The organism is Anaeromassilibacillus sp. An172 (assembly GCF_002160515.1).
Classification (GTDB): domain Bacteria; phylum Bacillota; class Clostridia; order Oscillospirales; family Acutalibacteraceae; genus Limousia; species Limousia pullorum.
On the sequence record NZ_NFKS01000024.1, the window covers coordinates 1 to 50100 of the forward strand.

A 50100-nucleotide genomic window follows, 5' to 3' on the forward strand; every position below is an offset into this window, starting at 1 on the left:
AAAATTTCAATATACGATGTATCATTGATTCAGACAATTATTGCAAATAAATAATCTCAATAAATTATCCGCAAACAGCGGATAATGAGAATCTTTATTATGAACAACAGCAGCAGTCCGATGAAAGTCGGGCTGCTGTTTGTTTTCCTAAAGAATATTTGAAATATGCGGAAGTTCGTTGTCCATTATGGTTTTTAAATCCTCTTTGAGCTTTTCTGCTGTCAGAAGGAAATCAAACTCTTCACCGTTTTCAAGGCAGAATGTCATTTCTTTTATATCAGATGAAATCTCAACAGTTTTTTCATGTTGGATAAACATATTTATTGTGGGATTGGATTTAGTCCAAAGGTCGGAAACCTCGTGGCAGATTTCTACAGCTTCCGAAGTTTGGTCGTTTCTGCAAAGCTCTGTTGCCTGTTCAATAAGGCGTATACTTTCATTTGCAGGATTGAAAACAACATACAGTTCAAAAAAAGCGGCGGCAATTGTGAAAATCAAAAAAATTACGGCAAGGTAAATTCTCTTCATATGTTTTTGCTCTCTTTCAGGATTATTGAAGTTATTTTCTTTTTGTCCGCAGTAAGTATGAAAATATCTTCCTTTCTAAGTTTAAGCTCTGAAAGTCTTTTTAAAAGAATTTCTTCATTCATGCCGCACAGCTTTAAGGAATTGCTTAAAATTTCCCCGTCGTTGATAACCACAGCCTCTATGCCGTCATCTTTTGTTTTGATTTTTGATTGTGCGCAGTTTGGAGTTCTGTAGGGAGGCTTTTGAAGAACACTTATTGAGCCGTTAGTTTCGGCGATACAGTACTGAACCTCGTTTAGTGAAAAAATATTTAACTGCCTTAACTGAGCGCAAAGGTCTTCGGTGCTTATTCTAAGCCTTTTCATCTGACTTTCTAAAAGCTTTCCGTCCTCAATAAGAAGTACAGGACTTCCGCAGATAAGCTTGCGGAATTTGCTCTTTTTCAGCATAATCACACTGAATATTATCTCCATGGACATAAGCACAAGTATTGGAATAATGCCGCTTAAAAGAGGTTGGGAAGTGTTTTGGAGAGGTATTGCGGCAATATCGGAAATTATCAGTGTTATTACAAGCTCGGAGGTTTGCATATCGCTGATTTGCCTTTTTCCCATTATGCGCATGGCGGCTATTATAAAAACATATATCAGCGCAGATCTGACAGCGGAAATAAACATGGTATTCCTCCTTTTTCCAATGTATTATTCCCGCTGTCCTTATTTTTATTCCTTGTAAACAGATACAAAAAAAGTATAATACAGTAAAAATTGCCAATGCTCTTATTGGTGATGTATATGGATAAATCTCTTAAAAAAAATATTTTGGATTTTAAGGAGATGTTTTCTTCTTCGGCGGATTTTACCATAAGGGAGTTTAAGATTAACACACCTAAAGGGAAAAATGCCGCCGTCTTTACAATGGAGGGAATGTGCAACAAGGAAACCTTGGCAATTTCCGTTATAAACCCCATTATGGGATGCAGATACAGAAGTGACAATGGGTGTGAACTCCTCGAAGTTATAAAAACCTCTGTTATAACAGCCTCGGAAATGGTGGATGTAAAGGACACGGAAATGTTTCTTACACTGCTTATGTCGGGGTTTGCAATAATTGCCGTTGACGGATGCGAAAATATGTTGGCAATAGGCTTGCAGGGTTTTTCTTTCAGAAGTGTATCCGAACCATCCGGAGAAACCATACAGAGAGGCTCCAGGGAAGGCTTTGTAGAACCTCTGAGAATAAATATGACCCTTATCAGACGAAGAATAAAAAGCCCTAAGCTTGTGTTTGAAACTATGACCGTGGGAACACTTTCAAAAACTCAAATATGTTTATGTTATCTTTCAGACAGAACCTCAAAGCAGATTTTAAAAAAGCTGAAAGAGGAACTTAATAAATGCGACTTGGAAACAGTGCTGGCGGCGGGATATCTTGTTCCTTTTTTAGAGGAAAATGAGGAAAAATCTCTGTTTACAGGTGTGGGAATTTCTGAAAGACCGGATACAGTATGCGGAAAAATCACGGAAGGACGAATTGCAATTATGATTGACGGTTCGCCCTCTGTGCTTTATGTACCGAAGCTTTTTATTGAAAACTTTCAGAGCTTTGATGACTATTCCAACAGACCATATTACGCCGCTTTTACGAGGATTTTAAAATATATCTCTTTTCTTGCGGCTATCTATATCCCCGGACTTTATGTGGCTTTTGCAACCTTTCATCCGGAGCTTTTTCCGCCTGGAATACTTTCAAAAATAGTAAGCTCTGTTACACAGACACCTCTGCCGCTGATGCTGGAAGTTTTGCTTATACATTTTATATATGAAATTATGAGAGAAGCAGGATTGAGAATACCAAAACCTTTAGGACATGCGGTTGGTATTGTGGGCGCACTTGTAATAGGCGAATCTGCCGTAAGCGCCGGAATTATAGGTTCTCCGACACTTATGGTTGTGGCAATAGCGGCAATCGCTTCCTACACCATACCGGATTTGTACCCCTGTATAACAATTTTAAGACTTGTGTATATAATATGCGGAGGTATTTTGGGGTTGTGGGGAATAGTGCTTGTATCATTTGTTATGCTTTTAAATCTCTGCGGAAAAAACAGCTTCGGTGTTCCTTACGCTTCGCCTTTTGCGCCTTTTATGCCCTGGGCGATGCGTGACACTTTTATAAGGGCAAGCTGGAAAAAGCTTGCTAAAAAGGTTTTGAAAATTCAAGATGTCAAAGGAGCTGATGAAGAGCAATGAGATTAAAAGGAAATGTTCGTTCTTTTAGCTTTTATCTTTTTATGGCGGTGGTGCAGATTTCTGCCTTTTTCGGATTTTTTGCCCATTTACCTCAAGGAGTGACGGCTTACGGGATAATTTTAGCTCTGCCTTTTGTTTTTGTGATATCCGCAGTTATTATGTGCTTTGCCTTTAAGCTTTTTGATAACTATGGAAGCGACACATCAAAAGCTCTGAAAAAAGGTTTGCCCTCATCAGCTATTGTTTATAAATACGTTTTAAGCGTATTTTTGCTTCTTGCCGCCATTATAACGGTTATGAGGTATACGGATTTTGTTTCTGAATGTATCAATAAGGAAGTATCACCTGTAATCCTTATATTTCTTACAATGTGCGGTGTTCTTTACGGAAGCTGTAAAGGCCTTGAAGCTATGTGCGGAGCAAACGGCATTATATTTACTGTCTGCGTGATTTTGCTTACGGTGCTGTTTATCGGTTTAATTCCTCAAATCAGCATTGATGAAGGCACTGTTGCAGGATTTTCTGAAACGGGAATTTTTTCTGTTTTAAGTTCACTTGTGTACTTGATTTCAGGGTTGAGCGCTTTGCCTCTTTGTATAATCCTTTCAGAAAAATCTAAAGGCAACAACAGACGCTCTGCCGCAGGTTTTCTTTTAATTTATTATCTTACTGCGATTATTTCAGTTGTTTTTGTAATTGTTTGTCTCGGTGTGTTTTCACTTCAGGAGAATAACCCTCTTTACGCTCTTTCAAAGCTTTCGGGAATGAGCGTAATTGAGGAAAATGACGGATTATTCTTTATAGTAAGAACAGCCTTTGTATTTTTAGAGCTTTCGGGATATGCAATAGGGTTTTCTTCACTTTTTGAAAGAAGCGGAAGCAGAAAGAGCAGTATCGTTTTTTGCCTGCTGACTTTTGTCATAAGTGAAATTCTCTATGAATTTTTAAAGCTCAGAGCGGATATTTTTGCATATGGAATTATATTTGGAATTGTGCTTATCTCGGTGGTTGCGGCGGTATTTTTTAAAAGGTCGGTAACAGGAGGGACAAAATGAAAAAGGTTTATCTTTCTTTTATAGCTTTTATGCTGGTGCTTTCCTTTTCCTCCTGCGCAATAACAGAAGTAAACGAAAAGGCGATAATTGAGGGAGTTTTTGTAAATGAATCGGGCGGACAGCTTGAATATACCTTTGCAGTGCCTCTTTATGAAGAGGAAGAGATTACCCAGGAATATATAACGGTTACGGCGGAAAATTTGGAAACAGCATTTGACGGATTGGAGAAAGTGACGGCAAAAAAGCCTTTTCCGGGTCAAAACAAATATGTTATTCTATCGGACAATCTTAATTCAGAACAGGTAAAAGAAGTTCTTAAAGATATGTCGGCTGATTATGAATGGAGAAAGGACTGCGTTTTCTTTTTTGCCGACGATAAAGCTTTTGATTATATCCGTGAAGAAAAGATAACATCGGAACACATCGTGGATTTTATAGAAATATACAATGCGAAGAACCGCAAAAAGACAACCGGACTTTTTAAAGCGGAAAAAGCCTCAAAAGAGGAATTATATGAATATATTTTCCCTGTATTTACCATAGAAGAGGAGGGACTTTCTGAGAAAGGAACCAGAACAATCTGAAAAAATATACAAAAATAACGTCATATTTTTTGTTAATGTGTCAATGAAAAACTAAAAATTCAACGAATTTAGAGAGATTTTCAAAAAAATTTTATTTTTATACAATAAAAGGCTTTAAAAAAATATTGCTTTGAGGTATAATAAAGACTGATAATTTATAATAAATTTTAGAAAAGGTCGGTGTTATTATGCCTGTTGAGTTTAAAGTTCCGCTTACAAAAGTTGTTAAAGAGTTGTCGCTGGAGCCGTTATTTCTTCCGGATGACTATGAAAATATTCAGATAAGTTCAATGGATGTCAACAGACCCGGTCTTGCTCTTACGGGGTATCTTGATTTCTTTGATAAAACAAGAATTATAATTTTCGGTAAAACCGAATATTCATACCTTGCACGTTTCGGCAGCGAACAGCAAAGACATGTGATTGAAAATCTTTTCAAGCTGAAGCCGCCGGCAATTATAATCGCCAGAAACCTTCCGGAAAAGGATGAGATTTTATCCACAGCAAAGCTTTACGATATTCCGGTGCTTCGCTCACCTGATTCAACATCATCTCTTTCCGCTTCACTTGTATCATTCCTCAGCGTTGAGCTTGCTCCGAGAATTACAAGACACGGAGTTTTGGTTGAGGTATACGGCGAAGGCTGCTTGCTTATAGGCGACAGCGGTGTTGGTAAAAGCGAAACAGCTATTGAGCTTATAAAAAGAGGTCATCGTCTTATTGCAGATGATGCCGTTGAAATAAGAAGAGTTTCAAAAACTTCTCTGGTTGGTTCATCTCCTGACAATATCAGACACTTTATCGAGGTTAGAGGCGTTGGTATTATAAATGCCCGCAGAATCTTCGGTATGGGTGCTGTAAAGCTTACAGAGAAAATCAACATGGTTATAAATATGGAGCTTTGGGACAGCACAAAGGTTTACGACAGAATGGGTCTTGAAAATGAGTACATGGAGATACTTGGAATTGATGTTCCTGTTTTGACTATCCCTGTTAAGCCCGGACGAAACCTTGCTATCATTATTGAAGTTGCTGCCATGAATAACCGTCAGAAGAAAATGGGCTACAACGGAGCTCAGGAGCTTTTGCAGAGCTTGGGTATGGATGTTACCCCAACAGAGGTTCATAAGAAAAAAATTATCACAAACTGGAAGGCATAATCCAAAATTTTAATATTCTAATTATTATTAGGAGGATTTATGACAGATTCTCAGATAAAAAATACTTTTTGCGAGAAAGCCCTTGAATGTGGCTGTGACCTGCTTATGGATGAGCCCATGAGCAGGCACACCACTTTTAAAATAGGAGGACCGGCGGAAATTTTTGTGGAAGCAAAAACCGTTGAAACTCTGAAAAAATTGGTTTCTTGGGCTGAGGAAAGCAAATTAAAATATATGCTGCTGGGAAACGGCAGCAATCTTCTTGTCAGTGACAAGGGGATAGAGGGCGCAGTGATTACACTGGGCGGAGAATTTAAAGATATAAGACTTGTTTCAGAGGATACAATAGCCTGCGGAGCCGGTGTAACTTTAGCAAAACTCAGCTCCTTTGCTCTTGAAAACTCTCTTGAAGGTCTTGAGTTTGCCTGGGGAATACCGGGAACCGTCGGGGGAGCTGTGTTTATGAATGCAGGCGCTTACGGCGGAGAGATAAAAGATGTGCTTAAAACCTGCCGTCACATGACACAGGACGGTCAGGTTGTGACTTTGTCAGAAAATGATTTTAATTTCGGATACAGAAAGAGTATCTATAAAGAAAACAAGTGGACTATTTTAGACTGCGTTTTCAAACTGAAAAAAGGCAATAAAGAGGACATAAAGGCAAAAATGACAGACTTTATGAACAGAAGAACCTCTAAACAGCCTTTGGAATACCCAAGCGCCGGAAGTGTATTTAAAAGACCGGAGGGAAATTTTGCCGGAACACTGATTGAACAGTGCGGACTGAAAGGAACTTCCGTTGGCGGCGCATGTGTAAGCGAAAAACACGCAGGTTTTATTGTCAATAAGGGCGGAGCAACCTGCAAGGATGTCTGCGACCTGGTAGAATTGATACAGAAAACCGTTAAAGATGAAACAGGTTATCAGCTGGAAAGAGAATTGATAATCGTGGAATGATTTATATATTTATTGATTAAAACCGCTGAGAAGAAAAGCGGTTTTTAAATCGGGAAGTTAGTCAAAGGGAATGAGTGTAAATGGAATTTGTGATTATAACCGGTTCATCAGGAGCCGGAAAAACAAACGTGCTTCATATGATGGAGGATATAGGATTTTACTGCGTGGACAATATACCGCCTGCGCTGCTTTCTACTCTTTATGACCTGTGCAACACAACTTCTGACAAAAGAATGAAGCGTGTTGCTGTGGTTATAGACGTAAGAGGAGGAAACGTGTTTGATACCCTTGTAAAGGAGCTGAGCAAATTCCGCAAGGAGGGAAAAAATGTAAAAATTCTTTTCCTGGACGCCAAAAACGATACACTTCTTATACGCTATAAGGAAACAAGAAGAAAGCACCCATTGACGGACTTGTACTCAAACATAACAATTAAAGATGCGGTAGAGCTTGAAAAACAGCTTTTAAAACCGATAAAAGCCAACGCAGATTACATTATAGACACCACAAACATGTCGCTGAAGCTGCTGCGTGAGCGTGTGGCAACATTGTTTTTGGAAAATGTCAAAGACGGGCTTATTGTCACCTGTATGTCCTACGGTTTTAAATACGGTATTCCACTTGAAGCCGATTTGCTGCTTGACGTAAGGTGTCTGCCAAACCCCTTTTACATAGATGAGCTTAAAAAACAGACCGGCCTTGATGAACCGGTCAGAAGCTATGTTATGGGTTTTGAGGAATCCGTGGAGATGGCAAACAGATATCTGGAGTTTTTGAAATACACTCTGCCTCTTTACAGAAAAGAGGGCAAAAGCGAACTGGTTATTGGGGTCGGCTGTACGGGAGGAAAGCACCGTTCCGTAACTATTGCCTGCTATCTCAATACAAAGCTTACCGAGGCCGGATACAGAAGCGGTATTCATCACCGTGATATATGGAAGCCTTAAAACTTAAATATTTTCACCAGAGGTAACTAATGTCTTTTTCGTCAGATGTAAAAAAAGAGCTTTGCTCTTTGCAGATAAATCCGGAGGATAATTTGGCTGTTGAAAGAACAGTGGCGGAGTGTTACGGAATGCTGCTGTTTGGAAAAAAGTTTTCCTTTAATGAAATAAGTCTTGCAACTGAAAGCCGTGCAACGGCGGGGAAATTTGTAAATTTTCTCACAGGACTTTTTTCACCTCCTCCGATTATTGATACTATAAGGTCTTTAAAAACAAAAAATAATGAAATACGGCTTTATACTGTCAGGGTGGTAAATACAGATGAATGTCTGAGAATTTTTGAAAAATTCGGTCATGACAGGTCACAGATAAACCTGCGTATAAATATGGCAAATATTGACGATGATACAGTATCGGACTTTTTGCGAGGAGTTTTTCTGTCCTGCGGTTCTGTGACAGACCCTGCAAAAACCTATCACCTTGAATTTATTGTTTCAACAAAAAGTCTTTGCACAGATTTGTGCAGAATAATAGAGGATGCCGGAGACTATTCCATAAAGCCAAAGGTTATCCAGCGTTCGGGCGTGTATGTTATATACATAAAGGAAAGCTCACAAATACACGAGTTTTTGAAGCTTGCCGGCGCCGAAGAAAGTTTAAAGAAATTTGAAGAAGAAAAGAATATAAAAGAGCTTAGAAACAGCGTAAACAGGTTGAGCAACTCAGAGGTTGCCAATATAAAAAAGACCGCTAACGCCTATCTGAAGCATATGAAAGCCATAAAAATAATCGAAAACAGCTGCGGACTTGACGCACTTCCTCCGGAGCTTGAGGAGATTGCAAAAATAAGGATGGAAAATCCGGAGCTTTCACTGAGAGGTTTGGGAGAAATGCTCACACCTCCCATAAGCCGAAGCGGTGTAAACCACAGGCTTGAAAAAATCATGGAAATTGCCCAGTCAATCAGCGGAGCAGGCTCCGTGGAAGATAAGGAGTGAAAATGATGGCGGCAGAAAAAAAGAAAAAAAGCGATAAAGGATTTACTTTTGAAGAGGGATGCAAACGCCTTGAGGAGATAGTGGCACAGCTGTCGGGGGGCGAAGTGACTCTTGAAAAAAATATAGAGCTTTATAAAGAAGGCAGCGAGATTTTAAACGCCTGCAATGAAATGCTTGAACAGGCAAAGGGCGTTATCAAAGTTGTTGACAAGGATTGATGTTTCGGAAAGCGGGGAAATAACGTGACTGAGTATTTATCATTGATAGAAAATAAATTACAGGAATATTTGCCGTCAAAGGACTGCACAGAAGGCGTTTTGATGGAATCTATGGATTACAGCCTTAAAGCAGGCGGAAAAAGGGTAAGACCCTGTCTTGCTTTGGAATTTTGCAAAGCCTGCGGAGAAAATCCGGAAAAGGCTGTTCCTTTTGCCTGCGGTGTGGAGATGATTCATACCTATTCACTTATCCATGACGACCTTCCGGATATGGACAACGACGACATGAGAAGAGGAAAGCTGTCAAACCACATAGTTTACGGTGTAAGCACTGCAATTATCGCCGGAGACGCTTTGCAGAGCCTTGCTTTTGAAACAGTTTTGTCAGAGGAAGCGGAGAAGATCTGTGGAAGTCATGCATGCGTAAAGGCTGCAAGAACTCTTGCTAATTACTGCGGAGCCGTGGGAATGTGCGGCGGTCAGATGATAGATATACTCTATGAAGAGAAAAAAGCCGGAATAGAGATACTCAGGGAAATGGACGAGAAGAAAACAGGTGCGCTTATAAAAGCTGCCTGTGAGATGGGCTGTATTGCCGCCGGAGCCGACGAGGAAACAATAGCCCTTGCAAGGGAATACGGCGACAATATAGGACTTGCTTTCCAGATAGTTGACGATATGCTGGATGTGATTTCAACTTCCCAGGAACTTGGAAAGCCTATCGGGAGCGACAAGGAAAACGATAAATCCACATATGTGTCCCTTTTGGGTATAGAAAAATGCAGAGAACTTGCAAAGGAAGCCACAGATAAGGCGGTAAAGGCTCTCGACGGATTTAAAGGCGATACAAAAGAGCTTAAAGATTTTGCATACAGTCTGCTTAACAGAACTAACTAAAATCTTGCCTGAAAAGGAAAAATCTGTTATAATGAACTTTTACAGAGAAATTGCCGCAAAATATAGGCGGTGATTCATTCTGATATTAAGTGAGGAAAAGACCATGAAATCATATGAAATTCTAAATGGTATCACCTCTCCACAGGACCTTAAAAACCTCGATGACAAACAGCTTACCCGGCTTTGTGAAGAGATACGTGAAAAGCTTATTGAAACCGTATCTGTAAACGGCGGTCATCTTTCTCCTAATCTGGGAGTAGTGGAGCTTACAGTGATGCTTCACTATGTTTTTGATTCACCGAAGGACAGTATTATATGGGATGTAGGCCATCAAAGCTATACCCATAAAATTCTGACCGGTCGATTGGGACAGATTGACACAATAAGAACAGAAAACGGACTTTCAGGCTTTCCTAAAAGAAGCGAAAGCAAGCACGACGCTTTTAATGTAGGTCACAGCAGTACGTCTATATCTGCCGCTTATGGAATTGCTCAGGCGAAGAGCCTTTTGGGCGATAACAGCTATACAATAGCGGTAATAGGAGACGGGTCTTTGACAGGTGGACTTGCCTACGAGGGCTTAAACAATGCAGGCAGATTTAACAGAAACTTTATCGTCATCCTCAACGATAACAAAATGTCAATTTCTCATAACGTGGGTGCCATAGCCAGATATCTCAGCAATATGAGAATACAGCCATGGTATCTGAGGGTGAAGAAATATATTGAAGGCGGACTTTCACATTTTTCTGTTGTGGGAGGCTACCTGAAAAAACACCTGCAAAAGAGCAAATCAAAGTTAAAACGACTTATTTATAAGGATACATTTTTTGACAGCATGGGCTTTACCTATTACGGTCCCGTTGACGGACACGATATGGACGAGCTAAAAAAAGCTTTGCAGGCGGCAAAAAGAATGACCTCTCCTGTGCTTTTGCATGTTGTTACTAAAAAGGGTAAAGGCTATCAGTATGCAGAAAATGACCCGAAGAACTTCCATGGTATAGGAAGCTTTGATGTTGAAACAGGAGAGCCTTTGTCAAGTGGAGTTGGATTTTCCGATGTATTCGGGGATTATTTGACAGATGCGGCAAAAGAGGACAGAACAATCTGCGCAATAACTGCCGCAATGAAATCAGGAACAGGACTTAATAACTTTGCACAGACCTATAAAAACAGATTTTTTGATGTGGGTATTGCAGAGGAACATGCGGTGACTTTTGCCTGCGGACTTGCTTCAAAGGGCATGATGCCGGTATTTTCCGTGTACTCCACATTTTTACAAAGAAGCTATGACCAGATACTTCACGATGCCGCAGCTCAGCAGCTCCATATAGTTTTGGCTATAGACAGAGCAGGAGTTGTAGGCGAGGACGGAGAAACCCACCAGGGAGTATTCGACGTAAGCCTTCTCAATTCAGTGCCGGGAGCAACAATATATTCTCCCTGCTATTTTGAGGGACTTGGCCTTTCTCTGAACAGGGCAATGTACTATGATATGGGTGTTGCGGCTGTAAGATATCCAAGAGGCGGAGAGCTTTACCGTCCAAAGGATTTAGTGGATGTAAATGAAGATTACAACATTTATGGCGACGAAAACAGCGAAGTTTTGCTTATTGCATACGGAAGAGAATTTTCAAATGTCTGTCTTGCAAAAGAAGCTTTAAAGAAAAATCACAATAAAGACGTATGTATTTTGAAGCTTTGCAGAATTAAGCCGATAAATCCGGAAGCTATTGAGTTCGCTGTGAAATTTAAAAAGATTGCTTTCTTTGAAGAGGGAATTTTAAGCGGCGGTATAGCCGAAACATTCCTTTCAAATCTTGAAAGCAGAGACTATAAAGGTGAATATATAATCCGTGCCATTGAAGATGAATTTGTTCCTCACGGAAAAGTAAACTCCTTGCTTTGCCGTCTGGGACTTGACAGCCAGTCTGTTGAAAAACTTGTAATGGACAGATTTTTTAATAATTAAAATTCTGATATAGAAAATGCCGGAATAAAGGAAGTAAAAAAAGGGTATGAAAAAAAGACTTGATATTCTCGTATGTGAGAAGGGCTTGGCTGAAAGCCGTGAAAAGGCGAAAGCCGTAATCATGGCGGGACAGATATATGTTGACAATCAAAAGGCCGATAAATGCGGCGATACTTACGATGAAAATGCAAGTATCGAGCTTAGAGGTCAGACACTTAAATATGTAAGCCGTGGAGGTTTAAAGCTTGAAAAAGCCATGGAGCAGTTCGACCTTGACCTCAGCGGAAAAATATGTATGGATATCGGAGCTTCTACCGGCGGATTTACCGACTGTATGCTTCAAAACGGAGCGGTAAAAGTCTATTCAGTGGATGTGGGCTATGGTCAGCTTGCCTGGAAGCTTCGCAATGATGAAAGAGTAGTAAACCTTGAGAGAACCAACATGAGAAAGGTCACAAGGGAAGAGGTTCCCGATGTTATTGACTTTTTTTCCATGGATGTATCATTTATTTCAATAAAGCTTTTGCTTCCTGTTGCACGTGAGCTTATGGGAGAAAACGCCGAGGCGGTTTGTCTTATTAAGCCACAGTTTGAAGCGGGAAAAGGTAAGGTAGGAAAAAAAGGCGTTGTAAGAGACAGCAAGGTTCATGTGGAGGTTGTGAAAGATATCTACGACTTTTGTCTTAACAATGGATTTGATGTGCTGCACACTGATTTTTCACCTATTAAAGGGCCTCAGGGCAACATTGAATACCTTATACACATAAGAAAAAGTGAGGATCCTCAGGATTTTGCAAAGACAAATGCGGAAGAACTGGTGGAGATTTCACACAAAAGTCTTGATTGAATTTATCAAACCAAAGGAAGAATAAGATGAAACTGGCTCTTGTAGTAAACGATAAAAAAATTGAAGCGGTAAAATGCGCTGCCCGAATAATCAAAATGTTTTCTGATGACGGTGTTGAGGTAGGTATGAACCGTCAAAATGCGAAAACAATGGAAAGTATTGACCCGCAGCTTGCGGCGAATGTTGAGTGTTTTGAAAATCACAGCTTGCTTGCCGGATGGTGCGACTTTGCGGTCACTGTTGGAGGAGACGGAACCATAATACATATGGCAAAGCACGCCGCTCTGGCAGGAAAACCTATTGTGGGCGTAAATGTGGGCAGAGTGGGTTTTGCCGCCGAGCTTGAAACCTACGAGATTTCAGAACTTAAAAAAATAATTGTATCCGATTATAATACAGAGAAAAGGATGCTCCTTGATGTATGCGTGAAAAAAGGTGACCGTGAAAAGACTTTTATCGCAGTAAACGATGCGGTTATCTCAAGAGAGGGTCTTTCAAGGATAATAGATATGGAAGTTTCCTTAAACGGAGAAAACTTCTGCTGCTACAGAGGCGACGGAGTGTTGTTTTCAACTCCTACAGGTTCCACGGCTTATTCACTTTCTGCCGGAGGGCCTATAGTTGACCCAAATATGAGCTGTCTGATAATGACGCCTCTGTGTCCGTACTCTCTGTTTTCAAGGTCTGTGGTGTTGTCAGACAAAGCGCAGCTCTCAATAAAAGTACATTCCCCCGACAACAGCACCGGTTTTTTAACCATTGACGGACAGGAATCTGAAGAAATTTTAGACGATGATATAATAACGGTGAAATGTTCAAGTGTGTATCTGTCCATGATACACCTGAAAGATAAAAATTTTTACAGGCTTTTAAAAGAGAAACTGCCCAGGAGTGAATAACAATGAAAAACAGACGACATGAAAGGATACTAAAGCTTATAAACGAACATTCCATTGAAACCCAGGAAGAACTGCTGAAATATTTGCGCAGCAGTGGTTTTGATGTAACACAAGCCACGGTTTCAAGGGATATAAAAGAGCTTAGACTTTTAAAGACCATGACCCACGACGGCAGGTATAAATATACCGCCGGCGTTTCAAATATTGTGGATATAAAAAATAATTTTCAAAGTCTATTTGGAAATTCCGTCACCAGCGTGGACTATGCCGGAAACCTTGTTGTTATAAAGACATCAACAGGTATGGCGCAGGCGGTGTGCGTTGGATTTGATACAATGAAGTTTGATTCCATTTTGGGAAGCATTGCCGGCGATGACACAATTTTTGTTGCCTGCCGTTCAAACGAAGCGGCTCAAAGCTTGGCGGCGGAACTTAAAAAATATAACGGCTGAGGATAAAATCCATAGCAGGAGTGATTTATCGTGCTTGACACATTATATATCGAAAACATTGCGGTTATAGAAAAGACCGCAATCGAGTTTGAAAAAGGCTTTAATATAATGACCGGTGAAACCGGAGCGGGAAAAAGTATCGTTATTGATTCCATAAACTGCGTAATAGGCGGCAGAGCCTCCAAAGATTTGATACGCACAGGATGTCAAAAGGGAGTTGTCTCCGGCGAGTTTTCTCAGGTTCCAAAAGAATGTGAGGAAATGCTCAATGAGTACGGTTTCAGCTGTGACGAAGAGCTTATAATAACACGTGAAATACTTTCAAGCGGCAGAAGTACTTGCCGTATAAACGGTATGCCGGCTCCTTTGTCTGTATTGAAAGCCATATCTCCTTTTTTGATAAACATACACGGTCAGCACGAAAGCTACGAGCTTATGAGCGACAGCAGACATTTGGGTTACCTTGATTCAATGGGTGATTACCAAGAACTGCTGAAACAGTATAAAGAAGAATTTGATAAATATAAAGAGTATAAAAGAATACTTGAGGAGAATGTGACTGACGAAGCCCAGCGAATGAGGGAGACGGACATTCTCACATATCAGGTTGAGGAGCTGAGAAACGCTCAGCTCAGAATAGGGGAATTTGACGAGCTTACAGCGGAAAAAATTAAGCTTAGCAACAGCGAAAAAATAAGGGACGCTTTGGCTGACTCAAAAATGATGCTTGACGGCAGAGATTTTAAAGGAGCCTGCGAGCTTGCAGACGAAGCTTCTTCACAGCTTTCCGTAGTCAGCGGCTACATGCCGGAGGCTGAAAAGCTTTCCTCAAGACTTACGGACGTTTATTACGAATTGAGGAGCATTTCCGAGGATATAGAAGCTCTTATAGATGACGCAGATATTGACCCCTACAGATTAAATGAAATTGAAGAAAGATTGGACCTGCTTTACAGGCTCAGAAGAAAATACGGAGAAAGCGAAGAAGAAATGATTGCTTTTCTGGAAAAGTCGGAAGAAAGGCTTTTCCAGCTGGAAAATTTTGAAAACACCAGAAAAGAAGCTCAGAAAAATTATGATATAGCCCTTGAAAAGGTTACCAAAACAGCGGAAAAGCTCACAGAAAAGAGAATAGCAGCCGGTAAAATTTTCAAGGAAGAGGTGGAAAAAGAGCTTGCCTTTTTGAATATGAAAGGCGTAAGAATAGAGGTTTCAGTGGAGAAAGTTCCCCTCAATGATAAGGGCTGGGATAAGGTTGAATTTTTGATATCCTCAAACCCGGGTGAACCGCCGAAGCCGGTTTCAAAGATTGCCTCAGGCGGCGAGCTTTCAAGAATGATGCTGGCGATAAAAACCGTACTTTCAAAGAACGATATCACCGGCACATTGATATTTGACGAGGTTGACACAGGTATTTCCGGTTCCGCTTCCCAGAAAGTCGGCATGAAGCTGAAACAGGTTTCAAAAAACAGACAGGTTATCTGTGTTACTCACCAGCCTCAGATTGCCGCCCTTGCAGACATACATTTCCTTATCAAAAAGTCAACAGACGGCGAAAGAACATATACTGAGGTTACAAAGCTGGACGATGAAAACCGCATAAAATCCCTTGCCGCACTAATCGGAGGTGCTGAAGTAGGCGGAACGGCATTGGAACACGCTAAAAAACTTATTGAAGAAGGCAAAAATTTGTAAATTTGTTTTGACAAACGTGTGAAAAAAGAATAAAATAGATATATTATACATTTAGATTTTCAGGAGGTGTCCACATGAAAAACTGGCTTGTTGCAAGTGCAGACAGAAAGGCGGCAGAAATGCTGTCTGCTCAGTGCGGACTGCCTCCTTTTATTGTTTATATTCTCATGATAAGAGGCTTCAATACAAAGGAAAGCATCATGGAATTTTTATCAGATGATACGGGGTTTGAAAATCCCTTTGACGCAGTGGATATGGATAAAGCTGTGGAGCGAATCAACAGGGCCTTGGATAACTATGAGAAAATATGTGTTTACGGTGATTACGACGCAGACGGAGTGTCCTCCACTGCGTTGCTTTGCACTTATCTGGAAACAGTAGGAGCCGACGTTTTCTACTATATACCCTCAAGGGAAAACGAAGGCTATGGAATGAACGACGATGCAGTAAGAAAAATACATGAAAAAGGCGCAGACCTTATAATAACCGTGGATAACGGAATTGCCGCCCATAAGCAGGTGGACTTGGCAAATGAGCTGGGCATGGATGTGGTCATTACCGACCACCATAAGCCTGTCTCAGAGGAAATGCCAAATGCTGTAGCTGTGGTAGATTTGCACAGAACAGACTGTCCCTCAAAGTTTAAAGAACTGTCCGGAGTGGGTGTTGTCTTAAAATTGATTTTTGCAATGGAACAGGGACAGATGGACAAAGAAGAAATACTGGACAACTACTGTGACATTGCCGCAATAGGAACAATAGGGGATATAGTTCCCTTGAGAGGCGAAAACAGAACCATCGTAAAACACGGATTGAATTTGATTAGAAATTCTCAGCGTTACGGAATTAACGCACTTATAGAAGCTTCCTCACTTTCAGGAAAAAAGATTACTGCCGGAAGTCTTGCTTTTTCGGTTGTTCCCAGAATAAATGCCGGAGGCAGACTGGGCGAGTCCTTTGAAACAGTAAATCTATTGATGACTGATGACATGCAGGAAGCCGAAGAAATAGCAAAAGAGCTTTCTCAGGACAACAACAAACGACAGTCTATTGAGAAAGAAATTATAGATGAAATACTTAAAGAACAGGAAAAAAGACCGGGAATTTTTGCAATGCCGGTTATAGTGGTTGAGTCCGACAATTGGCATCAGGGAGTTATCGGAATTGCGGCGGCGAGAATAAAAGAGCTTTTCGGAAAGCCCGTGATTGTTATAACCTTTGAAGGTGATACGGGCAAGGGTTCGGGAAGAAGTGTTGCCGGATTTTCACTGTGTGACGCTGTATTTGCATGCAGTGAATATCTTACCCACTGCGGAGGTCATCCAATGGCTGTAGGCTTGGGTATTAAGAGAGAACAGGTTGAAAATTTCAGAGAGGCCATAAACCAATATGCTTTAAGCCTTGATGAAATGCCTATGGACACTTTGAACATTGACTGCAAGCTTAATCCTGCCGGAATAAACGTAAACTTTATAAGACAGCTGCAAGTTTTGGAGCCATACGGTGCAGGTAACCCAACACCGGTGTTTGGTCTTTATTCCATGAGAATTGTGGATGTAAAATCACTTTCGGAAAACAAGCATCTTAGAATAACGGCAGAAAAGAACGGCACAAGAGTAAATATAATGAAATTCTTTACAGCTAAAGAGGATTTTCCTTTTAAAAGAGGAGATGTTGCCGACTTCGCCGTTAAGCTTGATATAAGCGAATTTTCCGGAGGGAGCGTTTCAATAATAGCTGTAGATGTAAGACCTGAAAATCTTGATTACAGCGAGCTTATTAAATCTTACAGAATATATGAAAATTTCGTGGCCTCACAAAAGGCTGATGACAATACATTTAGCTATTTAATGCCCACAAGGGAAGAGTTTGCTAAGGTATACAGATATATAAGGGAAGCAGGAGGTGTTTTCGGAGGAAAGGAAATATTGTACTGCGGACTTGGAAAATGCATAACTTTCGGAAAGCTTTGTCTGATTCTTGACGTGATGAAAGAGCTTAATCTTATCAGCATTGAAAGAAGCGATAAATCTGAAAGGATTTATCTTAACAGTATACAAGGAAAAGTGAATTTATCGGATTCCCTTTCCATCAAAAGATTATCGGAGGTGCGTAGTGATGGGTGGACTTAACAAAGTAGCTTGTTATCGTGATTTCGAGGAGTTAAAAGCTTTAATCGAAAAAAGCATAACACAGGGAAATCAATATGATTTGGAAAAAATTGAAAAGGCGTATAAGTTTGCTGATGAAGCTCACGGGGATCAGAAACGTGTTTCGGGAGTTCCGTACATTTTACATCCCACATCAGTCGCCTGTATTTTGGTGGAATTGGGAATGGATACCGATTCGGTAGTGGCGGCACTTCTCCACGATGTGGTTGAGGATACACCGGTCACTATAGAAGAGGTTACAAAGCTTTTCGGAGAAACCGTTGCAAACCTCATTGACGGGGTTACCAAAATATCAAAAATTCCCTATTCCAACCGAGAGGAACAGCAGGCGGAAAACGTCAGAAAAATGCTTATAGCTATGTCGAATGACATAAGGGTAATAATCATTAAATTGGCCGACAGACTTCATAATATGCGTACTATGGAGTGTATGAAAGACCAAAAAAGACGTGATAAAGCCCGTGAAACCATGGAGGTGTATGCGCCTATTGCTCATCGTCTCGGTATTAAGGCGGTAAAGGAGGAACTTGAGGATTACTCAATTCGTTACCTTGACCCTGTAGGATATGCGGAGATAGAACAGGAGCTTGCTCTTACAGCAGACCAGAGAGAAGAATTTTTGAATGATGTAACTCAGAAAATCAAAAAGAAAACCGAGGAGATAATTCCTAATGTCTTTGTAAGCAGCAGAATTAAGAGTGTTCACAGTATATACAGAAAAACCTATATGCAAGGCAAGACGGTTGACCAGATTTTTGATATATATGCAGTCAGAGTAATTGTTGATACTGTAAACGACTGTTACAATGTTTTGGGAGTTGTGCATGACCTTTTCCAGCCACTTCCAAACAGATTTAAGGACTATATTTCCACACCAAAGTCAAACATGTATCAGTCCTTGCATACAACAGTTATAGATAAAAGAGGAATACCTTTTGAAATCCAGATAAGAACATGGGAAATGCATTACACAGCTGAATACGGTATTGCAGCCCACTGGAAATATAAGCTTGGACTTAAAGGAAAGAGAAAAGGCGACAGCCTTGATGAAAGTCTTAAAAAAATAAGACAGATGATAGAAAGTCAGCTTCAGGAAGCCGACTCCACAAACCTTATTAAAACCATAAAGAACGACCTTGACCCTAACGAGGTTTATGTATTTACACCGAAGGGTGATGTTATTTCACTTCCTGCCGGCTCAACTGTAATAGATATGGCTTACGCCATACATTCCGGAGTAGGAAACAGCATGATAGGTGCTAAAGCCGATAAAAGAATAGTTCCTATTGATTATCAGGTTAAGAACGGTGAGATAATTGAAATTCTCACACAAAAAGAGGGAAGCGGTCCAAAAAGAGACTGGCTGAAAATTGTAAAAACTTCTCAGGCAAGAACCAAGATAAGAAATTGGTTTAAGCATGAAAAAAGAGATGAAAATATTCTTGAAGGAAAAGCAGAGCTTGAAAAGGAATTCCGAAAGAATATGATGTATATACCGGAAAAAGAACTTCCGGAATTTTTCGCAAAGATGATGGTGAAGCAGCATTGCAATACAATGGATGATTTCTATGCTGCAATAGGATACGGAGGCATACAGCTTTGGAGGCTTATGCCGAGAATAAAAGAGGAATACTCTAAAAAATACAAGAAAACCGAAGAGGATAACATAAACGAAATTCTCGAAAAACAGCCGGAAAAGAAAAAGAAAATCAGCTCCGGAATTATTGTTGAGGGTATGGACGATGTTTTGATTAAGCTTTCAAAATGCTGTAATCCTCTTCCAGGCGACGATATAATCGGATTTATAACACGTGGTTACGGTGTATCAATCCATAAATGCAGCTGCACCAACGTGCCTAAGGACATTTCAAAGACTGAAGAGCCTGAAAGATGGGTAGAAGCAAGGTGGAGCGACAGCGTAAAGGATACATTCCACGGAACTATTGAAATTCTCTGCGACGGCAGAACAGGATATCTTGCAGATTTGGCTGTGCATATTTCAGCAATGCATTTGTCTATACACAGCCTAAATTCACATGAACTAAATGACGGCAGAGCAATCATAACATTTACCATAGATGTTAAGAGCATTGACCACATTAACTCTATTGTGGCAAGACTTTCCAACATCAACGGAACAATATCAATTACAAGAAAATAATATTTAAAGGATGATTTTTAATGTTGGCTGTACTTCAAAGGGTCAGCAATGCCTCTGTAACCGTTGACGGTGAGATTAAGGGGCAGATAAATAAAGGATTTTTAATTTTACTTGGAGTAAATTCTCAGGATACGGATAAAGATGCGGCGGTTCTCGCCGCAAAAATATCCGGATTGAGGATTTTTACAGATGAAAACGACAAAATGAACCTTTCTCTTGAGGATGTAGAGGGTGAAACTTTGGTTATATCCAATTTCACCCTTTGCGCAGATTGCAGGAAAGGCAGAAGACCTAATTTCATAAACGCCGCAAGACCGGAAACAGCGGAACCTCTTTATGAACTTTTTTGCAGTGAGCTTAAAGCTAACGGAGTTAAAAAGGTTGAAAAGGGAGTATTCGGCGCAGATATGAAGGTTGAACTGCTGAACGACGGACCTGTGACAATAACCATAGATTCAAAGGAGCTGATAAAATGATTGATGTAAAGGCATTCACTTTGGGCGACTTGGCGACAAACTGTTATCTCCTTGAGGAAACAATTTCCGGTGAAATGGCAGTTGTTGATCCCGCAACTGATGAGATTATTCATATTCTCAAAAGCTTAAACTGTGATTTTTCAAAAATAAAATATATATTTTTAACCCACGCCCATTTTGACCATATTTATGGTACTGCTCCTCTTAAAGAGCTTACTAATGCAGAAATTGTAATAAGCCGAGTGGAGAAGCCAAGCCTTGGTGATAATGATATAAACCTTTCAAGCAGCTTTTTGCCGCCAAAGGGTATGGAAGAGATAGTTCCTGATATGCTTGTTGATGACGGCAGTATTATTAAGCTTGGAAATACCGATATTAAAATTATGCTTACTCCCGGTCATACAGCAGGTTCAATTTGCCTTTTGTTTGAAGATAATCTGATTTCAGGAGATACGCTTTTCTGTGAGTCAGTTGGAAGAACAGATTTGCCTACAGGAGATATGAATATGCTTTTAAAATCTCTTGGAAAAATTAAAGCTATTGACGGAAACTGTAGAGTTTACCCGGGCCACGGCAGACCTACAACACTTGACCACGAGAGAAAATATAATATATATATGGATTGATAAATTTACAAATTTTTATTACGGAGAATTAAAGGAATGGAAGTATATATCTTTAACCACGATTATTTATATGAACTTGAAAACCTGACAAGGGTGTTTTTCCCCAACGACAAAATAACGGTTTTGAAATATATGGGTGGAGAAGATATGAAACCACCATTTGTATACACCGCAATAACAGAGGATAAAATGGAAGCAAGACTCTTCGACGGTGAGTTTGACAAAACCGTAACAGCGCCGCTGACAGATGGTGACGAAGAGCTTGCACTGATGACTCTGGTTTTTGACCTTTTTACTCAATATACAGGATATGTTCCTAAGTGGGGACTTCTTACAGGTGTAAGACCCATAAAGCTCATGCGAAGATTAAAGGACGATATGGGTGAGGGAGAGGCAAAAAAATATTTCAGAGAAAAGCTTCTTGTAAGCGAAGAAAAAACAGACCTTGCCTGTGAAACCGAAAAGAATGAAAGAAAGATATTAGACCTTTCTCAGAGAAATTCTTTCAGCCTTTATATTTCAATTCCATTTTGTCCCAGCAGGTGCAGCTATTGTTCCTTTGTTTCACAGTCAGTGGAAAAGGCAAAACACCTTGTAGAACCCTATCTTGAATTGCTTGTAAAAGAGATTAAGAAAACTGCGGAAATTGCAGAGAGCTTAAAACTTAATCTGGAAACTGTCTATATAGGCGGAGGTACTCCCACAACCTTGTCGGCTGAACAGCTTAAAATCCTGCTGGACGCAATAAAATCCTCTTTTGATTTAAGCAATTGCAGAGAATTTACCGTAGAAGCCGGACGTCCTGATACAATAACATTTGATAAGCTTAAAGCTATTTTAGAGGGCGGAGCAGACAGAATCAGCGTTAATCCTCAGACACTTAACGACAATGTACTTGAAAATATAGGCAGACGTCATACTGCTCAGCAGGCAATAGACGCCTTTAAGCTTGCCAGACAGGCGGGAGTGGGACATATAAACATGGACCTTATAGCAGGCTTACCGGGAGATACAATAGAAAGCTTTAGAAGTACACTTGACGGTATATGCGAGCTTGACCCGGAGAGTATAACAGTCCATACTCTCTCCATGAAGAAAAGCTCCGGACTTACCGCAGAGGGTAAACAGATTTTAAAGCAGGAAGGCATAACCGCTTCACTTATGCTGGAATACACAAAAGAAAAGCTTTCAGCCTTGGGATATAAGCCCTACTATCTTTACAGACAGAGCCGAATGGTTGGAAATCTGGAAAATGTAGGTTGGGCGAAAGAGGGCTTTGAAAGCAGTTACAATGTGTTTGTAATGGACGAAACCCATACGGTTTTGGGATGTGGAGCAGGAGCTGTAACCAAGCTTAAAGAGTTCGGAACAGACCGACTGGAAAGAATATTTAATTTTAAGTATCCATACGAATACAATACAAGATTTGATGAAATAATAGAAAGAAAAAAAGGCATAACCGAATTTTATGCTAAATATTTTTAATATAAAAAGGAGGCAGTAATATGAGTATTCTTGACGATGTAATGGTAAATGCAAAAGCGGCTATAGATGATTTCGGAAAAAAAGCCACAGATATTGCCGACAGTTCTGTTTTGGCAATAAGCGCAAACAACATCAAAAACGAGATTGAGAAAAAGTACACGGAGCTGGGCAGAATCTATTATAACGAAGTAAAGTCCGGTTCATTGGATTTGGACGACCTTGAGGATTTAACAGGGGAAATAGATATACTCATGGAGCAGTTACATGCGGTTCAGGCAAAGCGTGCTTCAATGAGAAACAGAAAAATTTGTCCAAAATGTAAAAACGCAGTTCCAAAGGATTCAAGCTTTTGCAATAAGTGCGGAGCTTCTCTTGAGGAAGAAAGCGAAGACTAATTTTAAAACCTGTAATAAAAAGACAAGTAGTGCATATTTTTTAATAAGCACATAAGAGGCGGGCTTTGTGCCCGCCCATTTTTTACAGGTGATAAATTATGAAAGTAAAAAATAACAGCGCAAAAGGCGTGACCTCTAATTTTATAACAGGAGCCTTTCTGCTTACAGGAGCGATGTTTGCGGTAAAAATATGCGGAATGTTTTTCAAAATATTTCTTACACGAATTTTCGCCGTTTTCGGAGATGATTTTGCAGGAATAGGCACGGGACTTTTCAGCAACGCTTACGAAATTTACATACCATTGTTTACCATAGCCACAGCGGGTTTTCCGGTGGCTGTTTCAAGGCTTATTTCGGAAAGCGCCGCAAGGGAGAATTTCCGTGAGGTGCGAAAAATTTTTAAATCCGCAAAGCCATTTTTTGTGGTCACCGGTTTAATATGCTTTTTGATAATGGCTACGGGCAGCTTTTTTTATGTAAAGCTTATAGAACAGCCCTATGCAATTTACTCAATGCTTGTACTATCGCCCACGATTTTTTTCGGATGCGTTGCTTCGGTTTACCGTGGATATTTCGAGGGACTTAGAAACATGTCGCCGACGGCAGTTTCCCAGGTTATAGAGGCCTTGTGCAAGCTGTTTGTAGGTTTGGGACTTGCCGCCGCAGTGGTATTTGCAGGAACAGCCAATTATCAAAAGACAGGGACTTTTTTCGGAATGACTTTTGAGTCGGAAGCAGAGGCGGTTAATACTTTGGCTGGAATATCCGTTGCGGCGGCAATCGGAGGAATTACTCTGGGAAGTATTTTTTCCTGTTTGTATCTTATCTGCAAATACAGAAAATCAAGGCGAGGTATTCCCCAGGAGTATTATTTAAAACCCATTGAAAGAAAAGAAAGTGAAAGAACCTTTCTTTTGATTTTTAAAACTGCTATTCCTATAGGCGTAACATCTTTGGTAATGAGCATAAGTTCAACGGTAGATTCAGCCATTATACAGCATGTGATTTATCATACCGCAGTGGAAAACAGAGAGCAGCTGCTCAGATGTTTTGACGGAGCATTAAACCACACAATACCAGCCATTCCAACGCCGGAAAATCCTATAACCATTCACACCTATCTGTTCGGATGTTTCAGCTGTAGTTTGACGATAATGCAGCTTATAACAGCCCTTACTCAGGTGCTTGGAACCTGCGCAATGCCAAACGTCACAACGGCTTTTACAAAGGGAAGCAAAAGGGAAATAAAGAAATCCATAGAAACAGTGATAAGAATTACAATGGCGATTGTACTGCCTTCGGGGCTTGGATTGTTCTTTTTGTCGTATCCGATTATGAGTCTGTTTTTCGGCGGAAATGTGGCTGTAATCGGCGCAAAAGTTCTGAAAATTATGGGACTGTCTGTTATATTTATTGCCGCATGTACGCCTGTTTGCAGTATGCTTCAGGCAATAGGTAAAATATCACTTCCTCTTAAATTTTTTGTTGTGGGAATGGGAATAAAAATACTTATAAATTACCTATTTGTGAGAAACGTAAATCTAAATATTCAGGGTGCGGCAGTAGGCTCGCTTCTTGCCTATATATACATCTTTTTCGGGCTTTTTTACTGTCTGTGCAAGCACGCAAAAGTAAGGCCTAATCTGCTTAATTGTGTGCTGAAACCCCTTATCTCAGCTATAATATGTTGCTCTTTTGCGGCGGCAATATATAATGTATTTGCCTCGGTAATGTTTCAAAAAATTGCCGTTTTGTTATCTATTGCTGTTTCTGCGGTGATTTATTCGATATTTTTGGTGCTTTTGCGGACATTTTCTGCCGAAGAAATGAAAATATTTCCCGGGGGCGAAAAAATCGAAAAACTACTTGAAAAATGAAGTATTTTAGGTTAAAATGTATGTATTGTTTTTTTAGGGGTGATTGTATTGGATTACATAAAAAAGGATTCATACGGTTTTAACGACCTGGTTGAAATAATGAAAATACTCAGATCCCCCGAGGGCTGTCCCTGGGACCGTGAGCAGGACCATAAGAGCATAAGACAGAACTTTATTGAAGAAACTTACGAGGCAATAGAAGCCATCGACACAGAAGATTCAGAGCTTTTAAAAGAGGAACTTGGAGACGTTTTGCTTCAGGTTGTTTTTCACTCTGAGATTGAACAGTCACAGGGCGGTTTCAATATAGACGATGTGTGCGACGGTGTCTGCAAGAAACTCATCGTAAGACATCCACATGTTTTCGGCGATGTTGTTGCCGAAACATCCGATAAGGTGCTCACAAACTGGGACAACATAAAGATGAAAACAAAGTCACAGAAAACTCAGTCCGACGCTATTGACAGCGTGGCAAAGAGCCTTCCTGCCCTTATGAGAAGCACAAAGGTTCAGCAGAAAGCCGCCAAAGTAGGCTTCGACTGGGACGACGTCAACGGAGCAATGGAAAAGGTTTCCGAGGAACTTTCCGAGCTTAAAGAAGCTGTAAAAAGCTCAGACAAAGAAAACATCCACGAGGAATTGGGCGATTTGCTGTTTGCAGTGGTAAATGTTTCACGTTTTCTCAAAGAGGACTCAGAAAAAGCCCTTTACGATGCCTGTGACAAGTTCGCCAAGAGATTTCGAAAGGTTGAAGAGCTTGCTTCCGAAAAGGATATAAATATGAAGGAAGCGGGAATTGAAGTTCTTGATGAACTTTGGGATGAAGCTAAAAAAATCAGTAATTAAATTTTTAATATATATTTGTTTTACGGAGGAAGAATTATGAAAAAAACAGAACTCATTTCAACGGTGGCAGAAAAGTGCGAAGTAAAAAAGCAGGACGCAGAAAAGATAATCAATGCTGTTTTGGACACAATAGTAGAGACCATTGCTGAAGGTGAGAAAGTTCAGCTTGTAGGTTTTGGTACTTTCGAGCAGAGAACCCGTAACGCAAGAACAGGCTGTGACCCAAGAACTAACCAGCCAATCGAAATTGCGGCTTCAAAGGTACCGGCTTTTAAGCCAGGAAGAGCATTCAAGGATGCCGTAAATAAGGATTCACAGGAGTAATTTTTTGGACCGGCATTTTGTCGGTCCTTTGTTTTTTATATTTTTAAAAATTTTAAGTTTTAATTAAACAGATGGTTATAACATCAAATATGGAAACAAAGAGGAGAAAGAAAATGCGTCTTGATAAATATCTTAAAGTCAGCAGAATTATAAAGAGAAGAACAGTTGCAAATGAGGCTTGTGACGCAGGCAAGGTTCAGGTAAACGGAAAAATTGCAAGAGCTTCCTATGATGTAAAGGTGGGCGATGTTATAGAAATAGCATTCGGAGCCCGCACCATCAAAATTGAAGTGGTAAGTGTTAACGAATACGCAAAAAAAGAGGATGCAGGAAGCATGTATAAAGCGGTTTGATAATGTAGTTATATAAATTAAATCGTTTCCATATAATTTACTCAGGAGGCGATTCTATGAACGAAAATAACATACAGACCAAACCACATAACGTTATTATCGACAACCGCAGAAAAATGGAGCTTACAGGCGTCCGTGATGTTTCGGGTTTTGACGAGCAGACCGTAAGTCTTATAACCGAAATGGGAGGCCTTGTGATAAAGGGCACAGGACTGCATATAACAAGGCTGAGCCTTGATACAGGCGATGTAACCGTTGAGGGCAATGTAAACGCCATGCAGTATACAACAGCCGGTACACCCTCAAAGGGTCTTGTTTCCAAGCTGTTCAGGTAGGCGGTATCTTATGGAAGTTACTATAGAAATGGAATACCACTGCCTGCTGTGGTCATTTGTGCTGGGAGCTTTTGTGTACGGGGAATATGAGGTTTTTCGCTTGATACGCAGGATTTTTTCAAATAGCTTTATATCAAATTTTATCTGCGACATTCTATTTATGACTGCGGCAGGTTTTTCGGTCTTTACATTTGCTTTGGGATTCAGCAGCGGAGTGGTGCGCTGGTACACAATATTTGCCTGCGCTTTTTCCTTTGCTGTTTTGAGGCTGACCATAGGACAGCTGACCGGAAAACTGTACGGTTTTATTTTTACAGCTGCGGCAAAAATTTCCGCCGCTGTAAAGAAATTTTTTCAAAAGTTTCTCAAAACACTATTGAAAAATATAAACAAAATGTTGTATAATATTGTAAAGGTATATAGAAAGATTTTTTTATCGAAAGGAAAAAGGTGAAGTCTTTTGGCAGTAAAAAATAGGACAAAAACCACTGCTGATAAAAAGGATAATCTTTCCGGAACTGTAAAGGAATCCTCCGCTTCCAAAACATACGGTAAGCCGGAGCTTAAAGAAATAAAAAAACCGGAAAAGAAAAAGATCAATAAAATTGGTCTTACAATAAAATTAGCACTTGTTGTTTTTGCGGTTTATGCCGTAGTAACACTTTTGAATCAGCATATTGAGATTCTTGAAAAACAGCAGACTCTCAGCGACCTTGAAACCGATATTATGGTTCAGGAAATCAAAATTGAGGAAATTCAAAATGTGAAAAATTACAGTGACGAGGAAAACGCCGAATACATGGAGCAAATCGCCAGAAGCGAATTGGACTATGTTAAAAACGGCGAAAGAGTTTTTGTAAATGTTACAGGTTCATAAAATAATCTGTTATATAAATAAGGATTTTTAAAAACATAAGGGGTATTTTAATTTATGGCAATTGAAGTTGGCAGCATATTAGAAGGCAAAGTTTCTGGAATTACTAAGTTTGGCGCATTTGTTGATTTGCCGGACGGTACAACAGGTATGGTTCACATATCAGAAGTAGCTTCTACATATGTAAGTGAAATCAGAGACTTTGTAAAGGAAAATCAGGTTGTAAAGGTAAAGGTTCTTTCTCTTGGAGAAAAAGGAAAGGTAAGTCTTTCAATGAAGCAGGCAGTTGAACAGAAAAAACCTGCAAAGAGAAAGCCACGAGAGGCGGCAGCTCCTGTAACATCACCGGGAAATTTTGAATGGCAGCCCTCAAGAAGATCTGATGGTCCGGTAAGCTTTGAAGATATGATGTCAAAATTTAAACAGACAAGCGAGGACAAGATGTCCGACCTTAAACGAGCCGGAGAAAGCCGTGGCTACAGCCGCAGAGGCAATGGCAACGGCAGAAGATAAAAAATAAATAATGTAAAAATAAGATCTTGGATTTTTTAAGGTCTTAAAAGGAGGCATTGTTATGAAGATTACTTACACAGCAAGAAAAGTTACACTCAGAGATAATTTCAAAGAGAGGGTAGAAAAGAAGCTTTCAAAATTCCAGAAGATTTTTTCCGAGGATGCAGAAGCAAGCGTTGTTGTGACGGTTGAGAAAAATCGTCAGACTGTTGAAATCACAATCAGAGATAACGGTATGATTTATCGTGTTGAGAATTCACAGGCTGAGATGAACAATGCCTTAGATACAGTAACAGATATGTTGTCAAGGCAGTTAAGAAAAAACAAGACGAAACTCAGCCGCAGGTTGAGAGAAGGTTCAATCGACGACCTTGTTGTTGGAGATACTGCAGAACCTGAAGACGTTGAGGACGATTATCATCTTGTTAGAAGAAAGATGGTTCCCGTTAAGCCAATTACTGTAGACGAGGCAATTCTTCAGATGAATATGATTGGTCACAAGTTCTATATGTTTGTAAATGCCGATACCAACGAAGCTAATGTTGTATATCAGCGTGAGGACGGCGCATACGGACTTTTGGAGCCAACCATCGAAGAATAACATTACTGCCGCACAGCGGCAAGGTAAAAATTCGCTTTGTTTAATAGATATTCTGAGGTACAACGACTTAACGTGAATAAAAAAGCATTTGATGACGATACAGAAATAAATAAGCCTTCGGGCGGTTAAACAGAGAACAAAGGGTATCGGGATTTCCCGGTACCCTTAATTGTGGCTGTTTTTAAAAATATAAAAACGACAGGAGAATAATATGCCGAAATATACCTTTTCAGCGCCATGCCTTTTGGGAATAGAGGGTCTGGTTGGCAACGAGCTTAGATTTTTAGGGGCAGAGGAAGTTTCCCCGGAAAACGGCAGAGTAATTTTCAAAGGTGACTTTGAAATGATGGCGAGAGCAAATATCTGCTCAAGATATGCGGAGAGAATACAGATTCTCATGGGCGAATTTGAAGCTCTGTCCTTTGAAGAGCTTTTTCAGGGTGTAAAAGCCCTGCCATGGGAAAAATTTATATCAAAAACCGATGCTTTCCCGGTAAAGGGAAGAAGTTTAAGCTCTAAGCTTCACAGTATTCCGGATTGCCAGAAGATTATCAAAAAGGCGGTTGTGGAAAGATTAAAAGAAAAATACATGCTTCCATGGTTTGAGGAAACCGGAGCGGTTCATCAGATACAGTTTCTTATTCTCAAGGACAGAGTAAGCGTGATGATTGACACTTCCGGAGCAGGACTTCACAAACGTGGATACAGAGAAAAGGCAAACGATGCGCCTATTAAAGAAACCCTTGCAGCAGCGTTGGCTGAAATATCCGGCGTCAGAAAAAATCATGTGGTTGCAGACCCAATGTGCGGAAGCGGAACAATATTGATTGAAGCTGCTTTAAAGGCGAAAAATATCGCTCCGGGTATAAATAGGTATTTTGCCGCCGAAAAATGGAGTCAGATTCCTTCCTATATATGGAAAGAGGAGAGGAAAAGAGCAAAGGAGTCAGAACGTGAGGACTGCACCTTTAGGGGCTACGGTTACGATATAGACAGAGAAGCTTTAAAAACTGCTTTGGAGAATGCTCAAAAAGCCGGCGTCGCAGATATGATTAAATTTGAATACGGCGACGTGAGAAAGTTTAGATGTCCTGAGGAACGCTGTACGGTTATAACAAACCCTCCATACGGTGAAAGACTTCTGGATTTGAAGAGTGCCGAAGAGCTTTACAAGGTGCTGGGAGAAAACTATAAACATACTCCGGATATACGATATACAGTTATAAGTCCTGATGATGACTTTGAAAAATGCTTCGGCAGAAAAGCCGATAAAAGAAGAAAGCTTTATAACGGAATGATAAAATGCCAGGTTTATATGTATGGCGTTAAAAAGAAATAAGCTTTAATTTTATGTACAAAATTTGCGGGTGATGAAAATTGAGTTCTTACAAAGATGTATTTAAGGTTGCCTTCCCCAAGACAATACCCATATTATTCGGGTATCTTTTTCTTGGATGTGGTTTCGGTGTGCTTTTGGCAAAAAGCGGATATCACTTTTTGTGGACAACCTTTACGGCGAGTACGGTCTATTCCGGCTCAATGCAGTATGTAGCGGTTGATTTGCTGAATAAGCCATTCAGTATTTTCAACGCTGTGATAATGACCTTGGCGGTAAATATAAGGCATGTGTTTTATGGTCTGTCCCTTATTGAAAAATATAAGGGAATAGGGGTGAAAAAAATATACTGCATGTTCGGTTTGACAGATGAAACCTATTCTCTTGTGTGTTCTCAATACGTTCCCGAATATATAGATAAAGGCAGATATTATTTCGTGACCACACTTCTCAACCACTGTTATTGGATTACCGGCTGTACTGTTGGAGGAATTATAGGACAGTTTGTAGAGTTTAATGCAAAGGGCATAGACTTTGTTATGACGGCTCTCTTTGTGGTTATTTTTCTTGAGCAGTGGGAAAGCACAAAGGAACACAGTCCGGCGCTTATCGGTGTGGGATGCACAGCTTTGTGTCTTATAATTTTTAAAAGCTTTTTGCCGCTTTTATCTACATATTTCCTTATTCCTGCTATGATATGCATATTTACAGCGCTGACAGTGTTCAGAGCGCCTCTTGAAAGGAGGCTTTCCAGATGACCCAGACTGCTGTTCAGTCCGTAATAACTCTTTTGATTATTGCGGCAGTTACATTTGTTTTGAGAGCCTTGCCTTTCATGCTTTTCAGAGGGAGCAAACCGGTTCCTCCGTTTATATCATATCTTGGAAAGGTTTTACCCTTTGCGGTAATCGGTATGCTTGTGGTTTACTGCTTAAAAGATGTTTCTTTTGTTTCAGGAACATACGGTTTGCCCGAGCTTATAGCTATAGTGGTTATAGTAATACTCCATAAATGGAAACACAATCTCCTCCTGTCAGTAGGCGGAGGAACTGTACTCTATATGCTTTTGGTGCAGTTTGTTTTTATATGAGATTTTAAGACAATTATCCCTTTTGGATAGTTGTCTTTTTTCATAACCGGACACGGAAATCCGCTAAGGTTGACAAAAACTTTCTTATTGGTTAATATATAGGTAGTCGTGTAAATCTGCGGCAAATTATTTTGTAAGGAATGATTACATGTTTGTACTTAATGATTACATGAAAAAGAACCTTAGATTTATCATACCGGTTGCAGCTTTAATCGTGCTGGCAATAATTTTTGGAATAATGTATATTGTAAACAATAACTCAGATCAAGATAATACTGATACTACCGAACCTGTTTCCACTGAACCACAGACAACAATGACAGCTACCGAAGAGTTGAGTCAGTATAAAATAGGAATAATGCAGTTTGACGATTCTCAGGAATACAGCGACGTATACGATGAGTTTGTGTTGGCTATGGAACACAGAGGTTTTACCGAGGGCGTAAATGTAGAGTATGTTTATATGAACGCAGAGGGTGACAGCGAAAAGTGTTCAGATATGGCTCAAAGCATTGTAGACAGCGGCGTTGATTTGATATTTGCTATTTCCGAAGAAAACGCAGTTGCAGCGTACAATGCCACAAAGGATATCCCGATAGTTTTCGGCGCTGTAAATGACCCGGAGGAAGCAGAGCTTATTGACACCAATGAAGCGCCCGGAGCCAATGTTACCGGAGTATCTGATTATTCACCGAGTATTGAACAGATAGATTTAATAAAAACAGTTTTCCCGGAAGCAAAAACAGTGGGTGCTGTATATGATGAGTTAAACGAAAGCTCAGTTACACAGATTTCTCTGGCAGAAACACAGGCACAGACAAATGAAATGACATTTGACAAATATCCTGTAAATGATACCACTGACTTTGATTCATATATAACTGATATGATTGAAAAGGTGGATGTTATATATCTGCCGTACGATGAACTTCTGATAGATAATATAGATAAAATAACCGCTGTAGCCTACGAGCACGGAATTCCTGTTGTGGGCGGCAATGAAGAGATGGTTCAAAAGGGCTGTACAATCGCATACGGAATTGATTATGCGGATGTAGGTAAGCAGTCTGCGCTTATGGCGGTGGAAATTCTTCAAAATGACGGAACACCTGCTGAGATGCCGGTAAGATACTTAAACGAGCTTATTCTCTATGTGAATACGGAAGCAAAAGAAAAACTTGGCTTTGAGCTTGACGAAACACTTCAAAATAAAGCTGTTTTATTGCCTGAGAAAAGCGAAGAATAAAAGACAAAAGAATAATTTAGAAAAAGCAGGAGTATATTTTTATTTCCTGCTTTTTTTGTGTTTGTAAAGGATATGACAATGTGTCAGTTTTATGAAATTTAAAAAATTTCCCTTTAAAGGTCAAAATACACTTGATTTTTTCAAAGATATGGTATAAAATATACTTAGCACTCAAGGATAAAGAGTGCTAAACGATGATAGCTATTTAAAGGAGGACATATATATTATGAATATTAAACCATTGCTTGACAGAGTAGTACTTAAAGTTGAGGAAGCTGAGCAGACAACAAAGAGCGGAATTATCCTTTCTTCTGCAGCTCAGGAGAAGCCACAGTTTGCAACAATCGTTGCAGTTGGTCCTGGCGGCCTTGTAGACGGAAAAGAGGTTAAGATGTATGTAAATGTCGGCGACAAGGTTATTTCCAGCAAATACGCAGGCACAGAGGTTAAGCTTGACGGCGAAGAGTACACAATCGTTCGTCAGTCCGATATTCTCGCAGTTGTAGAATAATTAAAAAGATAATAAGCGAATAGTATAAATAAATGGAGGCAATTTATCATGGCAAAACAAATAGCATATGGTGAGGAAGCAAGAAAGTCACTTATGAAAGGTATCGACAAGCTTGCCGATACAGTTAAAATTACACTTGGTCCTAAGGGCAGAAACGTTGTTATAGACAAGAAATTCGGCGCACCGCTTATTACAAACGACGGTGTTACAATCGCAAAGGAAATCGAGCTTGACGACCCATTTGAGAATATGGGTGCACAGCTTGTAAAGGAAGTTTCAATCAAGACAAATGACATCGCAGGCGATGGTACAACAACAGCTACATTGCTTGCACAGGCTCTCATCCGTGAGGGTATGAAGAACGTTACAGCAGGCGCAAACCCAATGGTAGTTAAGAAGGGTATCGCAAATGCAGTTGAGGCAGCAGTTGAGGCTCTTACAAAGAACAGCAAGGCTGTTGAGGGAAGCAACGATATCGCAAGAGTTGCAACAGTTTCTTCTGCTGATGAGGAAATCGGTAACCTTATTGCAGAGGCAATGGAGAAGGTTACAAAGGACGGCGTTATCACTGTTGAAGAGTCAAAGACAGCAAAGACATACAGCGACGTTGTTGAGGGTATGATGTTCGACAGAGGTTACATCGCACCTTACATGGTTACAGATACAGATAAGATGATTGCAGAGCTTGACAATCCATATATCCTTATCACAGATAAGAAGATTTCTAATACTCAGGAAATTCTTCCTTTGCTTGAGCCAATCGCTCAGTCAGGCAGAAAGCTCCTCATCATCGCTGAGGACGTTGAGGGCGAGGCACTGACAACATTGGTACTCAATAAGCTCAGAGGCGTATTCACATGCGTAGCAGTTAAGGCTCCTGGATTTGGCGACAGAAGAAAAGAAATGCTTCAGGATATCGCAATCCTCACAGGCGGTACAGTAATCACATCAGAGCTTGGTCTTGAGCTTAAAGAGGCTACACTTGACATGCTCGGTACTGCAAGACAGGTTAAGGTTGACAAGGAAAATACAATCATTGTTGACGGCGCAGGCGATAAGGGTCAGATAGCAGCAAGAGTTGCACAGATTCGTTCACAGATTGAAACAACAACATCTGACTTTGACCGTGAGAAGCTTCAGGAAAGACTTGCAAAGCTTGCAGGCGGCGTAGCAGTTATCAAGGTTGGTGCAGCTACTGAGATTGAAATGAAGGAAAAGAAGCTCAGAATCGAAGACGCTCTTGCAGCTACAAAGGCAGCTGTTGAAGAGGGAATCGTTGCAGGCGGCGGTATCGCACTTATCAACGCTATTCCGGCAGTTGAAGAGCTTTACAACAAGACAGAGGGCGATGAGAAAACAGGCGTTAAGATTGTTCTTAAAGCTTTGGAAGAGCCACTTCGTCAGATTGCAGCTAACGCAGGTCTTGAGGGTTCTGTAATCGTTAACAACGTAAAATCAGCCGGTAAGGTTGGATACGGCTTTAACGCACTTACAGAAGAGTACACAGACATGATTTCTGCAGGTATCGTTGACCCAACTAAGGTTACAAGAAGCGCATTGCAGAACGCAGCTTCTGTTGCAGCAATGGTTCTCACAACAGAGTCATTGGTAACAGATATTAAGGAGCCTGCACCAGCAGTTCCAGCTGCACCTGATATGGGCGGAATGTATTGATAAAAAGTTTACTCCTTTAGAATATCTTAATATATGTACAGCAAAGGCTTCGGCTTTTGCTGTACTTTTTTGTTTTGTGTGATATAATTGACTTATGAAACGGAGTGATAGTAGTGATTAAAAAAGATAAAAAATCAATTTGTGAAATTATCAGTATTTCTGTTATGGCTGTGTTTGCTGTAATATCATTTTTTATTCTTCCGTATAATATCGCCATACAGTGGAACGGCACTCAGGCAAGCTCATACGGAAGTAAATGGTTTATCTTTTTACCTGTAGTAATTGGTTTAATGCTTATTCCGTTAATGAATTATTTTGAAAACAGATTTATGACTTTCTCAACGATTGTTCTTTTTACACTTCTTATAGTGTTGTTTACATGTCAGATTTATATGGTTGTGTTTTCTTTTTATCCTAATATTCAAATACCTATAAGTGTTCCCATAATTATAGAGGCTGTTTTAGGTGTCGTTGCGTGTGGTATTTATGCATTGAAAAAGAGAGGTTAAATTATGCAGAGAATAAGAAAAGCCGCCCTTGTGTGCTGTTCAAATCCCATTTCAACAGATAGAAAAAATGAGATAGAAAAATTAAAAAACATATTGCAGACAATAGGAATAGAAACAGCGGAAAGTCCCTGCATATTTTCAGATGATGTTTTGTCATTTTTAAAAACAGAAAAAAACAGGGCAGATGCACTTTTAAATTTTTATAAGGATAAAACAGTTGACGCCATATTCGACATATCAGGGGGAGATTTATCAAATACAATTTTAAATTACTTGGATTTTGATATTATAAAAAATAACCCTAAGCCATTTTTTGGTTACAGTGATCTTACAGCCCTTATAAACGCCCTGTACAGCAAAACTTCAGCAAGCTCATTCCTGTATCAAATAAGAAATATAATCAAGCACAGCGGCTCAGAAAGCCCTTTACAAAGGTTTAATGACTTTAATAAGAGTATAAGCGATGATTTTCTGAATTTTAAATACAGGTTTTTAAGGGGAGAAAGCTTTTCAGGCATTTTGATAGGCGGAAATATAAGGTGCTTTTTAAAACTGGCGGGAACGGAGTTTTTTCCTGACCTAAGCGGAAAGGTTCTCCTTTTGGAAAGCCTTGGAGGGGATGTTCCAAAAATCACTTCCATGTTTGCACAGCTTAAAAGCTTAAAATCTTTTGAAAAAGTAAACGGAGTAATACTTGGAACATTCACACAGCTTGAAAAGGAACAGGAAACAAAAGCCATAGAGGAAATAGCATTGCATTTTATTGATGAAAAGACACCTGTTGTCAAAACCGAAGAAATAGGTCACAGCCCATTTTCAAAGGCAGTAAAGATTGGAGAAAAAATTGAAATAATAAAAAGATAAAAATTATCCAGCCGTCGGACAAACAAAGCCGACGGCTGGATTTATTATATAGTTGATTATACCTTAATGTGAAATTTATTAAAAAATATCGAATATTGAAAAAATAAATGAAATATTGAAAGAAGAAGAGCTGCATATATGCTAAAATAAATTTATAGAAAAATTGTTATTTCATTTTTTATAACTGCAAAGAGAAAAATAAATAACGATAGGAGTGGTGTTTGGAAAAAATATAAAAAAGAAACGGATAGGATATGGCCTTAAACTCAATTTACTAATAAATAATAATACACTTGAAAAATATAATATATACGAAAATATATTTTAAATAATAATTATAATAATTTTATGAAAATTGATGAGAAGGGCATATTTTTAAAATCCGATAAAGGGAGGTAGTTTTTGATATAAGCGAATAATTAACAGAGATTTAGCTGTAATGCTATCGGCTATGATTGTGCAGCAAAACAATTTTGGAAATATTATTATGTAAGCTTATCGTTGATTAAGAGAAGATGAATGACAATATTAGTTTATAATTGTGTGATAATATCCTTATTTTGCTAACAATAAATCTAATTTTATTTATAAATTATTTGTATACCTTAATAGGAGGAAAAAATGAAAATATTAGCAAGGAAAAATGTAATTTCTGTTCTGCTTTCGGCTTCAATGCTTACATCTGTTGCTTGCGGCTCTGTTTTCAGTGGTTTTGCTGAAAATACCGGAACAGACGGATATCTGGAACTCGACAGAACAGGCATGACTGCCACGGCTTGTACACAGTATACAGATTATATTTGTAACGGCGACAGCTGTGCTCAGGCAATGCTCGACGGTAATGAAAACTCATGGTGGCATACCGATTGGAATTCTCCGGCAGACATTATAAGACCGGAACATCCATATCATTGGGTAAATATTGATTTGAACGGGGCTAAGACAATTTCTAAAATCACATATTTGCCGAGAAACACTCAGTCCAATGGAAGATGGCTCAAATTTGATGTTATTATTACAGATGAAAATGACAAGGAAGTTAAGATTATCGAAAATGGTACTTTTGATTATGTTGAGGACGATGGAGATTTTACCTCAAGAGATATAGTATTCGATCCTGTAACAGCAAAGTCCGTTAAAATTCTTATAACCGATACAGACGGTCAGGGAGGAGTTCAGGATCATGCTGATTGTGCAGAGCTTTATTTCTACGGACCTGCAAATCCTATTGACAGTCTTAAATCAGTTATTGCAGAAGCTAAAAAGCTCAATGCAGACGAAAAAACTACTCAGGCAAAATACGCACTTTTAAATGCTATAGCTAAAGCCGAAGAGGTTTTAGCAGAGGCTGAGGAAACCGGAGATGATGCAAATGTTGAAACGGCCGCTAAAGATCTCCGTGGAGCAATAAAAACCTTTAATGACGCCGCAGAAGCTGTTAAGCCATTGGAGCTTGACAGAGCTGATATGAGTGCGGAAGCCTGTTCTCAGTACACCGATAAAATTCAGGACGGAGATGCCTGTGCAGATGCTGTACTGGATAATAATGTTGCAACATGGTGGCACACAGATTGGAGAAGTCCTGCTCATGTTATAACACCTGATCATCCTCACTGGATAACAGTGGATTTAGGCGGGGTAAAGGAGATTTCTCAGATTACATACCAGCCAAGAGCAAACCAAGCAAACGGACGCTGGCTTAAATACAACCTTATTGTCACTGATGAAAATGGAAACGAAATAACCGTAATTGAAAATGGTGACATGGGATATACAGAGGACGAAAAAGATTTTTGTTACCCCAGTGTTATTACATTTGACCCAATAAAGGCAAAATCATTCAAATTCGTTATAACAGATACAGACGGCGACAGCAAAGGCGACCATGCAGCTTGTTCAGAGCTTTATGTTTATGCTCCGGCTCCTGTTGAAAAACCTCTTGCCACTTTTGAAGTTATAAGCGATACACATGTTTCCGGTACTGACACTAATTCAGGCAACTATCGCTACCTTACAGATGCTATTGAGGATATTAAAAAGCAGTTCCCTGATACGTCTGCAATCATTAACTGCGGAGATATTGCCGACTATGGCAACGAGGAAGAGATGTCAACATATTTTGGACTGCTCGGCGAGTATGTTGATGATTTCAGCGATGATTTCAAGTTTATAAATGCTCTCGGCAATCACGATATAAGATGGAAGAGCGGCGGATACGATGAGGTTTATGAAAGATATATGCGTCTTAATAAGCCATTCAGAACAGACGATTCTGATAATATATATTATGATGAATGGATAAATGGCTGCCATTTTATTGTCATGAATACAGAATGGGATACAAAGGATAGATGGTTTGTATCCGATGAGCAGCTTCAGTGGTTAAGAGAAAAGATAGCAGAAAACAATGAGGATGGAAGCAAGCCTGTATTTGTTATAGCTCATCCGCCTTTAAGAGACAGTTTTGAAAAGAGCTCTGAATGGGGCGGAATAGGTGTTCAGGATTATAAAATCAAAGAGGTTTTGAGAGATTATCCAAACACATTTTTATTTACAGGACACATTCACGCAACCAAAACTTCCACAACTGTATTGCCTACTGATTTTGGTTATATGGTTGATGTTCCGTCAATTCCATACAGCGGACAGATAGGATATCATGTATCTGTTTACAGCGACAGAGTAGAATTCAGCCTTTATGATTATGCCAATAATAAGGTTTTAAGCGAGTACGATAAGGTTGCCCAGCTTCCAAATCCCGCTGCTGAAAACGGTAAGGTACTTGATGTAAACTTTGACAATGAAACAGCAGACGACAGAACAGATAACGGAAATAACGGCACTGTAGTTGGCGATGTTGAATACGTTGAGGGTTACACAGGAAAAGCGGTTCACATTGTAAATGATGGTACAGGCAAGGCTCAGCAGTATATTGATTTCGGTGACGTCTTGAAACTTGACGACAGTGATGTAACAATAATGTTTAACTATAAAGCCGGCGAAAAAACATTTGAGGATCAAGTTATTTTCGGAAATGTTTCTTCAAACGATGCAGATGCAGGATATTCATTTAAACAGACAGCGGAAGGCATTGATTTCAGCACAGGAGACGGCGCTTTTGATTCTGAGTCAAGTGCGAGATATCAGGACGGCAAGTGGCATAACTTTGCTGTAACTATTGACCGTGACGGCAAGGCTATATACTATGCAGACGGTATAAAGGTAAGTGAGGAGGATGTATCCTCAGCTGGTATATCACTTGATGCTGACGGCAAGCATTTGATATTAGGAGCAGACGCTGACGGAAACTGCGGCGTTAAGGACGCATATTTTGATGATGTTAAGATTTACAGACATGCTATTCTCGAGTCAGAAATGACAATAGTATATAATCCTTTTACAATTACTACAGCCGTTGATTCTGCAACACTTGAGTGGGATTCAGACTATCTTGATTATGCAGGTCATCCTCTTGCAGTAGACTATGTAGTGATTAACAGAACTCAAAAGATTGAAGTTTCAGACGATGTTGAAAGCTTTGTAATAGAAGGATTAGAGCCTGGTACAGAATATGACATTTTGGCTGTAACTCATGAGCTTGATCATCCTAATAATCTTCAGGATGCATATCAGTTTAAAATTACAACAAAGCAAAACGCCTATGAACTTGGTGATGTTAACCATGATTCAAAAATAGATATAAATGACGCAACACTGGTTCAGCAGTATTGTGTGAAAATGAAGCTGGAAAACTTCGATGCAGCCCTTGCAGATTTGAATAATGACGGCAGAATTACTGTTACAGATGCCACAATTATCGGATTTATAGCAGCAGGTATTAAGTAAAAATATTTTGCAAAAACAAAAGGACGAGTTCGTACCCCTCACATAAGGAAGTGAAGGGTACGAGGGCATCTCTGCATCAAATTACGGTATAGTCTTTGTGGCTATGCCGTTTTTTCTTTATCTAAATGTTTCTGTTTCAAGCGTTCTTGAAACATTTCTTCATATTCTTCAGCAGATGGAGCATTGATAATACCAATACCATTATAGTAAATATCAATAGGGTATACGGTCTTTCCATCTATGACTTGCTTTTTCGATACCATAATGTAGTCAATAAACTCATTGACGATGGCAGGCGTAAGTTCCTTGATTTCCGTATAACGCCTGACTTTCTCCACAAATTCTGACACATTTGCGGCTTTGTCATTCTGCATTTCAATGTCTGCTTTTAACTGGACAAGAGATTCTTTTAAGGCTTTTTGCTCAGCTTCGTAGTTTGCTGACATTGTTACAAAACGCTCATCGCTCAGTTTGCCCTCTACGTTATCCTCATAAATCCGCTGAAACAATACGTCAAGTTCCGCAATACGCTTTTCGGATTTGGCTAATTTCCGCCGCTTCTTGGCAATTTCTTTCCGCTGTTCCTCGCTTGATTTGTCAAGCTGCTCCTGCACAAACTGTTTTTCAAATGCCTGCACATAGAACAGGACACGTCGCAAACTTTCAAGCACTAAGGCATGGACAACCTTTTCGCGAATATAATGTGCCGTACAGTTTGCCGTATTCTTGCGGTAGTTAGAGCAGAAAAAGTATGCCTGCTCTCGGCTGTAATTGTTCGTCACGCTATAATACAGTTTTCCCCCGCAGTCAGCGCAATAGAGTAATCCAGAAAAAATACTTATTTCACCTGTGCGGTTTGGTCTGCGTTTATGACTTCTAAGCTCCTGCACGAGTGCCCAAGTTTCGCTGTCAATGATAGCTTCATGGGTATTCTCAAAAATTTTCCATTCCTCTTTCGGTTTGCGTATCATGGTCTTGTCCTTGAATGAACGAGTAGTAGAGCGGAAGTTGACTGTATGACCGCAATATTCAAGCCGTTCCAGAATATCTGCAACCGTCCTTGTCGCCCATTTATGCGGTATGGTAGGAAGCGCAGAGGTATTTCTACCTTGTGCTTGCCAATGCTCCGTTGGCGTTTTTATACCCTCCGAAAAAAGAATATTTGCTATCTGTGTCGGTCCATAGCCCTCAACGCATAGGCGGAATATTTTGCGTACAACTTCGGCGGCTTCTTCGTCAATTAACCAATGGGCAGGCTCAGCTTCATTCTTCTTGTAACCGTAGGGGATAACCGTTGTAAGAGGTTTTCCCGACATGCCTTTGTTCTGGAATACTGCCCGTACTTTCTTTGAAGTATTCTTAGCATGCATCTCATTGAACCAGTCCTGCACAGGGAGAAAATCACTCAATCCATCCTTTGTGTCAATATTGTCCATAATAGCAATATAGCGGATTCCCAGACGGACAAAATCTTCTTCCAATAGCTGACCGACAACAAGGCGGTTTCTGCCAAGCCTTGAATGGTCTTTGACAATAATTGTTCCGATTTTCCCCGCTTCGGCAAGCTCCATCAGTTCCATAAAAGACGGTCTTGTGAAGCTGACACCAGAATATCCGTCATCTACGAAAAATTGGGGATTCTGAAATCCGTTATCCTTTGCGTACTTGCTGACAATAGATTTTTGGTTGGTAATGCTGTTGCTCTCCCCTTGCAGCATATCGTCACGGCTAAGCCTGCAATAGAGAGCAGTAATTTTTTCTGACTGTCTGTTCAAAATAAACTCCTTTCCGACAGTCGAATATGATGTTTGTAGTGATGTTATTCTACCATATCTACTGTCTTGCTTCAATGCTTTAAAGCGTGAATTTGAAATATTTTTACACTTCTATGCTAATATCCGATTGACCTTGGTTATCATATCTTCTCTTTGCTCCCTATCAAAGTGGGCGCAGACGACATAATAAATACCATCCATTTTCTTTACAAAATCTAAATCTTTTGGTTTTGAAATTTGCTCGAAGAAAGCAAGTCGCTTCTCCTTCGGCATATCTGCAAGCATATCGTAAATGTTGTTGATTGCCTCTCGGATAGTAGTGTCTTCGATAAATTGTTCCTTTGTTGTTTCGTCTATATAGCTGTTCATATGCAATAATCCTCCTATAAAGAATAGAGTGAGAGAAAATTTCCCTCACTCTATAGTCCTTGAAAAAGCTGAAAATTACCCTCTAACGCTTAAATTGCTTCAGCTTTTTCCGCAGATGGTCTAATCTTGCGTAGATAGCTCCTGTTGTCAGACCGACAAGTGGCGCAATCTCCTTTATGGAATAGCCCTGCATTTTCAGCAGGAGAATACGCAGAGTACGCTTGTCCACCGTAAGCAATGCACGATAAAGCGTTTCGTTTTCGATTTCATCTAACAATTCATCGACAGAATGTATCTCTGCCTGCGACTCTCTATCCGCCATTTCTTCAAGGTACTCCGCTACATCATTTGTCCAACGGTAAAATCGCCTGTTGGAATTAAAATCTGCTCTGTCATAAGTACGGATTTCCTCAATCGTGCTTTCGTCAACGCCGCACTCTCGCAATATCTTTTCTTCGTTCTCTTTCCAGATATGCCATTTGCGTTCTTCCCGTCCGTGGTTATATGCCATTTCATATGTCCTCCAATCTGAATTTTTGAAATGCTAAAAATCCAGATGGAGAGGGGGAGAACGGCATCCTACGCCGTAAACCGGCTTCTTGCAGCGTTCCTCAAAAAACGACAAAAGAAAAACCGCAGAGGCTGTCAGACCTCCACGGCTTTCGGATATATAAATTCTATTTTGTAGATATTTGGCTTCTACTTTGAGGGTGTAAGAGTTCCTTGCATAAGCAAGAATTTTTTTGACGGGTTATCCCCACAAATCCATGATGCAATGTATGTAGCTGCTGCTTCGGATAAGCAGCAGAGCGACGGTCTTAGACCAACGCATAGAAAATCCCTCCAAACTCAAACGGGTCTGGAGGGTATCAGTAATTCATCTTGGCATAACGAAACCGCCCACCAAAAGCACCGTTTTTTTTATTCGGTGGGCTTGTCCTACCTATTGTTATATAAAAATAGAGCCGATAAACTGTGTGTATCTCACAAATTCATCGGCTCTGCGTCTTAGCGTCTGGCTCTTTGATGGTTTTAGATAATGTAGCTTTAATTGCCCCTTTAGCGTGAATACGAACTACGCTAACCTCATCGTGCGTTGCTATATATTCTAATTTTTCTAAATATGGTCGCACAAACTCAGGCTTTCGTTTTCCTAACACCCGAAACATCTCTGGTGCTTCTATTCGGACTCTTTCGTTTTCATCGTTAAGAAGCTCTGCAAATATTGGCAAGCAATCTTCATACACCGCCCATGTATTTGTCGCAATGTTTTCCGAAGCCCATATAAAACTTAACCGTACATTAGGGCTTTTATCTCCTGCCAAGGATAATAGTTCCTCAAAATAAGGGGCAACAAGGTCGTAATCTGCTCTGCCAATTCGTCCTAAAGCATTAGCGGTACGCTCTCTTAGTAAGTCATTTTCCGAAACGATAAAAGAAGCAATTTCTTTTGTATATGGTGCGACTTCCTGCGGATATATCAATCCCATCTCTCCAAGCAACCACATTGCTTTAGCCGTTATTTTAGGGGATTGATTTTTAAGTAAAGAAGCTACATAGGGGATATTTTGTTTCCAAATAGTTTTATCTTTTGTCAGTTGACCAAGTTCACGATATAATCTTTCATCCATCAGCGTTGTTTTCACCTTTCCTTATCATCTCGCTTTTTATCAAAATCTTCAATGACCGTTACTTGAAGTTTTTTTGCTTCAATCAATGTTTCCTGTTTACATTTCGGACAGTATAGGGGGAAATTCAAAAGAACAGTATCTTCTCTGATTTGATTACGAGTTTTATTGCCACAAACAGGACAGAGTATCCATTCTATTTTTGTCATTTTAATACCTCACTATCGATCTAAAAGAACAAGTTGCTCATAGAATTATAAACAAAAGGAATATACATACAAAACAAAGCAAGGCGTTCCCATAATCCTTCATACTTCAAAATGGTATTTTGAAATTGCTCCTTATCTCCCATAACAAAACAGGCAAAGAAAATAAGCGATAAAACAAATGAGCTTATACTGATGATGCCCTCAATCATGTTATTTTGCTTAAATGAAACAATACCATTTAGCAACGAAAAAATCAGTAAAGCCATGAAACCGATTGCAGCACCTACTCCATGTATCTTTGATGCTGTAGTAACTATGTCTTTGCTCTCGTTTACACTAAAAAATCCAGAAATAAGCCCTGCACCAACAGCAAAAATCCCAATCGAAAGAAGCATGAAAACCGCCAGAATAGGAAATTTTGCCCTTAATGACAAAAAGTATGCACCCGCTGTGTAAGCTAAGAAACCACCAAGCCAAACAAGCCATAAATTATAAATAAGTCGGACAGGGCTTTGCGGACTTCCTAAAGCACTCATAACCATTATCTTGCCGTTATATTCAGAATAAAATTGTTCCAATATCCACGGAACAATAAACTCGCCTATGATTGTGAATAACAAAATCATATTAAAGAACCTATTGTCTGCTATGTTTTTCATTTCGTTATTCTCCTAATATTTCTCTATACTTCCTTGAAAGTTATGGGCTTTTTCCAACAGCGGTCCTTTTGCCCCCATTGTAAAGGCAATATCACTGCTACGAATAGATAACAACTCCATTCCAAATTGTAGTTCTAAGACCGCCAAAGTGCTATACGGCAATTTAATCACACCATTTTTATCAATATCAAACCAAGCATATTTACGCCCTTTATATTGCATAAACTCGCCCTCCGAAAGCAAACAATCCCTTAATGCAGGACAATCCTCTAAAATATGCTTTAACTTTGAACCCCGCAGCAACGAATATGTAGTTACACAAAAACCGCCTGTTATTTTGCTTCCTGTAAAGATAATAATTTTTCCATCTCGTGTTGCATCGTACTCCGACAATGCTTGTGGTGGAATATGGATTGTTAAATCTGGGTGTATAACAGAAAGCCCAAATACAAATTTACCGCCTTTATTAAGCTGTGGCATAAAAACCTCCTTTTCTAGTATTCCATTTTCAATTTGACTGTGGTATAATAGTAGTGTTTATAAAAACTACTTTATATATAAAGTACTACAAATGCAACAGGATGTCAAGGAGGAAACTGTATGTTATCAAAACCTGCCACAATGCTTTTAGGTCTAATTTATGAAAAACCGCTTAACGCATATGAGATAATAAAGCTCTTAAACTACATGAATGTAAAATGGTGGTTTAATATCGCTGATTCAACCGTGTATTCTACGCTGAAAACTCTCGAAAAAAAGGAGTACATATTGGGTACTACTGAAAAAATAGGGAATATGCCAGACCGCACCGTTTATAGCCTTTCTGATAAAGGGAAAGACGAGTTTATCGCTACACTAAAGGCGTCTATTTTACAATTTAATTATGATACAAACATCTTTTCCATTGCCGCATTTTTCTTGAATACATTTACACCCGAAGAACAACAGGAGCTTTTACAGGAACGCCTTGCTGTCCTGCAAAAATACCGTACAGGAATTGAAAAGCAAGTAAATCCATTATGGGAGAATGAAGTTTCTGCTACTCATTCTGCAAATGTAAAAAGAATGATTGATTTAGTAGATGCGGAAATAACAGGAGCAAACCGTTTGCTTGAAAGCTGTAATAAAAACGATTAGTATAAGTGCATGAAAGAGCCGATGAGTTGTGAGTTACCTCACAAGTTCATCGGCTCTTTACATTTAACAGGGTTTTAGGGACAGAAGTCCCTAATAAGCGAATTTGGATAACCAAATTCAGTGCTTGGTAAGACATAACATCTAGCTAAAGATATTACTTATTACGTTCGGGCATTTCAACTTCGATTTCACTGTTTTCAACAATCCCTTCAATTTCAGTTCGTATTGGTTCATAGATTGGTATATCCTGATTGATAGCTTCAAAACTAACAGCTAAAGAATACTTTGCTTTAAACAGACCTCCCCAACCTTTGTGACCGCGAACCGCAATGCTAAAGGCATCACTCAATTGATTGGATTTGATTATACACCAATCCTTTTGAAGAGTACCATTTTTTCGAGAATATCCTTCCGCTGCACCCCGATTGGTTGACTCTCCTAGTACCCAGTTAAAATCGCCATCATCGTCAATGATAGCGCCCGTTTCAAAGATACGACGAGCAAATGTCTCCGCATTCTCTCCAATCCGGCTACAGCACCAGTCTAGCCATGTTGATAAATACCCTTTTACGTAACGTCGAGTCCGGCGAGGATTCGCTACGTAAGACAGAGTAACTTCGACCAAAATGTCATAATCTTCACCAACATTAGATAATTCTTCCGGAATAGGGACTTGAAAAATATGAGCTTCATCATCTCCAAGTTCCATAAGGGACGGTGTTACCAATGTTATTCGATACTCGTCATTATGAGTCGCACGTTCGACATCTGGAACACCATATCCTATATGGCGCAATGTGGAAACACATTCTTCTTTACTAACTTCATTGATATTCTTGGGCCACCGGGCAGATTGGGCTATTAATGCTCTATACAACAACGCAGGAGACTCTGGCAAAGCCTTTTCAACCTGTGATGCAATATAGGTGACTTTTGGCGCTGAAAAAGACGTGCCAACATCATCACGTGCAAAAGCTGGACCTTCTGGAGATTTACGAATTAGTTCCGGACATACTTCAGGAGGCGTTGTAAGTTGAGGTGGGACACTCCCTTTATTATACACGTGCGTCCCTCCATATTCGACAACTTCTGGCTTTAAGACGTCCCAAATACCTGGTCCTGAGCGTGAGAATGAAGAGACTTCCATATGCTTTCCCAATGCGATAAAATCATCAGTTTCTAACTCAGCCGTCGACACGGATCCTACGGTAATTGCTTGTAGGCTCTGCGCTGGATTGGAAATTCTACACAACTCTCTGTCAAGATATTCAGGATATGGATATCCCGCCTGCCAATAGGCCGATATGACATCTGTGGAAATATTTCCAGCCGCCTGTATAAACAAGACATCATGATTGTAAGACTGACTATCGATTTCAGCCGCCCATGGCGTCATGTGTTTCATTTCACAAGATCGACGGCTACCAATAGAATGATTAAATATTTTAGTTGGGATTGGGTTCTCAACATTATATTTTTGCACGGCAATAGCAATTGCCTTTGGTGGATACACATTTTCTGGCAGGCAATTGTTTTCATCAAGAATTCGCATGTTGCGAATCCAGCATGGAAGTTGATAAACTCCATCTAAAGGAATTGTCTTTGGATACAAGACTGCACCAGCCACACGTGTCCCATGTCCTCCTCCGGCAACTTCATCACTTATGCATGTATTATTGGGGAGCAAACTGATAGATTCGTCACTAGAAATTGCTGGTGCTAAATACTTATGTTCCTCCTGAATACCACTATCCATTACGCATACAATGGGAGCGGGTTGGGTAGGAGCCTCAATCTGTACGGTTTCGGTGAGACTGTCGTTATTTTCGGGAGCATCTCCCATAGCTATTGTCTCAGCTTCGGATACTTCAAATATATATGCAAAATTCAACACTAAGTCAAGCAAACATTTACCAGATATTCTTAAGCGTGCCGAGAAACTGTCAGGTAAATCGGCTATCTCCGATATGCCATCAGCGAGTTCCATAATTTTACCATTATAATCAGAAACAAAACTTTCTATTGTTTCCTCTCGTTGCATCTTGATTTCGTCCCAAACCATATAGGCGGTGTTAAACTTTTCTATCCACCGTTGCTCACGAACAGAATAGTGTTCATCGGTTTCATCATCTTTTCGATCGGGCCGTTTTGGCAACTCGATGTTTCCACAGCAACTAACGCCAATGTCGATAATATATATTGCATCTGGTGAAATTGTTGCCCATTTTGCATAGAGTTCTTTTGACAAAATCCTCTTAAGCCTATCACCATCTTCGCAGAGAGCATAAACTTTTGCTGGTGAATTGCACCTTGCAGTTACATTTGCAATAAAAGCATCTGCTTTCTCATTTAAAACCGAAAGGTCAACATCTTCTGTAGCAACTATAATAAATCCTTCCTCAATTTCACAGACAATTTCAAATCCTAGTCCACGCAGAAAATCAATATCAACAGAAGGATCTATTTCTAGCAGTATGGGAATACCAGTTTCTATTTCGGGCAGGGCATTTTCTGAACGTTCTGCTCGACGCTCTTTCCAAAAACGGGACAATTCAGCAGAGCGACGTTTCACATAGCCACCATGAGCAATTCGATTAGCAGTATTCCTCTTTGTCTGAGCAGATGCTGCGCCGCCACCACGCAATTTCGGTTTCCCTTGAAATAATAGTGGAAGCGGTAAATGCGTAAAGTCATTATTCTCTGCCATTGTCGTACCTCCTTACAGATTAAAATTTAGAGCTTTCTTCCAATGCTTTTACAAAATGTTCGTTACATACCTTTTTACACCCTGCAAGAACACCAATCTTTGCAGCCCGTTGCGCGATCAAAACAATATTGGCGGCAGAGTATCCATCCAATTGATTTGATATTTGATCCATATCAACATCTGGAGAGACTGGTATTGCAGATAAAGTCATCTCCAATAAGCGTTTACGTTCTGATTTCCCTGGCATTGGCATTTCAATAACATCATCAAATCTACGGAAAAGAGCCTCATCAAGCGACACCTTCAAATTTGTGGTAGCTAAAACCAATCCCGGAGCATCATATTCATCTAACAAAGTGAGTAACATATTGACGATTCGAGGGACTTCTCCAACATCCTGCGTTGTAATTCGAGATTTAGCAATAAAATCGCACTCATCAAGAAGCAAAACAACAGGCTCTCTCTTGCAATAATCAAATACCATTCTAAGATTCGAAGCTGATTCTCCAAAGTAAGAAGAAAGCAAAGAATCAAATCGAACCTTCAATAGAGGTAATCCGAGATTCCAAGCGATTCGTTCGGCACTTAAAGTTTTGCCACACCCCGGAGGGCCATAGAGGAGTATTTTTCTTTTAGGTACAAGGTTGAATTTTTTTAATCTTTCGCGCGCTACATATTCTTGTTCAATCGAAAGTAGGCGTTCTTCAACTTCATTCGGTAGAATCATATGATGTTTCAATTGTTCTCTCGGAATATACGATACCAATTGTGAATTTGTACGCTTGCTCTTGGGCAAAGAAGATAATCCACTTTCGCTTTTTTTGCTCTCAAACAGTGTGTATTTTGGCTTTTCAGTAATTGAGATTTTTTCCAATGAGTCTGCGAGAACGTTATGGCCGAGTTTGCGTTCCTCTTGAATGATCGTAAAGGCTATTTTCTTTAATGATGGTATATCTTCAGAAAAAATAGCTCGAAATAATCTCTTATATAATTCTGCTTTCATATAGCTAATCCTTCCTCTCGAATAATTGTCATTTTGATAGCGTATAAAATCATCAATTGTTGCTGACTTTATACTTTTGCTGTCCAGAGGAAGTTTTTTCAATTGGCTCTAAATAAGTTCCAGATGTATGAACATAGTTTAAAAATAAAGTCCCTAATAACAATCTGTCACTCCGGGATATTCGGTTCCACTCATAGCCTTTAAATAAATCACGTACAAGAAAAATCTCATTAGTATGCAGATGCTTTGTTTCTTCTATAGCTTGAGCTAAAAGATCGTTTGCAGTTGCCATTTTAAGTCCTCCTTGTTATCAACAACAAAATAAACAACGTTGTTTATATCATAGCATGTTGTTATTCAAAAATCAATAGCCAGCCTACAAAAGGTAAGATTTTTTCTGTAAATAACATTAAAGGCGGCATCAGCTTGACGCTAATGCCGCTATACATTTTAGCTATAAATCAATTCTCTTAAAACAGTTTCTTCTGCCTGTTGTCGAATACAATTCACTTTTCTTGTCCACTCAATGGGATTATTTTCTTTTAGCTGTTCGGTAATCCCCTGCATTTGTTTCACCTGTTTCACAATCCGCAAAAATCTTTCGTGGGCTTGATTATCAATCTCAGAAAGATATTTATATAATTTTCCACTTGTGAGCAGATTGATATAAGTCAATCTGCGATACTTCTGTAAATATTGCAAATGTTGCTGTCCATAAATACCAATATCCATCTCTTCACTTGCAGAAAGTGTAAGGTTAGGAATTAAATAATTGCTTTCTTTGTGGTATGCGCCACCAAATTGTTCAAATAATGATTTCATTGTAGTTCCCTCCGTAATTTATTCGATTTACTACAAATTCATCACATCCAACCATCATTACAAATTCTTTAAAATGCCGCAAGGGACACTTCCTTATGTGAAGTGTCCCTTCAGCCTGTCGAAAAAGCTCAGCTTTCGCTGGGCTTTTTTCGATAAAAGTGGTAAAATAGAAGCAGGTGATAAAAATGATAGAGAAAAACAGAAAAAACAGAGAGCA

53 protein-coding genes are annotated in these 50100 nt (G+C 39.7%); 39 read left to right on the plus strand and 14 right to left on the minus strand.

The annotated features are described in order from the left end of the window. Positions 1-147 precede the first annotated feature (147 nt). A complete protein-coding gene (locus B5F08_RS10395) occupies positions 148-528 on the minus strand; it encodes a DUF4363 family protein (protein WP_087379004.1) in 381 nt (126 codons plus the stop codon). Then, positions 525-1205: a DUF421 domain-containing protein gene (locus tag B5F08_RS10400; RefSeq protein ID WP_087379006.1), complete on the minus strand. Its 681-nt coding sequence runs from the start codon at positions 1203-1205 to the stop codon at positions 525-527. Before B5F08_RS10400 ends, B5F08_RS10395 begins: the two co-directional genes overlap by 4 nt. 117 nt (positions 1206-1322) lie before the next feature. Here B5F08_RS10400 and B5F08_RS10405 point away from each other — a divergent pair, with 117 nt between their 5' ends. From B5F08_RS10405 to B5F08_RS10590, 38 genes are all read left to right on the plus strand, one after another. Next, a complete protein-coding gene (locus B5F08_RS10405; RefSeq protein WP_087379008.1) occupies positions 1323-2780 on the plus strand; it encodes a spore germination protein in 1458 nt (485 codons plus the stop codon). After that, positions 2777-3835: a hypothetical protein gene (locus tag B5F08_RS10410; protein WP_087379010.1), complete on the plus strand. Its 1059-nt coding sequence runs from the start codon at positions 2777-2779 to the stop codon at positions 3833-3835. Before B5F08_RS10405 ends, B5F08_RS10410 begins: the two co-directional genes overlap by 4 nt. After that, positions 3832-4419 carry a Ger(x)C family spore germination protein gene (locus B5F08_RS10415; protein ID WP_087379012.1) on the plus strand — a complete coding sequence of 196 codons (588 nt, stop codon included), beginning with the start codon at positions 3832-3834 and terminating at the stop codon, positions 4417-4419. Before B5F08_RS10410 ends, B5F08_RS10415 begins: the two co-directional genes overlap by 4 nt. 188 nt (positions 4420-4607) lie before the next feature. After that, positions 4608-5579, plus strand: a complete 972-nt coding sequence (hprK, locus tag B5F08_RS10420; RefSeq protein WP_087379014.1) for an HPr(Ser) kinase/phosphatase — start codon at positions 4608-4610, stop codon at positions 5577-5579. Positions 5580-5618: 39 nt separating this feature from the next. Further along, positions 5619-6536 (plus strand): UDP-N-acetylmuramate dehydrogenase, encoded by a 918-nt coding sequence (murB, locus tag B5F08_RS10425; protein ID WP_087379016.1) that lies wholly within the window; start codon positions 5619-5621, stop codon positions 6534-6536. Positions 6537-6616: 80 nt separating this feature from the next. Continuing rightward, on the plus strand, positions 6617-7483 hold the full coding sequence (gene rapZ / locus B5F08_RS10430; protein WP_087379018.1) for an RNase adapter RapZ: 867 nt from the start codon (positions 6617-6619) through the stop codon (positions 7481-7483). A 29-nt stretch (positions 7484-7512) separates the two neighbouring features. After that, positions 7513-8478 (plus strand): DNA-binding protein WhiA, encoded by a 966-nt coding sequence (whiA, locus tag B5F08_RS10435; RefSeq protein ID WP_087379020.1) that lies wholly within the window; start codon positions 7513-7515, stop codon positions 8476-8478. A gap of 5 nt (positions 8479-8483) precedes the next feature. Further along, entirely contained in the window at positions 8484-8696 is a 213-nt protein-coding gene (xseB, locus tag B5F08_RS10440) for an exodeoxyribonuclease VII small subunit (RefSeq protein ID WP_158096285.1), read from the plus strand. Positions 8697-8720: 24 nt separating this feature from the next. Beyond that, positions 8721-9593: a polyprenyl synthetase family protein gene (locus B5F08_RS10445; RefSeq protein ID WP_242968420.1), complete on the plus strand. Its 873-nt coding sequence runs from the start codon at positions 8721-8723 to the stop codon at positions 9591-9593. A gap of 103 nt (positions 9594-9696) precedes the next feature. Next, entirely contained in the window at positions 9697-11568 is a 1872-nt protein-coding gene (gene dxs / locus B5F08_RS10450; protein WP_087379024.1) for a 1-deoxy-D-xylulose-5-phosphate synthase, read from the plus strand. Positions 11569-11614: 46 nt separating this feature from the next. Then, entirely contained in the window at positions 11615-12415 is an 801-nt protein-coding gene (locus tag B5F08_RS10455) for a TlyA family RNA methyltransferase (RefSeq protein ID WP_087379026.1), read from the plus strand. A 26-nt stretch (positions 12416-12441) separates the two neighbouring features. Next, the gene (locus B5F08_RS10460; RefSeq protein ID WP_087379028.1) at positions 12442-13314 is read left to right on the plus strand and encodes an NAD(+)/NADH kinase; all 873 of its coding nucleotides are present in this window, start codon (positions 12442-12444) and stop codon (positions 13312-13314) included. Positions 13315-13316: 2 nt separating this feature from the next. Continuing rightward, on the plus strand, positions 13317-13766 hold the full coding sequence (gene argR / locus B5F08_RS10465) for an arginine repressor (protein ID WP_087379030.1): 450 nt from the start codon (positions 13317-13319) through the stop codon (positions 13764-13766). Between the two features lie 30 nt (positions 13767-13796). Further along, positions 13797-15461 (plus strand): DNA repair protein RecN, encoded by a 1665-nt coding sequence (gene recN, locus B5F08_RS10470; RefSeq protein ID WP_158096286.1) that lies wholly within the window; start codon positions 13797-13799, stop codon positions 15459-15461. A gap of 74 nt (positions 15462-15535) precedes the next feature. Further along, positions 15536-17593 (plus strand): single-stranded-DNA-specific exonuclease RecJ, encoded by a 2058-nt coding sequence (gene recJ / locus B5F08_RS10475; RefSeq protein WP_087379034.1) that lies wholly within the window; start codon positions 15536-15538, stop codon positions 17591-17593. Beyond that, positions 17580-19793 carry a RelA/SpoT family protein gene (locus B5F08_RS10480; RefSeq protein WP_087379036.1) on the plus strand — a complete coding sequence of 738 codons (2214 nt, stop codon included), beginning with the start codon at positions 17580-17582 and terminating at the stop codon, positions 19791-19793. Before recJ ends, B5F08_RS10480 begins: the two co-directional genes overlap by 14 nt. A 20-nt stretch (positions 19794-19813) precedes the next feature. Beyond that, on the plus strand, positions 19814-20269 hold the full coding sequence (gene dtd, locus B5F08_RS10485) for a D-aminoacyl-tRNA deacylase (protein ID WP_087379038.1): 456 nt from the start codon (positions 19814-19816) through the stop codon (positions 20267-20269). Further along, entirely contained in the window at positions 20266-20895 is a 630-nt protein-coding gene (locus tag B5F08_RS10490; RefSeq protein ID WP_087379040.1) for an MBL fold metallo-hydrolase, read from the plus strand. The genes dtd and B5F08_RS10490 overlap by 4 nt, the downstream gene beginning before the upstream one ends. Positions 20896-20931: 36 nt before the next feature. Continuing rightward, positions 20932-22380 carry a coproporphyrinogen dehydrogenase HemZ gene (gene hemZ, locus B5F08_RS10495; protein ID WP_087379042.1) on the plus strand — a complete coding sequence of 483 codons (1449 nt, stop codon included), beginning with the start codon at positions 20932-20934 and terminating at the stop codon, positions 22378-22380. 20 nt (positions 22381-22400) lie between these two features. Then, positions 22401-22775 carry a zinc ribbon domain-containing protein gene (locus B5F08_RS10500; protein ID WP_087379044.1) on the plus strand — a complete coding sequence of 125 codons (375 nt, stop codon included), beginning with the start codon at positions 22401-22403 and terminating at the stop codon, positions 22773-22775. A gap of 98 nt (positions 22776-22873) precedes the next feature. Beyond that, a complete protein-coding gene (locus B5F08_RS10505) occupies positions 22874-24652 on the plus strand; it encodes a putative polysaccharide biosynthesis protein (protein ID WP_087379046.1) in 1779 nt (592 codons plus the stop codon). A gap of 48 nt (positions 24653-24700) precedes the next feature. Continuing rightward, entirely contained in the window at positions 24701-25498 is a 798-nt protein-coding gene (gene mazG, locus B5F08_RS10510) for a nucleoside triphosphate pyrophosphohydrolase (RefSeq protein ID WP_087379048.1), read from the plus strand. Between the two features lie 36 nt (positions 25499-25534). Then, on the plus strand, positions 25535-25822 hold the full coding sequence (locus B5F08_RS10515) for an HU family DNA-binding protein (protein WP_087379050.1): 288 nt from the start codon (positions 25535-25537) through the stop codon (positions 25820-25822). A gap of 113 nt (positions 25823-25935) precedes the next feature. Then, positions 25936-26175, plus strand: coding sequence for an RNA-binding S4 domain-containing protein (locus tag B5F08_RS10520; protein WP_087379052.1), 240 nt, complete (start codon positions 25936-25938; stop codon positions 26173-26175). A 56-nt stretch (positions 26176-26231) separates the two neighbouring features. Continuing rightward, entirely contained in the window at positions 26232-26510 is a 279-nt protein-coding gene (gene yabP / locus B5F08_RS10525) for a sporulation protein YabP (protein WP_087379054.1), read from the plus strand. Positions 26511-26520: 10 nt separating this feature from the next. Further along, the gene (yabQ, locus tag B5F08_RS10530) at positions 26521-26964 is read left to right on the plus strand and encodes a spore cortex biosynthesis protein YabQ (RefSeq protein ID WP_087379056.1); all 444 of its coding nucleotides are present in this window, start codon (positions 26521-26523) and stop codon (positions 26962-26964) included. Positions 26965-26970: 6 nt separating this feature from the next. Then, positions 26971-27387, plus strand: a complete 417-nt coding sequence (locus tag B5F08_RS10535) for an FtsB family cell division protein (protein ID WP_087379058.1) — start codon at positions 26971-26973, stop codon at positions 27385-27387. 54 nt (positions 27388-27441) lie between these two features. Next, the gene (locus B5F08_RS10540) at positions 27442-27897 is read left to right on the plus strand and encodes a S1 RNA-binding domain-containing protein (protein WP_087379059.1); all 456 of its coding nucleotides are present in this window, start codon (positions 27442-27444) and stop codon (positions 27895-27897) included. 61 nt (positions 27898-27958) lie between these two features. Next, a complete protein-coding gene (gene hpf / locus B5F08_RS10545) occupies positions 27959-28498 on the plus strand; it encodes a ribosome hibernation-promoting factor, HPF/YfiA family (protein ID WP_087379061.1) in 540 nt (179 codons plus the stop codon). 211 nt (positions 28499-28709) lie between these two features. After that, positions 28710-29837, plus strand: coding sequence for a THUMP domain-containing class I SAM-dependent RNA methyltransferase (locus tag B5F08_RS10550; protein ID WP_087379063.1), 1128 nt, complete (start codon positions 28710-28712; stop codon positions 29835-29837). A 38-nt stretch (positions 29838-29875) separates the two neighbouring features. Then, a complete protein-coding gene (locus B5F08_RS10555) occupies positions 29876-30592 on the plus strand; it encodes an AzlC family ABC transporter permease (RefSeq protein WP_087379065.1) in 717 nt (238 codons plus the stop codon). Continuing rightward, a complete protein-coding gene (locus B5F08_RS10560; protein WP_087379067.1) occupies positions 30589-30924 on the plus strand; it encodes a branched-chain amino acid transporter permease in 336 nt (111 codons plus the stop codon). Before B5F08_RS10555 ends, B5F08_RS10560 begins: the two co-directional genes overlap by 4 nt. Positions 30925-31072: 148 nt before the next feature. Then, the gene (locus tag B5F08_RS10565; RefSeq protein WP_087379069.1) at positions 31073-32170 is read left to right on the plus strand and encodes an ABC transporter substrate-binding protein; all 1098 of its coding nucleotides are present in this window, start codon (positions 31073-31075) and stop codon (positions 32168-32170) included. A gap of 226 nt (positions 32171-32396) precedes the next feature. After that, the gene (locus B5F08_RS10570; RefSeq protein WP_087379071.1) at positions 32397-32681 is read left to right on the plus strand and encodes a co-chaperone GroES; all 285 of its coding nucleotides are present in this window, start codon (positions 32397-32399) and stop codon (positions 32679-32681) included. A gap of 48 nt (positions 32682-32729) precedes the next feature. Continuing rightward, positions 32730-34355 (plus strand): chaperonin GroEL, encoded by a 1626-nt coding sequence (gene groL, locus B5F08_RS10575; RefSeq protein WP_087379073.1) that lies wholly within the window; start codon positions 32730-32732, stop codon positions 34353-34355. A gap of 113 nt (positions 34356-34468) precedes the next feature. Next, positions 34469-34864, plus strand: coding sequence for a hypothetical protein (locus B5F08_RS10580; protein ID WP_087379075.1), 396 nt, complete (start codon positions 34469-34471; stop codon positions 34862-34864). A gap of 3 nt (positions 34865-34867) precedes the next feature. Continuing rightward, positions 34868-35728 carry an LD-carboxypeptidase gene (locus B5F08_RS10585; RefSeq protein WP_087379077.1) on the plus strand — a complete coding sequence of 287 codons (861 nt, stop codon included), beginning with the start codon at positions 34868-34870 and terminating at the stop codon, positions 35726-35728. A 621-nt stretch (positions 35729-36349) separates the two neighbouring features. After that, positions 36350-39574: a discoidin domain-containing protein gene (locus B5F08_RS10590; protein ID WP_087379079.1), complete on the plus strand. Its 3225-nt coding sequence runs from the start codon at positions 36350-36352 to the stop codon at positions 39572-39574. A 101-nt stretch (positions 39575-39675) separates the two neighbouring features. On the opposite strand, the gene B5F08_RS10595 is transcribed toward B5F08_RS10590, so the two are convergent. From B5F08_RS10595 to B5F08_RS10630, 7 genes are all read right to left on the minus strand, one after another. Further along, positions 39676-41349, minus strand: coding sequence for a recombinase family protein (locus B5F08_RS10595; RefSeq protein ID WP_087379081.1), 1674 nt, complete (start codon positions 41347-41349; stop codon positions 39676-39678). Positions 41350-41460: 111 nt separating this feature from the next. Continuing rightward, a complete protein-coding gene (locus B5F08_RS10600; protein WP_087379083.1) occupies positions 41461-41718 on the minus strand; it encodes a hypothetical protein in 258 nt (85 codons plus the stop codon). Between the two features lie 82 nt (positions 41719-41800). Beyond that, positions 41801-42229, minus strand: a complete 429-nt coding sequence (locus B5F08_RS10605) for an RNA polymerase sigma factor (protein ID WP_087379085.1) — start codon at positions 42227-42229, stop codon at positions 41801-41803. Between the two features lie 481 nt (positions 42230-42710). Continuing rightward, a complete protein-coding gene (locus B5F08_RS10615) occupies positions 42711-43349 on the minus strand; it encodes a HEAT repeat domain-containing protein (protein ID WP_242968421.1) in 639 nt (212 codons plus the stop codon). Between the two features lie 11 nt (positions 43350-43360). Further along, positions 43361-43555: a cysteine-rich KTR domain-containing protein gene (locus B5F08_RS10620; RefSeq protein ID WP_087379089.1), complete on the minus strand. Its 195-nt coding sequence runs from the start codon at positions 43553-43555 to the stop codon at positions 43361-43363. Between the two features lie 20 nt (positions 43556-43575). After that, complete coding sequence (locus tag B5F08_RS10625; RefSeq protein ID WP_087379091.1) at positions 43576-44214, minus strand: DUF998 domain-containing protein; 639 nt, start codon at positions 44212-44214, stop codon at positions 43576-43578. A 12-nt stretch (positions 44215-44226) separates the two neighbouring features. Beyond that, positions 44227-44694 carry a hypothetical protein gene (locus B5F08_RS10630; RefSeq protein WP_087379093.1) on the minus strand — a complete coding sequence of 156 codons (468 nt, stop codon included), beginning with the start codon at positions 44692-44694 and terminating at the stop codon, positions 44227-44229. 120 nt (positions 44695-44814) lie between these two features. On the opposite strand from B5F08_RS10630, the gene B5F08_RS10635 reads away from it, so the two are divergent. Continuing rightward, complete coding sequence (locus B5F08_RS10635) at positions 44815-45351, plus strand: PadR family transcriptional regulator (protein ID WP_087379095.1); 537 nt, start codon at positions 44815-44817, stop codon at positions 45349-45351. A 154-nt stretch (positions 45352-45505) separates the two neighbouring features. Here B5F08_RS10635 and B5F08_RS10640 read toward each other — a convergent pair whose 3' ends face one another. The 5 genes from B5F08_RS10640 to B5F08_RS13410 form a co-directional block, all read right to left on the minus strand. Then, on the minus strand, positions 45506-48058 hold the full coding sequence (locus B5F08_RS10640) for a S8 family peptidase (protein ID WP_087379097.1): 2553 nt from the start codon (positions 48056-48058) through the stop codon (positions 45506-45508). Between the two features lie 19 nt (positions 48059-48077). Next, positions 48078-49061 (minus strand): AAA family ATPase, encoded by a 984-nt coding sequence (locus tag B5F08_RS10645; RefSeq protein WP_242968425.1) that lies wholly within the window; start codon positions 49059-49061, stop codon positions 48078-48080. 52 nt (positions 49062-49113) lie between these two features. Beyond that, positions 49114-49353: a single-stranded DNA-binding protein gene (locus tag B5F08_RS10650; protein ID WP_087379099.1), complete on the minus strand. Its 240-nt coding sequence runs from the start codon at positions 49351-49353 to the stop codon at positions 49114-49116. 158 nt (positions 49354-49511) lie between these two features. After that, complete coding sequence (locus tag B5F08_RS10655; RefSeq protein ID WP_087379101.1) at positions 49512-49883, minus strand: TnpV protein; 372 nt, start codon at positions 49881-49883, stop codon at positions 49512-49514. Then, the coding region (locus B5F08_RS13410) for a hypothetical protein (RefSeq protein WP_204245192.1) at positions 49867-50100 on the minus strand (234 nt) is incomplete at its 5' end. The genes B5F08_RS13410 and B5F08_RS10655, both read right to left, overlap by 17 nt.

What these genes read in the sequence shown, in the direction of transcription:
- B5F08_RS10395 (WP_087379004.1), bottom strand. Translation starts at nt 528, where the DNA reads ATGAAGAGAATTTACCTTGCCGTAATTTTTTTGATTTTCACAATTGCC.
- B5F08_RS10400 (WP_087379006.1), bottom strand. Translation starts at nt 1,205, where the DNA reads ATGTTTATTTCCGCTGTCAGATCTGCGCTGATATATGTTTTTATAATA.
- B5F08_RS10405 (WP_087379008.1), top strand. Translation starts at nt 1,323, where the DNA reads ATGGATAAATCTCTTAAAAAAAATATTTTGGATTTTAAGGAGATGTTT.
- B5F08_RS10410 (WP_087379010.1), top strand. Translation starts at nt 2,777, where the DNA reads ATGAGATTAAAAGGAAATGTTCGTTCTTTTAGCTTTTATCTTTTTATG.
- B5F08_RS10415 (WP_087379012.1), top strand. Translation starts at nt 3,832, where the DNA reads ATGAAAAAGGTTTATCTTTCTTTTATAGCTTTTATGCTGGTGCTTTCC.
- hprK (WP_087379014.1), top strand. Translation starts at nt 4,608, where the DNA reads ATGCCTGTTGAGTTTAAAGTTCCGCTTACAAAAGTTGTTAAAGAGTTG.
- murB (WP_087379016.1), top strand. Translation starts at nt 5,619, where the DNA reads ATGACAGATTCTCAGATAAAAAATACTTTTTGCGAGAAAGCCCTTGAA.
- rapZ (WP_087379018.1), top strand. Translation starts at nt 6,617, where the DNA reads ATGGAATTTGTGATTATAACCGGTTCATCAGGAGCCGGAAAAACAAAC.
- whiA (WP_087379020.1), top strand. Translation starts at nt 7,513, where the DNA reads ATGTCTTTTTCGTCAGATGTAAAAAAAGAGCTTTGCTCTTTGCAGATA.
- xseB (WP_158096285.1), top strand. Translation starts at nt 8,484, where the DNA reads ATGGCGGCAGAAAAAAAGAAAAAAAGCGATAAAGGATTTACTTTTGAA.
- dxs (WP_087379024.1), top strand. Translation starts at nt 9,697, where the DNA reads ATGAAATCATATGAAATTCTAAATGGTATCACCTCTCCACAGGACCTT.
- B5F08_RS10455 (WP_087379026.1), top strand. Translation starts at nt 11,615, where the DNA reads ATGAAAAAAAGACTTGATATTCTCGTATGTGAGAAGGGCTTGGCTGAA.
- B5F08_RS10460 (WP_087379028.1), top strand. Translation starts at nt 12,442, where the DNA reads ATGAAACTGGCTCTTGTAGTAAACGATAAAAAAATTGAAGCGGTAAAA.
- argR (WP_087379030.1), top strand. Translation starts at nt 13,317, where the DNA reads ATGAAAAACAGACGACATGAAAGGATACTAAAGCTTATAAACGAACAT.
- recJ (WP_087379034.1), top strand. Translation starts at nt 15,536, where the DNA reads ATGAAAAACTGGCTTGTTGCAAGTGCAGACAGAAAGGCGGCAGAAATG.
- B5F08_RS10480 (WP_087379036.1), top strand. Translation starts at nt 17,580, where the DNA reads ATGGGTGGACTTAACAAAGTAGCTTGTTATCGTGATTTCGAGGAGTTA.
- dtd (WP_087379038.1), top strand. Translation starts at nt 19,814, where the DNA reads ATGTTGGCTGTACTTCAAAGGGTCAGCAATGCCTCTGTAACCGTTGAC.
- B5F08_RS10490 (WP_087379040.1), top strand. Translation starts at nt 20,266, where the DNA reads ATGATTGATGTAAAGGCATTCACTTTGGGCGACTTGGCGACAAACTGT.
- hemZ (WP_087379042.1), top strand. Translation starts at nt 20,932, where the DNA reads ATGGAAGTATATATCTTTAACCACGATTATTTATATGAACTTGAAAAC.
- B5F08_RS10500 (WP_087379044.1), top strand. Translation starts at nt 22,401, where the DNA reads ATGAGTATTCTTGACGATGTAATGGTAAATGCAAAAGCGGCTATAGAT.
- B5F08_RS10505 (WP_087379046.1), top strand. Translation starts at nt 22,874, where the DNA reads ATGAAAGTAAAAAATAACAGCGCAAAAGGCGTGACCTCTAATTTTATA.
- B5F08_RS10515 (WP_087379050.1), top strand. Translation starts at nt 25,535, where the DNA reads ATGAAAAAAACAGAACTCATTTCAACGGTGGCAGAAAAGTGCGAAGTA.
- B5F08_RS10520 (WP_087379052.1), top strand. Translation starts at nt 25,936, where the DNA reads ATGCGTCTTGATAAATATCTTAAAGTCAGCAGAATTATAAAGAGAAGA.
- yabP (WP_087379054.1), top strand. Translation starts at nt 26,232, where the DNA reads ATGAACGAAAATAACATACAGACCAAACCACATAACGTTATTATCGAC.
- yabQ (WP_087379056.1), top strand. Translation starts at nt 26,521, where the DNA reads ATGGAAGTTACTATAGAAATGGAATACCACTGCCTGCTGTGGTCATTT.
- B5F08_RS10540 (WP_087379059.1), top strand. Translation starts at nt 27,442, where the DNA reads ATGGCAATTGAAGTTGGCAGCATATTAGAAGGCAAAGTTTCTGGAATT.
- hpf (WP_087379061.1), top strand. Translation starts at nt 27,959, where the DNA reads ATGAAGATTACTTACACAGCAAGAAAAGTTACACTCAGAGATAATTTC.
- B5F08_RS10550 (WP_087379063.1), top strand. Translation starts at nt 28,710, where the DNA reads ATGCCGAAATATACCTTTTCAGCGCCATGCCTTTTGGGAATAGAGGGT.
- B5F08_RS10560 (WP_087379067.1), top strand. Translation starts at nt 30,589, where the DNA reads ATGACCCAGACTGCTGTTCAGTCCGTAATAACTCTTTTGATTATTGCG.
- B5F08_RS10565 (WP_087379069.1), top strand. Translation starts at nt 31,073, where the DNA reads ATGTTTGTACTTAATGATTACATGAAAAAGAACCTTAGATTTATCATA.
- B5F08_RS10570 (WP_087379071.1), top strand. Translation starts at nt 32,397, where the DNA reads ATGAATATTAAACCATTGCTTGACAGAGTAGTACTTAAAGTTGAGGAA.
- groL (WP_087379073.1), top strand. Translation starts at nt 32,730, where the DNA reads ATGGCAAAACAAATAGCATATGGTGAGGAAGCAAGAAAGTCACTTATG.
- B5F08_RS10585 (WP_087379077.1), top strand. Translation starts at nt 34,868, where the DNA reads ATGCAGAGAATAAGAAAAGCCGCCCTTGTGTGCTGTTCAAATCCCATT.
- B5F08_RS10590 (WP_087379079.1), top strand. Translation starts at nt 36,350, where the DNA reads ATGAAAATATTAGCAAGGAAAAATGTAATTTCTGTTCTGCTTTCGGCT.
- B5F08_RS10600 (WP_087379083.1), bottom strand. Translation starts at nt 41,718, where the DNA reads ATGAACAGCTATATAGACGAAACAACAAAGGAACAATTTATCGAAGAC.
- B5F08_RS10605 (WP_087379085.1), bottom strand. Translation starts at nt 42,229, where the DNA reads ATGGCATATAACCACGGACGGGAAGAACGCAAATGGCATATCTGGAAA.
- B5F08_RS10615 (WP_242968421.1), bottom strand. Translation starts at nt 43,349, where the DNA reads ATGGATGAAAGATTATATCGTGAACTTGGTCAACTGACAAAAGATAAA.
- B5F08_RS10620 (WP_087379089.1), bottom strand. Translation starts at nt 43,555, where the DNA reads ATGACAAAAATAGAATGGATACTCTGTCCTGTTTGTGGCAATAAAACT.
- B5F08_RS10625 (WP_087379091.1), bottom strand. Translation starts at nt 44,214, where the DNA reads ATGAAAAACATAGCAGACAATAGGTTCTTTAATATGATTTTGTTATTC.
- B5F08_RS10630 (WP_087379093.1), bottom strand. Translation starts at nt 44,694, where the DNA reads ATGCCACAGCTTAATAAAGGCGGTAAATTTGTATTTGGGCTTTCTGTT.
- B5F08_RS10635 (WP_087379095.1), top strand. Translation starts at nt 44,815, where the DNA reads ATGTTATCAAAACCTGCCACAATGCTTTTAGGTCTAATTTATGAAAAA.
- B5F08_RS10640 (WP_087379097.1), bottom strand. Translation starts at nt 48,058, where the DNA reads ATGGCAGAGAATAATGACTTTACGCATTTACCGCTTCCACTATTATTT.
- B5F08_RS10645 (WP_242968425.1), bottom strand. Translation starts at nt 49,061, where the DNA reads ATGAAAGCAGAATTATATAAGAGATTATTTCGAGCTATTTTTTCTGAA.
- B5F08_RS10650 (WP_087379099.1), bottom strand. Translation starts at nt 49,353, where the DNA reads ATGGCAACTGCAAACGATCTTTTAGCTCAAGCTATAGAAGAAACAAAG.
- B5F08_RS10655 (WP_087379101.1), bottom strand. Translation starts at nt 49,883, where the DNA reads ATGAAATCATTATTTGAACAATTTGGTGGCGCATACCACAAAGAAAGC.